Source organism: Sphingobacterium sp. 1.A.4 (genome assembly GCF_002734245.1).
GTDB lineage: Bacteria > Bacteroidota > Bacteroidia > Sphingobacteriales > Sphingobacteriaceae > Sphingobacterium > Sphingobacterium tenebrionis.
In genome coordinates, this window is record NZ_PEAZ01000063.1 from 115,343 (window position 1) to 160,053 (window position 44,711).

Sequence of the window (44,711 nt, forward strand, 5' to 3'; positions counted from 1 at the left end):
CGTCCAAATAGATTAGAATCTATTCTAACCAAGGTGGTATCCCGAGTATCGAAAGAATAGCTTTTGATCAGTTCTGATTTTTGATCCCCAATAAATACATCATCAAATATGGTCGGGAAATATTTTTTATATTCCGAATTGGAAAATAAATGAAAGTCTACATCCCTAAAATAACTCCGCATGTGTTCCGGAACCACAACAGTAGGGTCTTTTATTTTCAAGATCTGTACATCGCCAGCAAATTTCAGGGGTTGATTATTGTTATTTAAGGTGTGGACCTGGATGGAAGACCATTTATATTCTTCTACATTCCTTGGCGTTTGAATTTGTATCCGCCATGGTTTATCACTGTATTGATAACTGGAAGCTGCCGATTGCATTTCACCATTCTGATTGACTACCTCCACCTCATAATTCAGTCTGAAATCGGTAAATGTTTGGAAGGTGGAATCCATCAATGGAACTTTGATGGTAAATTTTCCAAGTTCATTGGTCGTCGTAGTCGAATCGACAAAAAGACCATTTTTATACTGCTTACCCCGAGCGCTATAGTTTACTTTATAATGTACACTTGCGCCGACCAAAGGCGCACCATTTAAAGACATGGCTTGACCTTGGAATATGGCCGTATCTTTTTTGGTATAGGTTTCTTTATTGGTTTCCAGCTTAACCTCAAAGGTAGGTCGTTTATACTCCTCTACCCGAAAGCTTATTTCGCCAATCTGCAGCTCCTTCTGTTGAAAGGATAATCTAAATCGACCAGCCAATATGGGGCTTGGTAGGTTGAATTCTCCATGAATGGATCCATAAGCATTGCTTGTCAGTTCCAATGAGTCAATTTTTCTGAAATTTACATCATGTAAATAGACCTTGATTTTCTGATCGGCCAATACCCTGCCTTTCAGATAGTGATCATTGTAGATGATTCCTTTGAAGTATAAAGGTTGGCCGGGTCTATAGATGCCGCGGTCTAACATGGCATTTATCCTGACTTCACCCTCTATTTCTTCTTTTTCTTGATCGTATCGGACATGATCAGCTGTTTCCGGAAACTCCGATAGATCTATAAATTGATTTTCATCAGCTAAATAAATATAATAATCATTAATATCCGTGATGTCTTTCTTTTCGTTTGTTTTGAAATGATAGAAACCTCTTTGGTCTGTTTTTATCTTCTGGATTAATTTCAGAGGATTTTTATCATAGAATTCGTAGAGGCTGAATGTTTTGTTTGCATAGGGTTGCCCGGTCCTTCTGTTGATGAATAAAGTATGATACTCTTCGTTGTTTTCATTTTCTTTTTCGAAGGTTGCCGAAAAGAAGAAATCAGTGATATAGAAATTATTGATACTTACCTTTTGGAATTTATCATCATCCTTAAACGCTGCGTTATTGGAGATCAAGATGGTATAATGGCCATACGGAAGGGGATTAATTTTATAGATGGTGCGCTTAGATTCTCCAACTGCTAGGTCTTTTATGGGTATGACTTCCTCATAGGCCAGAGGTGCATCTAAGCTGTTCACGAAGGTCGTACTATCATATTTTACTGTAAATTTTTTCAGTTCCTTCGGATGGTTGGTTGTGCGATAGACTCGGATATAAAGGTTGTCTACATTCCTCAGTCTTAAACTAATCGGTAAATAGGAATTCTGCAACTGAAACTCCTTCATATCCATTCCTATTTCTACTCTTTTAATGTCCTCATTCAGGTTTTTTGCATTATTTAGCCAAGGAGAATTAGGGTAATTTTTTTCAGCTTCTTCAACCAAGGCTAGGGCTTCCTTCTTGTTTCCCATATAAAAATGTTTATATGCCATCTGATAAAGCAAATAAGCATTATAATCACTTGGATAGGTTTTCATGATATCCCGTAATGTTTGGAAGTAGAGGAGGTTGTTATTTGCTTTTATGGTTGGATTTTGGGAAGCAAAAAAAGTGGCGGAAATTTTATAGTCTTCGTTTTTATTTAAGGCCATGATTTCCTGATGAAGATTTTGATAAGCACTTTTATAGCTGACCATATCTTTTTTTAGAAAGGATAGGTAATTGATGCTTAGATAATGGAATAGGGTAGGTGTGAGTTGTATATTATTAAGATCCGAAAACATGGAACTCCATTTCTCTGTTTTTTCTTTTTTTAATCTGAGTTTGTTTGTTAAAGAGAGCTTATAAAGGGAATCGATTATATCCCATTTTTGATTATGGTCTGCCGCTACAAATTTGTTGCTCGAATTGCTGAGGTACCTGTGTAGGTTGTTTTCGAGGAAGGAGGCATAAAAATTATAGAGTATATCTTTTACCAAGGGTTTGGCGCTGGAGATGTTATTCTGGAAAAGCCGGTCGATTTTTTCGAATTGGTTATCGTCGTTGGTATTAACAGTTGCGACTTGGGTTTCTGCCAAAAAGGCTCTTAACCAGAGGGCGTCATCTTTTCTTTTTAGGGATTCAGCTTTTATTCTTGCGAGCAAGGGTAAGGCTTGTTCGTAATTTTTTATGCTGAATAGACGATCTACTTCCAACCATGTTTTAGTAAGATCGGTTGTTTGTGGAGAGATTTGTCCTATGGAAAATAAAGGGATGAATAGGAGGAGAATCCAGAGTGCTTTTTTCATAATGGTGTTGGTAAGTTGATGAATGCCATATGTTTTTATTCATCTGATGCAAGATAATATAGATTTCCATAATGGTGGGGTAAAAAAATATTTTATTTTGTTTATTTCCACGTCATTGCGAGGAGGCACGAGGAAGCAATCTTTGGCCTTTGTCATCCTGAGTGGTCTCTGTCATCCTGAGTGGTCTCTGTCATCCTGAGCGAAGTCGAAGGATCTGTACGGGTACCACATGTAGATGCTTCGACTGCGCTCAGCATGACATGAAGGAAGATTGCTTCCTCGTGCCTCCTCGCAATGACGCATTATTCCCATCAACGCCCTCACTTTATCATCTTCTTCACAATATCCAACAACAACCCCAATCCCGGATTCCTATTCTCCTCGTTCCATACCAGCGACAGTGTCGTCCGTTGTGGAAGATGGCTCAAATCCAAAAAATCAACATGCGTATGATACCCCTTTTTCAAGGAAGAAGGCACGATCGCCACGCCCAATCCCTGACTTACCAGATTAAAAATACTCAACGCATTCACCGTCTTCAACGTCACATGCGGCTCAAAACCATGGTCATAAAAAATACTCATCACCAAATTATAATACGAACTACTATAATCCTTCGAAAACAGTATAAAAGATTCCTTCTGATAATCCAAAATATCCACCTTTTTAATGTTCTTATTCTTCGCATCCTTCGGAACCACCAAACTAAAATGATCCGTCAACACCGGAATCGATTTTAATGGCGGAAAAGCTTTTTCCATCCGAACAAAACCAAAATCCAATTCATTCTTCAACAACATCTCCAATTGAAACTCATTGGACAACTCATTCAAGGTAATATCAATCAACGGTTGTTCATGCTTTAGGCTAACCAATAATTCTGGCAACACAGTCTGCACCGCCGATCCGATAAATCCCAATTTCAAGGAAGTAAGCTTCCCTTCCTCAATCTTTTCCACCTGTTCCTTGATCTTCCCCAACTGGTTGAACAGCAGGTCCACCTCCATCTGCAGGTATTGACCTGCAGGCGTTAGAGAAACCTTCCGCTTATCCCTTTCAAACAATTGAGCCTGATAATAATCCTCCAATTGCTTGATCTGCCTCGATAATCCAGGTTGCGCAATAAACAAACGTTCTGCTGCACGCCTAAAATGCAGTTCCTCCGCCAAAACCTTAAAATAATGCAGATGTCTCAGTTCTATTTGATAATTCATAGTTATCAATTGATGAAAAAATTGGTATTACTAATTATCAAATATAGGGGCTAAATTTGGTATACACAGATAATTATGATGAAAATATTTAAATACGGTGAAGATTTTTTGAGCAGTTCCCAAGCTGTCGCTATTGCAAAAGGAGATTTAAAAGGTGAATTGAGCGAGGAAAGCAAAGCAAAAGTAAACCAAAGTGCCCAATATGTACAGGATATTGTTGATGCCGGAAAAGTGGTTTATGGTATCAATACAGGATTTGGTCCATTGTGTACTACCCTGATTGGTGCTCAAGATACCCGTAAATTACAAGAGAACATCCTGATGAGCCATGCCGTAGGTGTGGGTGAGGCCATCGATAAAGAATTGAGTAAATTAATGTTGATCCTGAAAGTACAAGCTTTGGCAAAAGGGTTTTCAGGGGTTCAATACAGCACCATCGAAAGGATCATCTGGCACATCCAAGAGGATGTGATCCCTGTGGTTCCAAAACAAGGTTCAGTAGGTGCATCGGGCGATTTAGCGCCTTTGTCCCACTTGTTCCTTCCTTTGATTGGTTATGGAAAAGTTTGGCAGGATGGAAAAGAGGTTCCTACTGCTGAGGTATTGAAGAAACATAACCTATCCCCGGTAGCTCTTGGAGCTAAAGAAGGATTGGCCTTGATCAATGGTACCCAGTTTATGGCAGCCCATGGCGTTAAAGCCGTGGTAGAAATGAACCGTTTGATGAACAATGCCGATCTGATCGCGACCCTGATGATCGAAGGATTGAACGGTTCCATCAAACCTTTCTATACCGAATTACATCAATTAAGACCGTATAAGGGAAATAGCTTTGTAGCTGCTACAGTTTTTAATCTCTTAAAAGGTTCCGATATTCTTGAATCACATAAAAATTGTTCCCGCGTTCAGGATCCATATTCCTTACGTTGTATCCCACAGGTTCATGGCGCATCCCGCAATGCCTGGTTACACTTCAAGGAGATCATTGAAACGGAGATCAATGCTGTAACAGATAATCCAATCATCATCAACAATGAATTGACCATTTCTGGAGGTTCTTTCCATGGTCAACCGATCGCTCTTCCGTTAGATTACGCGACCTTGGCCGTTTCTGAATTGGGAAATATCTCCGATCGCCGGGTTTATCTTTCTTTGGAAGGGGAGACCAATGGCGTTCCAAAATTATTGATGAAAAGCACTGGATTGAACTCTGGTTTTATGATCCTGCAATACAGTACAGCAGCAATCGCTTCTGAAAATAAAGGATTATGTTTCCCGGCAAGTGCCGATAGCATCCCAACTTCATTGGGGCAAGAGGATCACGTGAGCATGGGTTCGATTTCCGGAAGGAAATTATTACAGGTGTTGGATAATGTGGATAAGATCTTAAGTATCGAGCTATTATGTGCTGCTCAAGCGAAGGATTACCATGCACCGTTGAAATCTACGGCGGTAGTGGAAGCCATCCATCAACATGTGCGTAAAAGCATCCCGCATATCGAAGAGGACCAACCTATGACCGATATCCTAGATGCGGCTTTAGCATTGGTGAAATCGGGTGAATTGGTGGAGTTGGCCAAAGAGGTTTCCGAGAAGGAAGGTGTGCCTTATTTCGGTACAGGAGTAGAATATTTCGAAAACTATTAAGCATGAACAAAGCACTCACGTTAATAGGACCCTTCAGGCAATTGGTTAGTATGGCCAACCTGCCGATGAAAGGGGCGTTAAAAGATAGCCAATTACAGATCCAGGAAAATGCAGGAATCCTGCTGGAAGGGGATAAAATAAAGGCTATTTCAAATTTCAATGATTTAAAGACCCAATATGGCCAGGAAGCAAACTTGATCCTTTTACAAGGTGACCAGGTGGTTCTTCCAGGTTATATCGATTGCCATACCCATATCGCTTTTGGCGGAAACCGGGCCAATGATTTTGCCATGCGCAATGCTGGTAGTTCTTATCTGGAAATAGCGGAAGCCGGCGGTGGGATTTGGAGCACGGTTAAACATACCAGAGCCTTGACGGAGGAAGAATTGACCGAGGTGATACTGAAACACGCAGATGCCTTATTGGAGCAAGGGATTACCACCATCGAGGTGAAAAGTGGGTATGGATTGAATGTGGCAGAGGAATTGAAAACCCTTCGCGCTATCAAAAAGGCGAATGAAAGCAGTAAAGCAGAATTGATCAGTACCTGTTTGGCTGCACACATGTGTCCGAAGGATTATGAGGGAAGTCCGGAATCGTATCTGGAATGGATCGCAGAAGAATTATTCCCAGTCCTAAAAGCGGAAGGATTGACCAATAGGATTGATGCCTTCGTCGAAAAAAGTGCGTTTACCGCAGAACAGACCAAGCCGTATTTCGAAAAGGCAAAAAGTATGGGCTTTGATATTACGGTACATGCCGATCAGTTCAGCACCTCCGGTTCGGCTTTGGCCGTTGAGGTTGATGCGGTTTCGGCCGATCACTTAGAAGCTTCTACTGAAGAAGAAATCCAAGCCTTGGCAAATTCCAATGTGGTGGCTGTTGCACTGCCAGCTGCATCCTTGGGAATTGGTTGTGCTTTCACACCAGCCCGAAAATTATTGGATGCCGGCGCATGTTTGGCCATCGCCACGGACTGGAATCCAGGATCAGCACCGATGGGGAAATTGATCGAAAGTGCCAGCATTTTGGCGTCCATGGAAAAACTGAGCAATACCGAAGTATTTGCCGGTATAACTTTCCGCGCAGCCAAAGCATTGAACTTAAAAGATAGAGCCATCTTGAAAGCTGGAGCTTTAGCCGACTTTATCATCTATGAAACAGCTAATTATCAGAATATCACCTACCTGCAGGGTTCTTTAAAACCTGCACGGGTATGGAAATCCGGAATGGAAGTATTCCGTAAAGGCGAAAACCTTTAATACTAAAGAACAATGAATTTTCAAGAAACCATTATACAAGGCATTCCGAAAGAATTGCCTGCAAAAACCAAACTTGATCCAAGTGTAAGCCATGCTCCTAAGCGCAAGGCCATATTAAATAAAGAAGAGGAGAAATTGGCGCTACGTAATGCACTGCGTTATTTTCCGAAAGAATGGCATGCCGAATTAGCAGCGGAGTTCTTGGAAGAACTTCGTGAATATGGACGAATCTATATGTATAGGTTCAGACCTACTTACGAAATGTATGCACGTGGTATTGAAGAATACCCTGCAAAAAGCCAACAGGCTGCAGCTATAATGCTGATGATCCAGAACAACCTGGATCCTGCCGTGGCACAACACCCGCATGAATTGATCACCTACGGGGGTAATGGTGCAGTGTTCCAGAACTGGGCACAATACTTAGTGACGATGAAATATCTTGCGGAAATGACCAATGAGCAGACCCTACACATGTACAGTGGTCATCCGATGGGCTTATTCCCTTCTTCCGCTCATGCGCCAAGAGTCGTGGTAACTAATGGGATGATGATCCCCAATTACTCCAAACCGGATGATTGGGAAAGGTTCAATGCCCTAGGGGTCACCCAATATGGGCAGATGACCGCAGGATCCTATATGTATATTGGTCCGCAGGGTATCGTGCATGGCACAACGATCACGGTCATGAATGCTTTTAGAAAACACCTGAAAGAAGGCGAAAGTATTGAAGGGAAAGTATTCCTTACATCAGGATTAGGCGGAATGAGTGGTGCTCAGCCGAAAGCAGGTAATATAGCAGGTTGTATTACGGTATGTGCTGAAGTAAACCCTGCCGCAGCGACCAAACGCCATGAACAAGGATGGGTAGATGTGTTGGTCGACAACATGCCTGATTTGATCGATCGCGTGAGAACAGCCATGAAAAACAAGGAATTGGTTTCCATTGCCTATATCGGCAACATCGTGGATGTATGGGAGCAATTCTATGAGGAAGATATTTTTATAACCGTGGGATCAGACCAGACCTCCTTGCACAACCCTTGGTCTGGCGGATACTATCCGGCAGATATCAGTTTTGAAGAAGCCAATGAACTGATTGCCCACCATCCGGAACGTTTTGCCCAGGAAGTGCAAAAAACTTTGGTAAGGCATGCGAATGCAGTGAATAAACATGTTGCGCGCGGGACATATTTCTTTGACTATGGTAATGCCTTCCTTTTGGAGTGCAGCCGTGCCGGAGCTGATGTATTTGCTGCAGATGGGGTGAATTTTAAATATCCTTCCTATGTGCAGGATATCCTAGGCCCAATGTGTTTCGACTATGGTTTCGGACCGTTCCGTTGGGTTTGTACCTCCGGAAAACCAGAAGACCTACGTTTAACAGATCAGATTGCTCTGGAAGTGATGAAAGAGATCCAAGTGGATGCACCTACAGAGATCTACCAACAAATGGCAGATAACATCAAATGGATCGAAGAAGCAGAGAAAAACAAGTTGGTCGTAGGTTCTCAGGCAAGGATCCTCTATGCAGATGCTTTGGGAAGAATGCGCATTGCAGAAGCCTTTAATAAGGCTGTGGAAGAGGGTAGACTTTCCGCGCCTGTGGTTCTCGCCAGGGATCACCACGATGTAAGTGGTACGGATTCTCCATACCGCGAGACCAGCAATATCTATGATGGCAGTAAATTCACAGCCGATATGGCCATCCATAACGTGATTGGTGATAGCTTCCGCGGAGCCACTTGGGTATCCATCCATAATGGTGGTGGCGTAGGTTGGGGCGAAGTAATCAACGGTGGTTTTGGGATGTTGTTGGATGGTAGCCCGGAAGCCGATCAGAAATTGAAACAGATGTTGTTCTTTGATGTGAACAATGGTATTGCCCGCAGAGCTTGGGCAAGGAACAAAGAAGCTCAACAAGCTATTGAAACCGAACTTAAACGTACTTCTACACTACAGGTAACACCTGCCATTTTAGTGGAAGAAGATATAATTTCTAACCTTTTAGACTGATAATATTATGGAGGCATTAGTACAAGTTTATTACCAACCCGTAGACAGAAATCTTTGGACAGGAAGAATTGATGGGACAGATGAATCATTTTTGCGTTGGCATCAGAAAATAGAACTAATAGATCTGAATGATCAACCTCCATTAAAAGGTAAAATTGTTTTTTTGGGTTTTGTCTGTGATGAGGGCGTTCATAGGAATCAAGGTCGGGTAGGGGCCAAGGAGGCTCCTGAAGCCCTACGGAAATCCATAGCCAATCTCCCGGTTCACTTTGATGGCAAGACCAAATTACTGGATGCCGGAAATGTAGTCTGTGTTGGGGAGGAACTGGAAGAAGCGCAACAAGAACTAGCAAACAGGGTAACACAGATCGTGAAAGCTGGTGGTTTTCCAATTTTATTGGGAGGAGGCCATGAGATCACCTATGGACATTTTAAAGGATTACAAGCTGCTAAATCAGGAAAGATTGGCATCATCAATATCGATGCCCATCTCGATATCCGCGCAACGGCAGACGGAAGGGCAAATTCAGGTACTGGATTTTACCAGATTGCAGAGGAAGCTAAACAGAACAATAGCGCATTCCGCTATATGGCCATCGGTATTCAGGATATCAGCAATACCAAAGCCCTGTTCGATTATGCAGATTCAATGGGTACTAAAATCGTGAAGGCAGAGAATATCCATCACGAACAGATCGATCCGATCATTCAGGAAATATTTGAATTTGCGAACGCTGTAGATCATGTCTATCTAACTATTGATATGGATGTATTCTCACCGGCATTTGCGCCCGGTGTGAGTGCATGCTCCTTTCAAGGAATCATGCCTACACACGGCTTCTACCGCATTTTTGAAACCATCATGAACTTGGACAATCTGCGTAGTATGGATGTGGCAGAACTGAATCCTTTGTACGATATTGATAACCGTACAGCCCGTTTGGCAGCCAATCTTATTTTCAAAGCTGTACAGAATCTATCTTCAAATGCTTAAATTAGTTAAGTATTTAAAAAAATAGGGAGAGACATGTCAAATATTGATTTCATAAAAGAAGAAACCGCTGCGGATATTGGGAATTTTATGGTGGGAAGGTTATTGCCTTTCCGTCAGAAAAGAAGTATTGGTCCTTTTGTATTTATTGATCATATGGGGCCAGCTTGTTTGGCGGATCATGAAAACCTGGATGTTGGTCCTCATCCGCATATTGGCTTATCCACGTTGACCTATCTTTTCGAAGGGTCTATTTTCCATCGGGATAGTATTGGTTCGGCGATGGAGATCAAACCTGGTGCGGTGAATTGGATGACCGCCGGAAAAGGGGTAGTCCATTCGGAAAGAACGCCTGAGTATCTGCGGACGAAGGATAAGTTTTTGCAAGGCTTGCAGATTTGGGTTGCTTTGCCGAAGGAATTGGAGTTTCAAGAACCAGAATTCCATCATGTGGAAGCGTCAGATATTCCTGCTTGGGAAGAAGATGGTGTAAGTTATAAATTGATTGCAGGGGAAGCTTTTGGGAAGAAATCGCCAGTTCCGGTACATAGTAAATTGTACATGATGGAGATCAAAGCGAGTAAAGATGCGTTGATTGATATCCGGGGCGAGCTTTATGGCGAGAGTGGTTTGTATATTTTGGAAGGGGAGATTTCCAGTAATGGCCATGATTATGCGCCTAAGCATATTTTGATTACGAAGGATGCGCATTTATGTTCTTTTGAGATGAAGGCTGGGACGACGGTGTATATTTTTGGTGGGGAGCCTTTTCCGGAAGAAAGATTTATTTATTGGAATTTTGTAGCGACTTCAAGGGAGATTATTGAGGAAGCGAAAGATAAATGGCGGAAGCATGAGTTTCCGAAAGTTCCTGGGGATGATGGATATGTTCCCTTGCCGGAAGCTAGGAAGTAGGGGGTACTTGACATTGAGACGCCTTTTGGCGTCATTGCGAGGAGCTACTGCGTCATTGCGAGGAGGTACGACGAAGCAATCTTTGGACTATGTCATGGGACTATGTCATTCTGAGCGCAGTCGAAGGATCTGTACAGGTCCAAATGTAGATGCTTCGACTTCGCTCAGCATGACATGAAGGAAGATTGCTTCGTTCCTCGCAATGACGTAGGTCTCGCAATGACGGGTATAGCTTCTCGCAATGACGATAATTACCGTTCTATCTGCGTATCCTCCCGCGCTCCCCATTCGCTCCAAGACCCATCATACACCGCCACATTCCTGCTCCCCAAATGATAAGCGGCCAAGGCCAATATCGCTGCCGATACCCCAGATCCACAAGTGAATATATTCCTATTTCCTATAGGCTTATTTCCAATCGGCTTACTATCATCATCCAAAACATTTTCCGACATCAATTTCTCTTCCGAAACCATCGTCCCTTCCAACCCCAATTTCCCTTCCAACCCCAAATTCCCATCCGAAACCAACTTCCCTTCAAAAATCCTACTCAACTCCTCATCCACCTTATAATCAATCCCATCCAGCACCCGATCAAAAGGAATATTCTTAGACCCTGGAATATGCCCCGATTTTAAGCCCGCTCTTGGCTCCGGCGAAGTTCCATGAAACCTTCCCTCACTTCTCGCATCAACGATCATCTGACCATCCTTTCCCAACCTCTCCATCAAATCCTCCGTTCCTATCATCCAATCCTTATCCTCCCTAGCCACAAAATCACCTTCCAAACCAGCAACCTCCCTATAAGCATCCACAATCGGCAATCCAGCAGCCTTCCAAGCTGGCAATCCTCCACGCAAGACATATACCTCTTCAACGCCCATCAATTTAAACATCCACCACGCCCTAGGACTGGAATAAATCCCCCAACGATCATAAACAATAACCTTATCCCCTTGATTTATCCCCAACTTCCTCGCTTCCCTTTCAAATATGGCAGCATCCACCATCGTATGCGGATAAACACTTCCATGATCTGAAAAACTTCCCTCTATATCAAAGAACAAACTCCCAGGAATCAGTTCCAACCGATCCCGATCCATTTTCTCATTAACCTTATCAATGGTCGCATCCAATAGCACCACCTGATCATCATTAATCATCTGCAAGGCAACATCCGTACTGATCAGTGGGCTTTCACGCCTATCCATCTTTTCCATAATCATTCCTTAAAAACATTCAAATCCTACATTTCCTTTCATAAAGCTAAGGAAATATAAGGCATAAAAAAAGCCCCGAATCTTACATTCGGGGCTTTGGATTATGTTTTAAAATCTAATTATTTAGATTTTTTTTCATCATCTTCCATTTGCTCTTTCAATTGAGCTAGAACGTCAAGATCACCTAAAGTAGATTTCTCTACAGAATCTTTAACTTTCTTCACTGCTGCGTTAGCAGTTTTAGCTTCTTTTTTACGAGCATTGAATTCCTCGATACGAGCTTCAGCTTTAGCATCTTCCCAGATACGAGAGTGAGAAATCACTAGACGTTTGTTCTCTTTGTTGAATTCGATGATTTTGAATTCAGCAACTTCGTCAACTTTCAATGAAGAACCATCTTCTTTTACAGAATGTTTGTTAGGGCAGAAACCTTCAACACCATATTGTAAAGCTACGATATCTCCTTTGTCACCAACTTTGATTACAGTACCTTCGTGAACAGAACCTTCAGTGAAGATCGTTTCGAAAGTATCCCAAGGGTTTTCCTCTAATTGTTTGTGACCTAAAGAAAGCTTGCGGTTTTCTTCGTCTAATTCCAATACCACTACATCTAATTTCTCACCAACTTTAGTGAATTCATTAGGGTGGTTAACTTTCTTAGACCAAGAAAGATCAGAAATGTGGATCAAACCATCGATTCCGTCTTCTAACTCAACGAATACACCGAAGTTAGTCATGTTTTTAACAACTGCTGATTGTTTAGAACCTACTGGGTAACGCTCAGTGATGTTTTGCCATGGATCTGGAGTTAATTGTTTGATACCTAAGCTCATCTTACGATCGTCACGATCTAATGTTAAGATTTCCGCTTCGATTTCATCACCTACTTTCAAGAACTCTTGAGGAGAACGTAGGTTTTGAGACCAAGACATTTCAGATACGTGGATTAATCCTTCAACACCAGGGATGATTTCTAAGAAAGCACCGTAGTCAGCTACAGTAACGATCTTACCTTTCACTTTAGAACCGATTTCTAATCCTTTGTCTAAAGATTCCCAAGGGTGCTCTGATAATTGTTTTAAGCCTAATGCAATACGTTTTTTCTCGTCATCAAAGTCAAGAACTACAACGTTGATAGTTTGGTCTAATGCCAATACCTCTTTTGGATGCTCGATACGGCCCCAAGAGATATCTGTAATGTGAAGTAATCCGTCAACACCACCCAAGTCGATGAACACACCGAAATCTGTAATGTTTTTAACAGTACCTTCCAATACTTGACCTTTTTCCAATTTCGCAACGATCTCTGATTTTTGGTTTTCCAAATCGTCTTCGATCAATACTTTATGCGATACGACTACGTTTTTGAATTCGTGGTTGATTTTTACCACTTTGAATTCCATAGTTTTACCTACGTATACGTCGTAATCACGGATAGGTTTGATGTCAATTTGAGAACCTGGTAAGAATGCCTCAACACCTTTGATGTCTACGATCAAACCACCTTTAGTACGTGATTTAACGAAACCATCAATGATTTTGTCATTTTCCAATGCATTGTTGATCTCTTCCCAAGATTTTTGTGTTTTAGCACGTTTGCGGGATAATACCAATTGACCGTTTGCATCTTCTTGAGATTCAACGAATACATCAACAGTATCACCTACTTTTAAGTCAGGTAAGTCACGGAACTCAGATAATGCTACTAGACCGTCTGATTTGAAACCGATGTTTAAAACAACATCTTTGTTGTTGATTGATACAACAACACCTTCAATAATTTCACCTTGATTGATTTGGTTAAATGTTCCAGCATATTCCTCTTCCAATTTAACACGCTCAGCATCGCTATAGTTACCGAATGCTTTCTCATCAAGATCCCAGTCGAAGTCTCCTTGTGGAGTACTCCAAGTGTTCGATTTGATCTCATCGATCAAATTTGAATCTGCCTCAGACTCAATCTTTTCAGTGTCCTTCACAACTTTTGTGTCAGCACCTTGTAGCTCTGCGTTTTTCGCCGCTAACTCTTTTTCTGCTTCTTGTTTTTTTGCCATTAATTAATTTTCTCCTTTTCCCTACGTGGTAGGGACTGCAAAGATACGAAAAAAGTTTATTTACAAGAGTTTAGATGAAAAAAAGTTTAGCCCATCAGAAGTCCTTGGATTTTACTCCTGATCGTCGAATATCGGATAGATGGTTTTCAGGATAATTTCCGTTAGTTTTTTCTCGTTGAACGGCTTGATCAATATACCGTCGAATCGAACGCCTCTTTCCTTTTCCAGTCGTTTAACTTGGTCATTATCAGAGGATGTGGCTATTATTTTCACTTGGTCAAAGGCCGGGTTGATGCGTAGTTTCAGGAGCAGTTCATCCCCCGTCATCACCGGCATATTGATATCGGTAATGATCACATCTATTTTTTCGCGGTCCATGATCTCCACTGCTTCCTTACCGTTCGTTGCCGTAAATACTTGCTTATGTAACGAAAAGAACTGTCGTAAATAGAGCAGATTCAAAGCGTTATCATCAACAATCAGCCAGCTGATGTTTTTTGGTAGGTCGTTTACCCGATTTGCCTCGATATTGTTCTTCCGGCGGTACCTTGGTGCTGGAACAGGGATCTCCACAATAAAAGTGGTACCCGCGCCAGAAGCAGTTTTGAACCCGATCTTGCCTTCCAGCATGTTCACGATATTTTTAGTGATGTAAAGGCCTAAGCCAACCCCACTATCCACCTTGGTGGATTTATTCACCGTATAGTATTTCTTGAAGATGTTCTTCTTCAGGTTATCGGGTATCCCTTGTCCCTGATCGGATACTTTGATCAACAACATGCCATTATCATTGATGTAGATACTGGTCCGAACTACCCCTTTGGAAGAATATTTAATCGCATTGCTCACCAGGTTATGTAAGATCTGCCGAACCTTGACTTCATCGGTATAGATCACCGTAGGTGCGTCGGGCTGTACATGGTAATCTAAGGTAATGTTCTTTAACGCTGCCTGGTTCTGATGGCCTTCGATCACTTCCATAACCAATTCTTTGAAATCAAAGAAGCTCGGTTCTATCGCGTCATGCTGATCGATCTTGCTTAGGTTCAATATATCATTGATGGTTTTGGAAGTCATGGTGATATTGGAATAGGCCGATTCCAACAACAGGATATCCTTCGGCTGATAGAGGTCTTTTCTACTCTTCAACAGATCCACAATACCGATCAAGGAATTTAATGGAGTTCTGATCTCATGGGTGATCTCTGCGAGGATGTCTGTCTTCTGTTCTGCCAATTTGGAGGCGTACACTTTTTCCTCCATCAGCTTCCTTTCGTAGTAGGCTGAGAAAAATTGGTAGTAGATCAGGATACAGATAATGATGAATACAAAGGTTAGGGAGATGATGATCTGCCACCTGAACGTCTCTGTACTGGAGATCAAAGAGATCAGGTCACGATCGGTTTTTTCCTTTTGTATCTGAAAGCGTTCATTATGGATGATCCGAACCAATTGGTTGGCACTTTGCAATAAGGTGAAATTATCCGCTAGCAAAGCCCTTTCATTCTTCCGCAACCGGTTCAGGGTTTCCTGCAGTTCATTTAATTTGGTACGGGTAAAGGTATTGTTATCTTCCAGGATCTCGACCAAAGTCTCCTGCAGCTGCAAACGTTCTGTTTCGTAAGTTTCATAGGCCTCGACGTTGATAGTATCCTGTTTTTTCTGGAATATACGTTGCAATAGGGGTTTTCTATCCAAAAGGATCTGCCTATTGCTCAAGGTTTTCTCGCTACTGAAAATACTATCCTTCTCAATTTTCGGAAGTGGCAGATCAAACATGGAGTCCTTGGATGTTTCTTGATGGAAATTCCGTAGGGTCTCTGAGGCCAGGATCATGGAGTCCAGTTTTGCGTTCAGGGATTTATATTTCGGAATGAGATCCAGCACCTCCCGATTGGATTTTGGTTGATCATCATACCACAGGTCGGTCAATTCCTTGATATTGATCAGGGAATCAACAGATTTCTTAAGGTGGACCAGCTTGTTCTTGTAGTTTTCATAATCCTCACTGCTATAGGTGATGGAGAACTCCCGGAAATCATGTTCCGCTTCGTTGAAAACATCCAATAAATCGGAGAAGTCATTTTTATCGCTATTGATGGAAACGTAAATGGATTTGATCCTGTTCTGAATGGATTTATATTGGATAAACGAAAATATAAATACGATAACGAAGGTAATGAAAAGGATGATGATGGAAAATAATAGGATATTACGGACATTTCTGTTCCGCTTAGAGCTCTTCAATAAAGTCTTATCTTCCATATTCGACACAAAGTTAATTAAAAAGCCAAATAAATTAACAAGATGGTATTTAAGTATTGTTTGGTTTAAAAGAGTTGTACACCCTTGGCTTTACAATTTTAATACTTTGTTTTGATAAAGCAATACTGGCATTCAATTCAAAGCCAATAATAAGTATTAATGCGTTAATATACATCCAGATCATCACTACGATCAATGTTCCGATGGATCCATACAGTTTGTTATAGGCCCCAAAGTTGTTGATGTAGAAGGTGAAAAGAGAGAAGGAAAGCATGGCCAAAAGGGTGGCTAAAGTAGCTCCCGGGGTGAAAAGTTTCCATTTTTTTGTAGAGGATGGTCCAAATTTATAGATCAAACTGACGGTAAAAAAGTAGATACTGAAGAGAATCAGCCATTGCGCGATCTTGATCAGGGTGGCCCAAAAATATTTTAGGTCGTAGTCGATATGTGTTTTTAGGTAGTTGATGAAGTAGTTGGAACCCGCGTATAGTGCTATGCCAACCACCAGGGCAAGGACGATAGCGAAAACCAAGCCTAAGGCGATAACCCGTCGTTGTAGCCAGGTCCTCGATTCTTTGGAAAGCGCAGCTTTATTGAAGGTCATCATCAAGGTGGTCATCCCGTTGGTGGAGAAGAAAGTGACCAATACAAATACCACCGACAATAACCCACTGTTCTGTCTTTTGATGATATCGATCAATGTAGTCTGTAATACCTCAAAGGCATTGTTCGGCAAAGCCAATTGGATCAGGTCCAGCAATTGTTCCTGAAAATTATCGACCGGGATATAGGGAATCAAGGTGAACAGGAAGATAATCCCAGGAAATACCGCCAACATAAAGTTATAGGCGAGGGAAGAAGCTTTGTTCAGAATGGATTCCCGGGCTATTTCTTGGAAGAAAAATACGAGTACGGTGTAAAGTGGCAACTTCCCAAAACCAGGTAGGGTGGCCCCTTTAGACCATTCTATCAAACGGTCATACGGCCTTACACGAAGAAGTTGTTGGTGTACTTTTTTCATTATCCTCCAAAAAATGGAGCCATTTTATCAACGAAAACCTGTGGTGGTTTGCAGGGTCTACCTTTTTCCATATCAACAAATACCAATTGGGTGAATCCAGTGTTCAGCAATTCGCCCGCTTCGTTAAATAGCTCGTATTCAAATTTAATCCGAATACCTGGTTTTTCCCTAATATAAATATTTATTGTGATCAAATCATCATACTTGGCAGCCTTTATGTATTTGCTGCTCAAGTCTGTAACGGGTAGCATGACGCCCATATCCTCCAATTCCTTATAGGAAACACCGGTACTACGCAACATTTCCGTACGTGCTACTTCGTAATAGGAAGCATAGTTACCATAATAAACATAACCCATTTGATCCGTTTCGGCATACCTGACCCGGATTTGATGTTGGTAGGAGAACATAACCTTATTTTTTGATATTTCTTTCGTCCAATGCTTTTTGGAATTTCCGTGCGTTCACCAAATGTTCTGCAACGGTTTCTGCAAATAAATGGTATCCGGAGAAATCATCTTTCGCACACATATAGATATAGTTATGATGGTCGTAGTTCAATACCCCATCAATAGAGGCGATACTTGGCATCATGATTGGCCCTGGAGGCAATCCCTTATACCGGTAAGTGTTGTATGGATTATCAATGGTTAAATGTCTGTTCAGCACCCTGCGGATGGTAAAGTCGTTGTTTGCGAAGATTACTGTAGGATCGGCCTGCAATAACATTCCTTTCTTCAAACGATTAAGGTACAGCCCTGCAATCTTCGGCATTTCATCCACGTGCAGTGCTTCTCCTTTAACGATGGAAGCCAGCACACTGACTTCTTGCGTGGTCAGGTTCAATGCTGCTGCTTTGGCCTTACGGTCATCATTCCAGAATTTGGTGTACTCCTTAGCAAAACGATCGATGATCTCCTTAGGATCGGTGTTCCAGTAGATTTCATAGGTGTTCGGAATGAACATACTAAAGAAGTTATCTTTCGTGAAACCGTATTTTGTTGCCAATTGCTCATCGTTCAATAGCTGAAGGAAGGCGGTGGAATCCGCTTCAAATTCTCTGCCCAATAAACCTGCGAAATTTTCTTTTAAACGGATGTTCTGAAACCTGAATTTAACGGCTTCCTGATATCCTCCGCGAAGATTTCCAATGAATCTGCGATTGGAAAGGTCTTTAGATAATTTGTATTTACCGGCTTTGATACCTGCGGATTTCAGGTCCATAAATTTTGCTGCATATTGAAACAATGCCGGATTACTGACTACCCCTTCACTTTCTATCCGCTTCATCACTTCCTCATAAGGCTCGTTGCTCTTTACATAAAAGTAAGGCTCATCGGTGGCGATGGATGGTGCCATGAAAGTGAAATAGGCAAAACCTGCAGCGGTTAATCCTATGATCAATACGATAATTCCAATAAATAAAGGAAGGCTCGATTTTTTTCTGTTCTCTGCCATGTTATGGGTTTAGCGGGGTTGGAGTTTCGGGTGCTACTTCTTTTGGTTTGGACATGATCACATGGATCGCCGAACCGATGGAAATAATTCTTGCGCTGGTGTCTGGACTTTGGCTTTCGATGATCGCATTCAGGGAGTCGTTGGAGCCATCTGCGAATTTAACAGAACCCAGTACCAACCCTACGCCAGCCAAAGCAAATTTTGCTTCGATTAAAGGCAATCCGACCAGGTTAGGGATTTCTACCTCACTATCACCACGGCCATTTCCAAGAATCAAGGAGATCTTCGATCCCTTAGGAACCATTCTTCCCGCACGTAACGGCTGTCCGGCAAATTTAACATCCAATACCAAATCTCTAGCAATATCATTGATATAGGTCGTGTCCGCAATTTTCAAGGAATGGTTTTTCAGGATAGCCGAAGCCTCGATATAGGTCTTGTCGATCACTTCTGGGAAAGCAATTTCCGGTGCAGATTGAGTAATGATCGTCAGATAGATCGTCCGACCGCCTTTAACATGCGATTTAGGATCTGGATCCTGATCGATGACCAAGCCTGGTTTTGCATCCATCTGATAGATGGAGTCTATTTCATATTCTAAGCCTGCCTTATCCAAGATACTTAAGGCTTCATTGATATGTAGGCCTTTCAGCACTGGAACCTCCTGGGAGTCCCCATGTTTGGTGTAAATTTTCAGTCCAAAATAAATAAGGATGAACAGGACAATCAAGAAGATTATAGACCCGATAAGGTTTTTCCTGAAAGTGGCTGTCCTCAGGTATAAAAAGAGTTTCGACATCGATCTGTTGCTTTTTTAGTGTTGCACTATCAATATTAATTCCATTTTTTAGAATTTTCGAATTATCGATAGAATATAAGGGCAAAAATATTCGTTTTTCCTCGTATCTCAAATTATATTTGTTTCTTCAATGAATAATATGAAAACTAAAGTAGCCTTAATTACGGGTGGGTATACCGGAGAAGCCGAAGTTTCCTTCAAAAGCTCCGCTTTTGTGTACTCCCAATTGGATAAAGAAAAATATGAAGTGTATCCCATTGCCATTAATTTGGATGGTTGGTATTATACCGATGATCAAGGAAACAGGCATGAGATAGATAGACAGGATTTTTCTTTGGACATTAACGGCAAGATCAATTTTGATGTGGCATTTATCATCTTGCACGGTACACCCGGAGAGGATGGAAGGATACAAGGTTATTTCGATATGATCGGATTACCTTATACCAGCTGCAGCGCATTGACCTCTGCTTTGACCATGAATAAAGGCTATACCAAAGCGATCATCCAAGATATCCCTCAATTATACGTAGCAAAATCGGTATTACTTTTTGAAGCGCATCGTGCAGATGCTTTTAATACTGTTAAGGAAAAATTAGTGCTGCCTTTATTTGTGAAGCCGAATGCTGGTGGTAGTAGCATCGGGATGAGCAAAGTGAAATCCTGGGATGCTCTCCAAGAGGCCTTGGATAATGCTTATGATGCGGAGAATACCGGAAAGCAGGTTCTTGTAGAAGAATTTGTGGTAGGACGGGAATTTTCCCAAGGCATTTACCGCAATCCACAGGGCGAACTGCAGGTGTTGCCGGCTACAGAAGTCCGAACCACCCGCGAGTTTTTTGATTTTGAGGCGAAATATACCCCAGGACTGACCGAGGAGATTACACCAGCCGATCTGAATGCTGATCAGAAAAGCCGAGCTGATGAAATCATCAAGGAAATATATATCCGGTTGAACTGCAGTGGGATGGTAAGAGTGGATTTTTTCCTGGAGAATGAAACCGATAAATTCTTTTTTATTGAGATCAATACGGTCCCAGGTCAGACTCCGCAGAGCTTTATTCCGCAACAGGTAAGGGCATCTGATAGAACGGAAACTGCTTTTTACGGCGAATTGATCGAAGCTGCGCTAAAATAGCGGAATTTAGCCGCCATATTTAAGGATTTTTAACCTTGCTTTAGGATTTATTTGGTTATTTTTGATTGTTAACCATTTAAAATGACTCGATTATTCTACCGGATAATTTACTTGTTTGTTATTTTCTGTTCCCAAGGATTTGTGTTTGCCCAGGATAGTCTTATCCAACAGCCAATTCAAAGGGAGACCATTATGCAAGGGGGCTACAAAAACCTGATCAGTATCGATTTTCGGGCGGCAAAAGTCATTCCTACCGCCCCTTTTTACAAAGGGATGGACAACGATTATTCGCTCTCCGAAAAAGGTGTCTCCGCTCACCTGCAATATGCATTTGGTCTGCCTGAAGGTTCCTTTGGGAATTGTATTTTCCCCCAGACCAGCCAGGGAATTGGCTTAGCTTATTTTAATTATGGAAATGGAAAGGAATTAGGGAATCCTATGGCGGGGTATATTTTCCAGAATGCGGAGATCCTACGGTTAAACCAATTACTGGGTCTGCATTATGAATGGAATTTTGGCCTATCCACGGGTTGGAAATATTTCGATACGCATGAAAATCCAAAAAATGTAATTATTGGTTCCAAGGAGAATGCCTATATCAATGCGGGTCTTTTTCTGCGTTGGTATTTAGCGAAGCGCTTAGCTCTGAATACGGGCTTTGATTTCACCCATTTTTCCAATGGAAATACGGAATATCCCAATTCCGGATTCAATACCAGCAGCTTTCGGTTAGGCTTACAATATGACCTTTCGAAAAAACTTCCGAACGCGGAAAAATGGCGGATGAAGAAGCAAATCCCAGCCTTTGAAAGGCATTGGAGCTATGATGTGGTGGCTTTTGGATCCTGGCGTAGGAAAGGAGTTTATTTCATAGGGAATCAGATTGCTTCGCCACACCGTTACCCAGTTTTGGGGGTATATATTGCACCCATGTATAACTTTGGGTATCGCGTCCGAGCGGGAGCATCCCTGGACCTGATCCATGATGGTAGTGCTAATGTGTATACCAAAGACTATATCGTAGGAACGGAACAGCAATTCTTTAAGCCTTATTGGAAAGAACAGATTGCAGCGGGAGTGTCAGCAAGAGCAGATTATATCATGCCGATATTTACACTGAGTATAGGATTGGGAACACATTTCATTAATCGTGAAGGGGATTTTAAGGGTACATACCAAAGTTTTGCCCTGAAAACAGGTGTGAGCAAAAGTGCATTTCTGCATGTTGGCTATTCCATCAAAGATTTTCATGAGCCTAATTACTTGATGTTAGGCCTGGGATACCGATTCAATAATAGAAGAAATTCCTTATTATCAATTGTCAAGTGATTAGGACCTGAGTCCCTTAAAATAGGATAAAATAGGTTTAAGTTCGTGGTTTAAGTAGGTTTAAACCATGGTATAAGTAGGTGTTTAGTATGCTTGACATACATTTTACATACTTTCACATTGCTTTCACCTTGGTTTTAGGAAGAACCAAACTGGTCTTACTTGAGTTTCCAAACTTTGTTTTGAATGTAAATTTAAAATTGAATTTCCCAATTTGGGAATTGATTTCTATCTTTTACTATGAATATGATAAAAATAGAAGGAAGCAAAATTTAGAAAGATGTAATTAAAACCAATTAAAACAGAAAGGGATTACTTTCAATCTTTAGAAAGACTTGAAGTAATTTTTGATGCAAAACTAGGAACAAGAGAAGGTGATGAATTGGAAATTTTAGGAATTTTATTAGAAAAGTATGAAGATGAACATTTCCCAATTGAACTTCTAAGCTCAATCAATAAAAAAGAAAATTATCTTTCATAAAAAGAGCTGCTAATTTTAAGATAGCAGCTCTTTTTATCATTAAAGGATTAAAAACCTATTGCAATTGGTTGAATAAGAATTTAAAAGTCCCGTGTGTTTGCGCCCTGAAGTTGATGTCATTACCAAAGGAAACCAATTTTCCTTTGCCAATATTCGTTTCAAAGGCCAAAACACCATCCTTTAGATATTTTTCTCCCCAAGACCAACCTGATTTTAATACCTTTTCACTATCAAACCAGATCAACGGTGTAATATCCTTATTGGTGATCTTATAAAGGTTGTCATTGGAATAATAAAGATCAATCTGATCCGCATATCCCCAGGTGCTCGGCACACCCGAATTTACTTTTGCTGTCAATACAGAACCTGGAGTATAGAATTCCGTTCTTTTCAAAGGCACTTTGTTTTGATCGACCAATGCATCTTCCACGCCCAATTTAAGGTGTTCAGCAAGATCGGAACTGTTGCCTATCGTGATTACCTTGCCGCCTTTTTCCATAAATTCCTGCAAGACAGGGATGGATTTATCGGCGCTCAATCTGCCCCAACGATTCTTATACTCTGCCGGAATATGGTCAGGCATCGCCATTTCTCCTCTATTCCCAGGTCGAGTTGTTGTGGAAGTTCCAAATCTTGGGATCGCTCCACCAGGGAAGATCAAGACATCAAACTTACTGTTCAGATTGCCCTTGTCGATATCCGCAGGGAAGACCAGTTCGAAATTATAATGATGCTGTTCCAGATTGAACCTTAACCAGCCCGAAGCCATAGAACCTCCATAGGTATCCCATAAACCAATCCGAAGGGATTTTAATGGTTTTACACTTTTTGGAAGTGCATTGGCGCCTGCAGCATCAAAGGTAAGGGTCATATTTCCCTTGTTCTCGATATAGAAATCTCCTGAAACCTGATCACGCCAAACCTTGCCTTTATTGTTCAGTTGTTGGTTGGCGATCTTATAGCTGTCATTGATCTCCGCTGGCAATTTAACGAATTTGCCAACCGGTTTTTTGCTGTTCAAAAGGGAGATCTGCTCACCGAGGTTCAGGTCCTGGAATGGACCATTGAAATCTTCCAATATGCGATCGAACTTAATATCCATCAGGTAAGCCAAAGTCCATCCTGCTGCATCGTAAGGAGGGATCGGAGGACCTCCTGGGTATTCGAAATCATCAGGGTGGTCCTGTGGTTCGAACATATCCAGGATATGCGGACGGAAAGCCTGATTGGTTTTGATCACATAACTTCCGGCAGGGTAGGATGTGCCATTGACGGTAAAATCAGCCGTTGCCTGTTTAACTTCGATGCCGTTTTGGATCAACGCATTGAGGAATTTTTTGGCCGTACTGAAGTCCTTTTGGTCGGACGGAAGAATATATCCCCTTGGATCCCGCAGGTTTTTATTCCCGAACAAGGTCTCCAAACTTCTTTTTTCGAAACCACGGGTCATTTCTCTGTTGGAGGAAATGTTGCTCCCTTTCATGGCCGAATCAATCAAAGCTACTTTACTCGGTGATAATGGCCAGAAATCCTTTGATCCTCGTTCAATCGAGTTGCGCCCCATCCGATAGATGTTATATAACACCTCATCTTTATAGCGAGCCGCATAGCCCATAACCGCATAGTTCAGCGAAACGGAGTAATCAATGGATTGTTGGAAATGCCATTTCTGTGGGATGACAGGGTTTTGGGTATCACTGGATGGAATTAACCTTTTGGATACCAATGGAATTTCATAAGGTGTGGGATTTCCGATGATTTCGGTCAATAAACCGATCATGTTGTGGAAATAGGTGGTAGTTCGTAGGCCGCCATTATACCAGGTGGAAAAGACCGAACCACCTTTTGCGGTATATCCCGGTTTATTTTCGGCGTTCAGCCTGGAGGACATGGCTGCTCCAAGGGCATCGATTCCCGACATCAGCAAAGGATCGAATACATAATTGAAAGGATCCCGATAGGGTGCTCCAGCCACCACTGCTCCAGCAGGTGCAGTTTGATGATGGTTGTACATGATCTGTGGGTTCCAATCGATGAACAATTGCCGTGCAATGTTCTGGCTTTCCTTAAGGTTGAGCATAAAGAAATCTCGATTGTTATCATGCCCAGCATATTTTTGGTAGAGGACAGGAATCAGACTGGTGCTTCTTTTCTGCGGGTCAGTATGGCGCATATACCAATCGCCTACCAGTTCATGGCCATCGGGATTGGCATGTGTCATTAATATGATCGAATTATCCAAGATCCTTTTGGTCTCTTCATCGTTTGCAGACGCTAAGAGATAGGCCGTTTGGATCAATTGGTGGGTAGCCACCACTTCGGTGGAATGTAGACCGCCATCAATCCACACCACGGATTTTCCCTCTTTCGCTAATTGCTTAGCGGCTTCTTCCGAGATCTTTGCCTTCGCCATATCCGTAGCGATCTTCTGGTACTTCGTGAGTTCCTTTAGGTTCTCCGGCGAACTGATGATGAGCATGATCTGGTCTCTACCTTCTTCGGTTTTACCGATCACCTGTAGCTTTACCCGATTGGATTGCTGAGCCAGTTTTTTGAAATAGGCTTCTGTTTGGGTATAGTTCGTTAGTTGATAATCATCTCCGATATTAAATCCAAAATGCGATTTCGGATGGCTGACTTCCTGGGCCTGTACCGATTGGAAAGCAAGTAAGGCTGTAGCGATCAACCAAAAAGGTTTTCGAAATTTTATCATAATTAGAAAGGGTTAAATAATCCTCATAAAGATAGAAAAGGATTATGAAATGCCTCTTTATTTATCCGTATAAAATGCACTTTCACGATAATATTACATTTCGTATATTTGGGTTTGATGAGAATTAAATAATATGATTTTAGTTGCAGATAGTGGTTCATCAAGATCCGATTGGATGCTCCATCTTCCAGATAGTAAACCCTTAAGTTTTAGTACCAAAGGCCTTAATCCATTTTTTGTGAGTGAAAAGGAAATCGCTAATACCCTTTCCGGTGTTCCCGAGATCATTCCCTATATCAATGAGATCAATGAAGTATATTTCTTTGGTGCGGGATGCTCTACTCCAGATCGTAGGGAGTTGGTATCCAATGCCTTGTCGGAGATTTTTCCCAGTTCTTATGTGGCTGTAGAAAGCGATCTGCTGGGCTCTGCCTATGCTACTTTTGGTTCGGGCAAAGGCCTGATCTCGAATTTAGGAACAGGGTCGGACATCAGCTATTTTGATGGTGAAGGTTTGTCCACAAGCATCCACGGGATCGGTTATGTGTTGGGGGATGAAGGTTCGGGTGCCTGGTTCGGTAAACAATTGATAACTGCTTACCTCTACGAATCCATGCCCAGGGATCTGATGCGTATTTTCCAGGAAGTGCATCCGATTACCAAGGATATCATTATCAAGAATGTCTACCAAAGGGATCGTCCGAATGCGTATTTGGCAAGTTTTGCGAAATTCATGGGGGATAACCGATCGCATCCATTTATCGATAACCTGTTGAGGAATGGTTTTGATGAATTTGTGCGGACAAATATCATGACTTATCCTAATTTCTGGGAATATGAATGTCATTTTGTGGGTCAGATAGCCTATAATTTTGATATCCATTTGCGGGAGGTGTGTAATCTACATGGGGTTAAGATTGGCACGATTTTGAAGAATCCTATAGAGCAGCTTTTTCATTTTGTGGTGAATAGGGAGCTGAATGTTGAAATATAAAATTTAAAAAGATGATTTATTCGATATTAATGGTTTTTACCATGCTGTTCAATCAGCCGACGGTTTATGATTATAGCTTTAAGACCTTGGATGGGAAGAAAGTTTCCTTGTCTGAGTTCAAGGGCAAGCAGATTTTGATCGTTAATACGGCTTCAAAATGTGGTTTTACCAAGCAGTATAAGGAACTACAGGAGTTATCTGATAAGTATGGAAAGGATTTGGTCGTGATTGGTTTTCCTTCGGATAATTTTAAAGGCCAGGAATTTGATAGCAATGCAGAAATTGCAGCCTTTTGTGAGGAGAATTATGGCGTGAAATTTTTGTTGTCGGAAAAGGTGGATGTGACAGGGGAGAAGATGATCCCGTTGTTCAAGTATCTGACAACTGCAAAGAACCCTGATTTTACCGGAGCAATCAATTGGAATTTTGAGAAGTTTTTGATTGGTAAGGATGGGAAATTAGCGCATAGGTATAGGTCGAAGGTTACGCCTTTGGATGAAAGTATTGTGAAGGAGTTGAAGTAACTCTACCGTCATTGCGAGGAACGAAGCAATCTTTACACTAATCCAAAGATTGCTTCGTCGTACCTCCTCGCAATGACGTATAATGCCTTGCCTTGGCCTATCCAACCTAACAATCCTCATCTTCCAATCCAAAATAACAGCCCCTACACCTCGGCTCATATTTATCCTTCTCGCCAAGCAAAACCCTAGCATCATCCAATTGCGTCCGATAGGAATAATTCGCTGGCGCGCCACATTGCACACATACCGCATGCACCTTTGTCACATCCTCTGCTATCGCCATTAAATTTGGTATCGGACCAAAGGGTTGTCCCAAATAATCCATATCCAAACCCGCTACAATAACCCTGATCCCTCGATTCGCCAATTCCTCACAGACATTCGGTAGTTCCTCATCAAAGAATTGAGCCTCATCAATCCCCACCACTTTCGTTTCATTACTCAACAACAAAATTGCTGAAGAATGGGAAACCGGCGTAGAAGGAATCGCATTGCTATCGTGCGAAACCACTTCATTAGCGCCATATCTAATATCGATTTCCGGTTTGAAAATCTCCACCGGTAATTTGGCAAATTGAGCCCTTTTTAGCCTCCGAATCAACTCCTCCGTTTTTCCAGAAAACATCGATCCACAGATCACTTCGATACTGCCAATACAATCTCTTCTACGGTGAAAATTATGTTCAGAAAATAACATCATAGGACTTCGTTTTGCTTACGAATATCAGAATAAAATCCTATTTTTGATTGAGCATCATCGAATAAAAAATCAAACTTAGTCAAACTCAGTTGGTTTGTTTTTTGTTCATATAGAAGAACAAGATAGAATAATAAAGGATCAAAACAGCATTATGGCTTATAAAGAACAAGATATTTTAGGTAAAATCGGCGACTTATTGGTGGAGATCAATGAGCAGTACGCTTCATTGGATGGGAATCAAATTTCAGGACATCGGACAGAGATCCTTTTATTGGCCGCTCAGGCAAAATATTTGGCAGCACACCTTGATGTATTGGCCAACCTACAAGTAGAAAAAGACCCTCGATTATTGGCTGCTTCACCGGTTTCAAATGAACCTGTGCAAGGTGAGTCTACGAAAGACCAGTCTACAAAAGAGGATTCTTCGAATGTTGAATCTGCAAAAGAGGAAGATACTGTTTTTACACCGGCGGTTCAGGTGGATGAACATGAAGCGGATGATCAACCGGTCGTAAATGAGATTCAGGAAGTGGAGGCTGATGGAAATATTGAAGCAGAAACAGCAACAGAAAACCCAGATGCAGTAAAAACTGAAAAAGAAGAGGTATCGAATAATGATGCTCCTGTGATAGAGGAATACGACGAAGAGATTCCATTCTCCAGTACCTTTGGAGCGAAGAGCAACAAAGAAAATGATGCGGTAGTAGAGGAATATCAAGAGGAAGAAGAAAAAGAACAAACAACGGTAAAATCTGAGGAGGAGGGTAAGGATTCTGAGCAAGATTTAGAAAACCCTGAAGAAGATAATAAGCAGGAAGGGGAAACCGACGCTGATAAAGAAGAATTAGCGGAGGCAAGTACTTCCATAACGGATTCTCTGCAATCTCCAGTACATACTTCAAGCTCCAATTACACTTCCGTAAGACCAGCTTATGAAGAAGAAGCTAAGGAAGAGTCCAAAGTTGAAGCTAAGGAAGAATCTAAAGAAGTGCCAAAAGAAGAAACAACTCCTGAAAGATCCTCGTCAATCTCCTCTGAACCGGTGGTAAACCAGGTTCGCATTGAGGAAAAAGAGGTAAGGATTGAGGAACCGGCGGAAAAAGAGGTGACGTTGAATGATCTTGCCAAACAAGCAGAGGCGAAACCAAGTCGTCCATTGACATTGAACGAACTCATCCAACAACAGAAACGTGCTGGATTGACAAATGTGCAGCAGTTCAATACGTCTGCTAGCCGAGGTTCAGAAACGGTGGTAGATCTTAAAACAGCAGTCAGCTTGAACGATAAGCTCATGTTCATCAAAGATCTTTTCAACGGATATAGCTTAGCTTATTCCGAAGCGATCGAGTTACTGAACAGGTTTGATAATTTTGCGGAGGCAGATGCCTTTTTGCAGACCAATTATGCGCTCAAAAATAATTGGGCAACCAAACCGCAAACGGTAGAGAAATTATATTCCATCTTAAGAAAGAAGTTCGTTTAACAACGAAGGAAATAAGTTGATCCGTATAAGGATTATGTCCAAATAAGGATCATATCCAATAAAAAGAGGTCGGTCGCTATCAAGCAACCGACCTCTTTTGGTTATTTAAAATATTAAATCCTTAGTTTATAGCTCGAATTTCATCCAATGGTTCCCTTCATGCCCATAGATGAAATATTTGGATTGCACGATCTCGGCAAGGATCTCTATATCCTGCAAATAATCTGATCGTTGGGAACCAAAAGCTGGCTTTTGGATAATGTATACCTGATTATTTTCAACAGCCTTGCTTCCTTGGTATTGGGTGCTCAACAAGGTAGGCAACTTACTTAGGAAATCAGGGCTTTCCTGAATGAAAATCAAAATATCAATTTCAGCAAGATCATTTTCCAAACCTGCTTTCCTTCCACCGGCAACAGCCAAGATCTCTTCCAGGTAATCCGGTTCGATCTGCGAAGTGGATAAGTTCTGGATAAGCACCACTGGTCTGCTTTCCATAGGGATGAATTTTAGCTTATGGATAAGGATATTGATCTCCTCTTCGAGGGTTTCGTGTGCTTGTGGGTTGGTAGATGCTAAGTTGTCCGCTAATGCGGTATAATGTTTTAAATGATCCATTCTTGGAAAAAATATTGTTGCTGCAAAGGTAAGCAAGCTCGGCAAAAGAACCTATAAAGATTGTCAAGAATCCTAAATTATTCGTATTTTGGATGTTTTAAAAGATAAAATCATATGTTCGATAAGTTATTTGAAGCGCAACAACGTGCAAAGGAGATTAAAGAGAGATTAGACCATATTTCCGTATCTGGAGATGCTGAGGGTGGTAAAATACGTGTCATTGCAACGGCAAATAAGGAGATCAAGGAGGTGAAGATCGATCCGGAGTTTTTGGCAGAGGCAGATCAGGAAGAGTTGGAAGAATTGTTGATCGTAGCGATCAATAAGGCCTTAACCCAAGCTGAGAACATCAGTCAGTCGGAAATGCAGGCAGCTTCCCAAGATCTTTTAGGAGGATTGGGCGGATTAGGGAACTTGTTCGGAAATAAATAATTATTCAAAAGGATTTAAGATGAAATATACCTATTATGGACATGCCTGTTTTGAATTTGATTTCGATGGGACGAAAGTCCTATTGGATCCTTTCATAACCTATAACCCCATTGCTAAAGAGGTGAAGGCAGAAGATTTGGCTCCAGATTATATTTTCCTAACGCATGGACATGAAGATCATGTGGCGGATATGGTAACTGTCCAGAAGAAGAAGAATGCGACAGTGGCGGCAATTGTGGAGACGGCTGCTTGGGTAAAGAACCAAGGTGTGCCTGCTGAAAAAGTGATTGACTTTAATCTGGGCGGAACTCTTAATTTGCCATTTGGAAAGGTGAAGATGGTTTTTGCGGCGCATTCTAACAGTACGCCTGACGGAAGTTATGGTGGATTTCCTGTAGGATTTGTGTTTTTTGTCAAAGGGAAGACTATATATGTATCTGGTGATACAGCATTGACGATGGAGATGAAGTTATTGGAGAGGTATCAGATGGATTATGCCTTTTTACCAATTGGAGGACATTATACCATGGATGCGGAAGATGCGGTGATAGCCGCGCAGTTTATTAAATGTAAACATGTGGTAGGAACGCATTTCAATTCTTTCCCACCGATAGAAATTGATGAAGTTGCTGTAGAGAAGTTATTCAGTGAAGCTGATGTGGATTTGACTTTGCCAGAGATTGGCAAGAGTTATGAGTTGTAAATAAACGTCATTGCAAAGAACTGAAGAATCATAAAAAAACGTCATTGCGAGGAAGGAAGCAATCTAAAAACGTCATTGCGAGGCACGAAGCAATCTTTCGATTAGTGTAAAGATTGCTTCGTGCCTCGCAATGACGTTTTCCTCGCAATGACGTTTTCCTCGCAATGACGTATATATAGAATAAACTAAACTGTTTATTAAGCGATGCTTTTAGATCTATTGATATGGAATTGTACCAAATCATCAATAGGCGAGCGTAGGATCTTACCCACTTTCATCCCATATTGATCCGCTTTTTCTTCCAATACATTTCTGAAATTATACCCAACCGAACCAATACAATTAAATGTATACGATTGGTAATCTGGATATTTACTCACCAAATTGTTAAAGAAAGCTTCAAACGCATCATCAACAATCTTACGTGTATATTGAATATTTACATTATTATCATAAACAAATTTACTGAAGCTTGCGCAGAAACGGTTTGCTAGAGGTTTCGTATAAACATTGTCCATAATCTCATCTGGAGTCAGTTTATAAGTTTCATAGAACACATCAGAAACATCCTTAGGCATAAGACCACGGATAAAATCTGTCAATAGTTTTTTTCCGATATAGCTACCACTACCTTCGTCTCCTAAAATATATGCTGCAGAATCAATGTTATGGGTGATATCTTTACCGTCGTAAATACAAGTATTGGTACCGGTTCCTAAGATGGCCGCAAATCCAGCCTCTGTACCCAACAGCGCACGAGCAGCTGCCAATAAATCATGTCCTACTTCAACCTTTGCATTTGGAAACACCGCTTGAATGGCTTCTTCCACAATCTTCGCTTTCTCCTCGTTATGTACCCCCGCACCATAATAATTGACCTCGGTGATCTTATCGTATGGAATATCCTGTGGTAAACCTTTCTTTAGGGATGCAACAATGTAATCGCTATCTACAAAATATGGGTTGTAACCTTCGGTGTTGAAATAGATCTTTTTATTAGTATCATCTAACAAACACCAGTTTGTTTTTGTAGACCCTCCATCTGCAATTATTATCATTATTTAATAGTTTTAAAATTAAGTAACTTGTTTTTACGTTTTACAATGGTAATTTTTACTGTATTGTTCCCAAAATACGGGATTTATTACTAAAAATAAGAATTTTTATTGGATATAATCAAAAATTTTGAAGGCCTTTGACTGCTGATTTTAAGCAATAAGCTCATAATTTTTTGATTATGAGCTTATTAACAAAGTGTAAAATTAATATTTACTTAGTGTATATTTTACAATTAGATGGGTGATTAATGCCCTGCTTCTGCTTCAATCTCATCCATATTAATACCTTGCTTGGTTAGGAAATTTTTGACAAGGATAGCAAACAGGATAATATAGGCAAATCCAACCACCGGAATAATATAAGAGTTGTGGATACCAATGATATCAGAAAGTTTTCCTTGGATAGGCGGAATGATACCTCCACCTAAGATCATCATGACCAAGAATGCGGATCCCTGTTCGGTATATTTTCCCAATCCCTGAATGGACAGACTGAAAATCGATCCCCACATAATGGAACAAGCCAATCCACCTGCAAGGAATGAATAGATGGCAATCGTACCTGAAGTCATCAATCCAACCACCATCGCCAAAAGACCGAATGTTCCAAAAATAATCAAGGTACGTACCGGTTTTTCCTTACTGATCAGGAAGGCAACGATCTGAATAGCGACACAAACGATATAATAATATAATACCGACATATCAAACCCTGCTAAGGCATTTACACCAATAATGACGCTAAATGCGATAAGAGGGACAATAATGGTCAGCATCTGTTTTTTGGATTTTGTCAGGTTGAATGCGGAGATCGCGCCTGCCCAACGGCCGATCATCATCCCGCCCCAATACATTGATACATAAGGCGTGATCTGTGAAGATTGCAGACTTCCGAATTCTTCCAAAGTCAATAATTCCCCTAGATTACTTCCGATAGCCACTTCGATACCTACGTAGACAAACAATGCCAACATCCCCAAAACCAATTGTGGGTATTTCATGGCACCCCATCCGGCAGGGTTTTTCTTTGCACTGCCATAGGCGAACAATAAGCCCACAACCACGACCAATAGGGCTCCTAATAACCAGAACATGCGTTTCAGTTCCAAGGAATGTGATAGCATTTCCAATTCAAAAGCTGGGCCTGCATCCCGGCTGGTTTTCACCACTTGCTTTAGGTTCTCGATCTGCAGTGCTTCTGCTGAATTATAACTGGTGAATACAGGAATGAACGCACATAACAACAGAATGGTCATGATAACCAGCGTTGTTCTCGCCTTATTGGCGGCTTCCATCGGTTCCAGGTTATATCCTGCAGGTACTTTCTTGGAGAAATGGAATAGGCCGGCAGCTAATATGAACAATAGTCCTACTCCCACGTATAGATATACAACTTTATTCAAGGGTAAGCTGGCGATCTGGCTGTCTGAAACCGTCTCAAAGGTGCCAAATAATGCAAAACCTATGATCAAGGGACCGATTGTAGTACCGAGAGAATTGATACCACCACCAAGGTTCACCCGGGAAGCTCCCGTTTTAGGGTCGCCCAACAGAACGGCAAATGGGTTTGCAGCCGTTTGCTGAAGTGAAAAACCTAAGGCTACAATAAACAAACCGATCAACATGCCCACATATACATTGACCTCTACGGCCACGATCATGGCCGCTGCGCCCAAAGCCGAGAACAGCAATCCATAAACAATACTCCGTTTATAGCCCCATTTTCCGACCAGGTCCTTCCCGGAGATCGTACCGAAGATAAATAGGAGCAAGGCACCTATATAATAAGCCGTATAAAAGGCAAAGTCGATCAATTGGGATTGAAACTGATCAAGGTGGAAATAATTTTTACAAAAGGGGATGAAAACACTATTTCCGGCGGCTATAAAGCCCCAAAAAAAGAACACCACAATGAGGGTGTATAGTGCTGGGTAATTGGTGTTTGTTTGTTGGTTATTCATATCAAATAGCGTTGATTTATGATTATCTACCTACAAATAAAGAATTAATTTTTGATTTTTCTCAAAAATTTAACGGATGCTAAAACATTTTACTAAATGAATTTGTATTAGAAATTGGTAAAAATGGTAAAAAAAACCTATTTTTCTTTTGAATTTACATTTTATCTTTTTTACTTTGTGGCGGTTCTAAAAATTGTCTTTCATCAGGGTAAAAGGAAAATCACTTAAAGGATCGTCAGTTACCTGACTTCAAGTCTTAGAAATAGCGAAGTCCTGAAAGATAAATTTCAATAAAAATAAAAATCCTATAAATCATAGAATAAATTAATGGATATTAATGAATTGAATACGAAACTCGTGTCTGAATTGCGCGAGATCGCTAAAGTTCTTGGTATTGCCGATGCTGAAAAGCTTAGGAAGCAAGAATTGATTGATCGTATTAGTGTAATAGCCCAAGAGGCACAAAAAGGAACAGCTGAAGAAGCACCTGTTCATGAAGATGCGGATGTGGACGCAAGTGGTGAAAGACCTAGAAAGCGAATGCGCACGGTAAAGACGGCTGAACCAGTAGCCGTAGGTCGTAAGAAATCACCTGAAGAGGATCAACCGAAGATCGAATTCCCAACTACACCTTCCGAAAAAGAACAAGCTGAACCTCAGAAGCCATCAGTTCCGGAACAAACACAAAAACCAGCAGCAAACCCTACAGACTTCGACAATGTCATTGTTAATGAAGGTGTATTGGAAATCATGGCTGATGGATATGGATTCCTAAGATCTTCTGATTATAACTACCTGACTTCGCCAGACGATATCTATGTTTCCCAGTCGCAGATCAAATTATTCGGATTGAAAACTGGAGATAATGTACGTGGGTGTATCCGTCCGCCGAAAGAAGGCGAGAAATATTTCCCTTTGGTACGTGTAGAAGCAATCAATGGTCAAGATCCGGCCGAAGTTCGCGACCGTGTACCATTTGATTACCTAACACCACTATTCCCGGATGAGAAATTGAATTTGGATTTAGGTCCAGGCAATTATTCTACCCGTATCATGGATCTTTTCACACCGATAGGTAAAGGTCAGCGTGGATTGATCGTAGCACAACCGAAAACAGGTAAAACCAACTTGTTGAAGGAAGTGGCAAATGCTATTGCGAAGAACCACCCAGAAGTTTATTTGATTATCCTTTTGATCGATGAACGTCCGGAAGAGGTAACCGATATGGCACGCAGCGTACGTGCGGAAGTGGTTTCATCCACTTTTGATGAACCGGCAGATCGCCATGTAAAAATTGCGAACATCGTATTGGAAAAAGCTAAACGTATGGTCGAGTGTGGACATGATGTGGTTATCCTGTTGGATTCCATCACCCGCCTTGCCCGCGCATACAATACCGTGGCTCCTGCATCCGGAAAAATCCTATCAGGTGGTGTGGATGCCAACGCACTCCACAAACCAAAACGTTTCTTCGGTGCTGCCCGTAACATTGAGAACGGGGGATCATTGACAATCCTAGCTACCGCATTGACAGAAACAGGTTCTAAAATGGATGAGGTTATCTTCGAAGAATTTAAAGGTACAGGTAACATGGAACTTCAATTGGATCGTAAATTATCCAATAAACGTATCTTCCCAGCGATCGATCTTACAGCATCTAGTACAAGACGTGATGACTTATTGGTTGACCGTGAGGAATTACAACGTCTATGGGTATTGAGAAACCACTTAGCGGATATGAATTCTCAGGAAGCTATGGAGTTTTTATTGACCCAAATGCGTGGTACCAAATCAAATTCCGAATTTTTAATTAGTATGAATGGTTAAAAAACCATGAGAAATTGATATTTTTAAGCCATCTTTGTTACAAAGATGGCTTTTTTTATTTATGAAGAAATATATCCCCAATACCATAACGTCACTCAATTTATTCTCCGGATGCATTGCTGTGCTGTTCGTTCTGAAAGGAGAATTTAATTATGCTTTTTATTGCGTATTGGCATCTGGAATATTTGATTTTTTCGATGGTATGGTGGCTCGCGCCCTTCATGTAAAATCGCTGATAGGAAAGGAACTGGACTCTTTGGCAGATGTGATCAGTTTCGGGTTTGTGCCTGGCGTGATTATGTATATGATGTTGAAAAACGCTACAGATCAGGAATACCTGCCTTATATTGGCTTTATTATTACCGTTTTCTCGGCCTTACGCCTGGCGAAATTCAATATTGATACCCGCCAAACGACCGATTTCATAGGCGTGAATACCCCAATGAACACCTTTGTGATCATCTCCCTTCCCTTTATTGCTCAACAATACCAAATACTGAACAACGCTTACCTATTGATAGGCATAGCGATCGTATCCAGCCTACTTTTGGTATCTGAAATTAAATTGTTCTCGATGAAACTGAATAGCTTGAAATGGTCTGTGAACAAATACAAATACCTATTTCTGATCGTTAGTGTGCTATTATTGGTTTGGTTAAGGTTTCTGGCCTTACCGTTAGTGTTGTTGATCTATATCCTGTTTTCCTTTATCCATTTTTCGTCGGAGAAAAATCAGGATAGGGTAGAGGCATAATCTTCGAGCTCTTCCATGGCTTCCTTGAAGTCTCTTTCCATAATCGTGAAATGGCTTTTCAAGTCGGTGTAAGCCGCGCCTGATGTCACCAAGTTTTCCAATTCCTGGAACTGGTATCTTAGACTGCTTGCGCCAATGTATTCCATGGTCGGTTTGATATGATGGGCTTTGGATTTGATTCCCGCGAAATCCTTGTTTTCCACCAGCTCTTGAAGAGCCTTAAAATCCTCCTTACCCTGTCCCAAAAACATGGAAATCATTTGTTTTATCACTTCTGTATTATTCATCATATTGCTTTGAATAATATCAGCGTCGATAATATTATAGGTGTTCATGAATGTGTTTTTTAACTGTTAATGTGTCTTTAGACTCCAATAATAAGGTTTTGTTTATTTTCTTTAAAACCGGATGAAGATATTGTGGAGAAATTTCGACCAAAGGCACCAGGGTAAAATTGCGTTCTTGGATATAGGGATGTGGTATTTTCAGTCTTTCCGTATTAATTATTTCCTCGTTGAAATAGAGTAAATCGATGTCAATTACACGTGAGCCCCATTTTTTTAAGCGAACCCGACCTAGATCACGCTCAATGTCCAAGGCGATGTCCAAACATTCCATGGCCGAATACGCAGTGGATACGGCTAATACCTGATTTAAAAATACAGGCTGATCGGTTACTCCCCAGGCCTCCGATTCATAAATGCTGGACTGAAGTTCAATGCTACCGATACGTTCCTCAATTTCCAGCCTTGCAGCAGCCAGTTGCTGCCAAGGATCACCTATGTTTGCACCCAACAAAATGTATACTCGATTCATGCGTTTAATATAGGAATAGTTATTAGGAAAGTTGGAATAATAACTTATTTTTACTGACGCTAAAGCATAACATGTATGAGATCATTTTTTAAGTATGTATTAGCCACGATCACCGGTATTATTATTAGTTCCATTATTTTATTTTTTATCGTTATTGGAATAATTGGCGCCATGGTGAGTTCTGTTGGCACAAAATCAGAAACTATTACCCCGAGCAATGCCGTGCTCATGATCAATCTGGATCACACCATCACCGAAAAAACGGAGCCCAATCCTTTCGAGGGACTGGATGTTCCTGGTTATTCCGGTACGCGCAGCATTGGCTTGAATGATATCCTTTCCAGGATCAAAGCCGCAAAAGAAGATGCGAATATCAAAGGGATCTATTTGAATGTTGCGGGCGTTAATGCGGGGTTTCCTACTGCTAAAGCCATTCGAGAAGCCATTGTAGATTTTAAAGAATCAGGAAAATTCGTCCTCGCCTTCAGTGATGTAATGAGTCAAAAAGGATATTACATGAACAGTGTAGCCGATGAGATCTACCTAAATCCGCAAGGAAGTTTGGATTTTCGTGGGCTAGCGACTTCGGTGATGTTTTTTAAGGAAGCCATGGAAAAGCTGGGTGTAGATATGCAGATCCTGAAGGTTGGAACTTATAAAAGTGCGGTGGAGCCTTTTATGATGAACAGCATGAGCGAAGCGAATAAGGAACAGGTGAATTCCTACTTAGGAAGTATCTATAATACCTTTTTACAGGACATCTCCAACAGCAAAAAGATCACCGTGGATAGCTTGAAGCACATTGCTGACGGATATCTGATCCGTGAACCGGAGGATGCCAAGATATATGGTTTTGTTAATGGTCTGTTATATAAAGATGAGGTCTTGGCAAAATTGCGTGGAAAATTAGGGATCGATGCGAAAAAGGATATTCCTTATGTCTCGATCTTGGATTATAATAATAAAGCAGATGCAGGCGAAGCAGGTGCTAGCCGTGTGGCGGTATTGTATGCTTATGGCGAGATTGTAGATGGTGAAGGGATGGAAGGACAGATTGGGGGAGATAAAATATCACGCGAACTTCGGGATCTCCGCACGGATGATCGGGTTAAAGCGATCGTTTTGCGGGTAAATTCACCAGGTGGTTCGGCGTTGGCATCAGAAAATATCTGGCGGGAAGTGGATCTGACCAAAAAGGTAAAACCTGTGATTGTTTCCATGGGTGATTATGCCGCATCGGGAGGTTATTATATTTCTGCAGCTGCGGATTCCATATTTGCTGATCCAACGACATTGACAGGCTCTATTGGGGTATTCGGAATGATCCCCAATATGCAGAAGCTGTTCAATGATAAATTAGGGATCCATTTTGATGCGGTGAAGACAGCTAAATTCGCAGATATGGATGTCGATATGGATAGACCACTAACGGAAGAGGAAAAAAGTATCATTCAAGGTGGGGTGAACAAGATCTATCAGGTTTTTATGAAACGTGTGGCTGATGGTCGTAAAATAGATGTTGCCAATGTGGATAGTATCGGGCAGGGACGTGTATGGACTGGGGAACAGGCAGTTAAGTTAAAGCTGGTGGACCGCGTAGCTGGGTTGGATGAGGCTATTGAAGCCGCTGCAAAAAAGGCGAAACTGGATAATTACCGTGTTTCCGAATACCCTCGAGCGAAAGAACCATTTGCCAATCTATTATCCACCTCCAAAGAAAAAATCAAGATGTGGATGCTGGAGGATGAGATGGGTGATTATGTGAAATACCTCACGGAAATTAAAAAAATTACGAAGCGGTCTGGAATACAGGCACGAATACCTTATTTGGTAGAAATATATTAAACTAAAAAGGCGTTGACTATCGTTTTGGGTTCAACGCCTTTTTTATATCTTTAGACACGAAAATCAACCGGAAATAAAAAAATATCATGAAAACAGTAGACGATTTGAATTTTAAGGACAAGAAAGCATTGGTGAGAGTAGACTTCAATGTGCCTCTTGATGACGACTTTAATATTACAGACGATAACAGGATTCAAGGGGCATTGCCGACCATCAAGAAAATCTTAAAGGATGGTGGTTCCGTGATCTTGATGTCCCATTTAGGCAGACCAAAAGAAGGTCCTACCGATAAATATTCCTTGAAACATATTGTTAAACACCTATCGGAAGTGTTGGGTGTTGACGTTCAGTTTGCTGATGATTGCATTGGGGAGCAGGCAAAGGAAAAAGCTGCAGCATTAAAACCTGGAGAAGTTCTTTTGTTGGAAAACCTTCGTTTTCATAAAGAAGAGGAAAAAGGAGATAAGGATTTTGCTAAGAAATTAGCTGAACTTGGGGATGTGTATGTGAATGATGCTTTTGGAACTGCGCACCGTGCGCATGCTTCAACAGCTATTATTGCGGAATATTTTCCGGGAAATAAATTTGTTGGATACCTGATGTCTAATGAGATCAATAATGCGGAGAAAGTGATGAACAAGCCTGAGCGCCCGTTTACAGCGATCATGGGTGGTGCGAAGGTTTCAGATAAATTGGAACTGATCGAAGCCTTGTTGGATAAAGTGGATAATTTGATCATTGGTGGCGGTATGGCTTATACCTTTATCAAGGCTCGTGGTGGTGAGATCGGTAAATCCATTGTAGAATTGGATAAGTTGGATCTGGCGAATGAATTGGTGAAGAAAGCGGATGAAAAAGGGGTGAATTTGGTGTTGCCAACAGATGCACAGATTGCGGATCGTTTTGCGAATGATGCGAAGGTGTATGATGGTCCCATCGATGAGATTCCAGCTGATCTACAAGGATTGGATATTGGTAAGGAGTCTTCAGAACATTTCTTTGATGTGATTATGGCATCGAATACCTTGTTGTGGAATGGTCCAATGGGTGTTTTTGAGGTGGAGACATTTGAGAAGGGAACACGTGCGGTGGCGAATGCGGTTGTAGCAGCTACGGAGCGTGGTGCTTTTTCGTTGATCGGTGGTGGTGATTCTGCTGCAGCAATCTCGAAATTTGGGATGACGGAACATGTGAGTTATGTAAGTACCGGTGGTGGTGCTTTATTGGAATATATGGAAGGGAAGACTTTGCCAGGAGTGAAGGCGATAATGGATTAGAAAGGTTTTTGGGAGGGGCTCTCTGGCATTGCGAGCTCCGCGTCATTGCAAACTCCGCGTCATTGCGAGGAACGAAGCAATCTTCCCACATGTCATGCTGAGCGTAGTCGAAGCATCTGTTCGTATGTAACCGTACAGATCCTTCGACTGCGCTCAGGATGACAATAGTCCAAAGTCAAATTCCAAAGCAAAGTCCAAAGATTGCTTCGTCGTACCTCCTCGCAATGACGTAGAGTTCGCAATGACGCGTGGCTCCCAAAATTCTTAATAACTATAACTAAAGCTAAAACTCGGCACTACCTTTCCTCTTGCGCTTGGATGATTAATAAAACTCAATTTCCCACCCAGCCCAAAATCCGGCAATTTATACCTCATCAAATTGAAATCCATAGAGAGTCCAACCCCATATGATGCCGGTGAAAACCCACTATCCTCCAAATTCTGATAATCCGAAAACAGATACCCATGGAATCTTTTGATATACCCCAAAGGGCCAATCGACCAATCCGGATAAGCAATCGGAAAACGATAATTCAACAACAAGGTATTATCCACCTTCTCGGATTTGAAATGAGCCCAGCCACCCACCATAGGGAGTTCATTCGAATTGGCAAACTGCCCAAACCCATTCTGATAAGATAACCTAGCCTGAAAACCGTGGTTCCTAAAGAAACCAGGAAAGTAAAAATTACTCTTTAACACCCAGATATTACCCGTCATGCCGGATGTAAAAGGTACATGCCTATAAATAAAATTGATGTTCTGTCCCCATTTTGGGATCAGATCCATTTGGCTGCGGCGCCAATTGCGGTTCAAATAAACCTGATAATTTAATGGAAATGCAATTTCATACCTGAAATTCCTTAAATTATCCATGCTCAGATCATACCTTTTCTGATAGGAAGTCCCAAAATTCAACCCATAACTGTAAATCACATTGCCCCTGTATTTGACCATAGGGATCTGCATATCCAACATATACACATGTTCCCTATAATCAAAATTGATGGTTTGCGTGCCGTTATTTCCCACTTTCGCCTGACCTATCAGCCCCCTGTTTTCATAACTCACCGTGAATTTCGGATAATATTTCTGATAAGTAACCTCTGCTGAATAGCTGCTTTTCTCCCTTTCCAGATCATATTCATAACCCAATTTGACCTGCGAAGTATTCAGCAGATCATTGGCGATCCAGAAAATACCTGGCCTGTAATTATCAAAACTTTCAAAATTATTAGCGCTTATGCTAAGGCTATGGAAGTTGAAAAGATGGCTTAAAGGATTGTATTTTTTGATCTGGTAGTCTTGATTTTGAGGTTGATTTTCCAAACTATAGATAGCATTAAGCTGCCGATCCATGATCGCCGGATTGTTCTCATCAATCTTCACCGGATGGAATTTTATAGAATCCAACCTAAGTTTTCCTACCTTTTGGCCATTAAATTTATAGCTGTTATAGTAAAGGATATTCCCATCATAGCTGCTTGGCGAATAGTTTCCCAAGCTCGAAAAGGTGACCTGGGAGACTGATCCATTACCAAGATCCAACCAGAAAATATTATCTTTTTGATCTTTTTGTGCCTTGAAAATAACGCTTTCACCGGCATAGATCGGGCGCTCAAACTCTTGGTTCGACCAAGCGAATAGGGGTTCCCAAGACTTGGATTCCAAATCTATTTCGATCAGATTATTGCCTTTTTGACTCAAGACAATGGCTACTATCTTGTTGTTTTTTGGATGAAGAGCAGGCTGTAATAACTGGAAATCCGCAGGCATTTGCACAACCTCTTGAACGTCCAATGTCTCTAAATTGATTTTAACTAGGCTAGAAACGTTTGTTTGATCTACATGGGCCGTATATACATTTTCAGAATTTGAATCGATTACAGGGCTGTAAAAACGGCTGTTTTTGCTGAGGTCCTTCGATTTTTTCGTCTTTATATCATAAATCCGGATAATATTATAGGTCTGTTTACCAAATCGGGCATCCCTTCTGATTTCGTCCCATACTATATGCTTATCGTTTAAGTGAAAATATGGGCGGAGCTGATAACCGAGCTGAAACAATTTTTTACTGCTATTCTGTTCGATTTTTGCCAGATGGGGTATCCGATCTGGCGATTCCACCAAGGTGAAAATTTCTCCTGAACCATTGGTTTGAGGGAGGTAATAATGGCTGAAATATCGGTCGTTTTTTGGAGAAATAATATCCTCATGTTCGGGTTTGATATGCATTTCCCAAGTGCCCTTATACGCCTTCATACTTTGCGTGTATAGTGCCTTACTGTTCATGTCTGTTTCTTTCTTCAGGGCAACATTAAAGTTGAAGGGACGCAGTAGATTTTTCCTCATGTTGTCCATGATCTTCTCCTTCACGGGATATCCAAAATTGTTGCTGAGGTAGCTATTCATCAGATATCCGGTGAGGTAGTAAGAGGGGGTAATATCTTTGAAAGACCCAAGAATATTTTTATCGAATGAATAGTTTTTGCCGGCTACCATATTGGCTTTTAGGGGAACCATCCAGGCGCTGGATCTTCCTCGGCCACCATTGGAGAATTGGGTTTCGATAGAGACGGCATCCCCCTCAAAGTACCATGCCGGAAGATGAAGTCCGTATAAGGCTAAAGCCAATTGTTCGAAAAACGAACCTTTGATTTTACCTGTCAATTTGTCAAACTGTGCTACATGTCTAAGTTCGTGCTGGACGAGGTTCGGTAACCAATTGGTGTTGTCGCTAGCCGGCCCAGGTGTGGAGAATAGTTCCACTTTACGTGGAGCCAATTGAGCGAAACCATTCTGTTCGATATGGTTCTCTTGAACTATGATTGAAATCTTCCTTGGATTTATTCCTAGATCCTTACTGGCATTATCCAACATGCTGTTGATCTGAGAGGCGAGGAGAGGAGCTGCTTTTTCAAATTCTTGAGGGAATATCAATTGGAATCGGGCTTCATTTATCTGTCTCCATTTCGTCTTAGAAGAGGCTTGGTCGGAGTCAAAAAGTTGAGCTTTTACTTGTTGTGTATATATGGTTAATATAATACAAGTTAAAATACTGATAAATATATATTTATATAATGATTTTTGTCTTAAAAACATGTTATGCTAAAAATATTAGTACAAAATCTAAGATTTAATTTAAGTTAGTGTTTTATTAATAAACTTTTAAATGCTGAAATACAAGCTTTTATATTGTTTTTATGTTTATTCATAATTCACTAATTTTTGGTTGTTTTTTGTGCTTTTTTGTGCGTTTTGGAATTTGTTGACTCCACTCATTCGGACAAATTATTGCTTGCTGTAAATGTATGTTTATTTATTAAATATTCCAAGAGATGAAGCAGGATGCTGTTCAATTCAAAATTTATGTCTATTACGTTGATAGACATTGTTCAATATCCTTTCGTTTTTTTGGATACATTTTATAGATTGGAAATTCATTTTTCAAGTTAGTGTTTTCAGATCTCCTATGTTTGGGAATCTTCGGTTATGAGCGGGGCTTATTCGTCCTATGCTAATGTTAAGGATTTAGCCTTTCTAATAAGTCTATTCGTTTAGAAAAAGGTATGCCATAATGGCATTTATTTATGCTGGCTTTAAAATTTGAACGCTTATCTTATTGCTTGTTTTCCGAGGTCAGTTCGGGATTTTCTTTCGTTTTTTTTGCCGCACTTTTGGCATTGTGATTTTTAGGATGGAATATTTATTCCGAATGATTTTAGATTTTGTTGAGTGAACTTTTCTTAACTAGTTTTGGAATGAAAGCTTTCTTTTTTTTCTTCTTCTTTTTTATCTCCTTTTGCACAAGATTTTTTTTCTGGTAAACTTTGGATCGGTTTGTTTGAGGTTGATATTGGATTGAATATTTCAAAGACTATTAGGGGGTAATTTGGTGTTCTGTAATATTAATAGGGGTATGCTGCAGTATTGAATAAGTATAATCTATAAGTATAACATTTGATTCATGCATACTCATCCAATTGCCTTTCCAATGAACATCAAATAAAGGTGAGTTGAAGGTAGTTTTATTTGATGGTTTTTCGGATTTCTATTTTAAGTGGGATCGGTTATTTTTGCTTCATTTATTCAAGCTATAAGTGGTGCAATTTTCCGCCAGTTGTTTCTTTTTTTATTATTCTATTTTCCATCAGATATTAAAGTTTTGAAATGATTTTCTATACAAACTGATGACAGGATTAATTAACTTTAAAGAATATAAATAATGTAAAGAAGTAATATTGTTCTTCGTTAGCTATCAACCCTATTGATGAAGCTTTTTTCGAATATTTATACCAGTACTGTCCTAAATAAATTTTTTGGCATAAAAAATCCTTCTCCATTTGTGTTCAATTGAAGAATTTGGTTAATTACTGGAAAGGTATCCTATGTGTGTTACTAAAAGAGCACATATTGTCCTTTTTTATCGGGAGGTTTTCCTGAAATGAACGGATCATCCGCCCATTTCCACAGATCAATTTTCACGAATATGTTCAGCCTGATAAAGTTGACCAGATTCGAGAGGTTCCAGTCGTACTTTGCTTTCTTCTGAATGTACTTAAAGAGCAGGATCCCGATAAG

The 44,711-nt window shown here is 41.0% G+C and carries 33 protein-coding genes and 1 pseudogene (1 of these 34 cut by a window edge); 16 read left to right on the forward strand and 18 right to left on the reverse strand.

The window, feature by feature from the left end:
• On the reverse strand, positions 1-2,615 hold the beginning of the coding sequence (locus tag CRJ00_RS11005; protein ID WP_099366918.1) for an alpha-2-macroglobulin family protein. 3,304 nt of this gene lie to the left of the window's left edge; only the first 2,615 of its 5,919 coding nucleotides appear in the window; its start codon is at positions 2,613-2,615; the stop codon falls past the left edge of the window.
• A gap of 320 nt (positions 2,616-2,935) precedes the next feature.
• The gene (locus CRJ00_RS11010; protein ID WP_099366919.1) at positions 2,936-3,829 is read right to left on the reverse strand and encodes a LysR family transcriptional regulator; all 894 of its coding nucleotides are present in this window, start codon (positions 3,827-3,829) and stop codon (positions 2,936-2,938) included.
• A gap of 75 nt (positions 3,830-3,904) precedes the next feature.
• Here CRJ00_RS11010 and hutH point away from each other — a divergent pair, with 75 nt between their 5' ends.
• Genes hutH through CRJ00_RS11035 form a run of 5 tightly spaced genes read left to right on the forward strand, consistent with a single transcriptional unit; the run spans position 3,905 to position 10,660 of the window.
• A complete protein-coding gene (gene hutH / locus CRJ00_RS11015; protein WP_180268480.1) occupies positions 3,905-5,476 on the forward strand; it encodes a histidine ammonia-lyase in 1,572 nt (523 codons plus the stop codon).
• A gap of 2 nt (positions 5,477-5,478) precedes the next feature.
• Positions 5,479-6,738: an imidazolonepropionase gene (hutI, locus tag CRJ00_RS11020; protein ID WP_099366921.1), complete on the forward strand. Its 1,260-nt coding sequence runs from the start codon at positions 5,479-5,481 to the stop codon at positions 6,736-6,738.
• 12 nt (positions 6,739-6,750) lie between these two features.
• Complete coding sequence (locus CRJ00_RS11025; RefSeq protein WP_099366922.1) at positions 6,751-8,754, forward strand: urocanate hydratase; 2,004 nt, start codon at positions 6,751-6,753, stop codon at positions 8,752-8,754.
• A 7-nt stretch (positions 8,755-8,761) separates the two neighbouring features.
• Positions 8,762-9,748 carry a formimidoylglutamase gene (hutG, locus tag CRJ00_RS11030; RefSeq protein WP_099366923.1) on the forward strand — a complete coding sequence of 329 codons (987 nt, stop codon included), beginning with the start codon at positions 8,762-8,764 and terminating at the stop codon, positions 9,746-9,748.
• Positions 9,749-9,781: 33 nt separating this feature from the next.
• Positions 9,782-10,660 carry a pirin family protein gene (locus tag CRJ00_RS11035; RefSeq protein ID WP_099366924.1) on the forward strand — a complete coding sequence of 293 codons (879 nt, stop codon included), beginning with the start codon at positions 9,782-9,784 and terminating at the stop codon, positions 10,658-10,660.
• A gap of 251 nt (positions 10,661-10,911) precedes the next feature.
• On the opposite strand, the gene CRJ00_RS11040 is transcribed toward CRJ00_RS11035, so the two are convergent.
• The 7 genes from CRJ00_RS11040 to CRJ00_RS11070 form a co-directional block, all read right to left on the reverse strand.
• Entirely contained in the window at positions 10,912-11,880 is a 969-nt protein-coding gene (locus CRJ00_RS11040) for a sulfurtransferase (protein WP_180268481.1), read from the reverse strand.
• 119 nt (positions 11,881-11,999) lie between these two features.
• Positions 12,000-13,934: a 30S ribosomal protein S1 gene (gene rpsA / locus CRJ00_RS11045; RefSeq protein WP_099366926.1), complete on the reverse strand. Its 1,935-nt coding sequence runs from the start codon at positions 13,932-13,934 to the stop codon at positions 12,000-12,002.
• A 111-nt stretch (positions 13,935-14,045) separates the two neighbouring features.
• Entirely contained in the window at positions 14,046-16,199 is a 2,154-nt protein-coding gene (locus tag CRJ00_RS11050; protein WP_099366927.1) for an ATP-binding protein, read from the reverse strand.
• Between the two features lie 49 nt (positions 16,200-16,248).
• Positions 16,249-17,220, reverse strand: a complete 972-nt coding sequence (locus CRJ00_RS11055) for a YihY/virulence factor BrkB family protein (protein WP_099366928.1) — start codon at positions 17,218-17,220, stop codon at positions 16,249-16,251.
• Positions 17,220-17,630 (reverse strand): acyl-CoA thioesterase, encoded by a 411-nt coding sequence (locus CRJ00_RS11060; protein ID WP_099366929.1) that lies wholly within the window; start codon positions 17,628-17,630, stop codon positions 17,220-17,222. Before CRJ00_RS11060 ends, CRJ00_RS11055 begins: the two co-directional genes overlap by 1 nt.
• A 4-nt stretch (positions 17,631-17,634) precedes the next feature.
• On the reverse strand, positions 17,635-18,678 hold the full coding sequence (gene mltG / locus CRJ00_RS11065) for an endolytic transglycosylase MltG (RefSeq protein WP_099366930.1): 1,044 nt from the start codon (positions 18,676-18,678) through the stop codon (positions 17,635-17,637).
• A gap of 1 nt (position 18,679) precedes the next feature.
• Positions 18,680-19,477, reverse strand: coding sequence for a PASTA domain-containing protein (locus CRJ00_RS11070; RefSeq protein ID WP_099366931.1), 798 nt, complete (start codon positions 19,475-19,477; stop codon positions 18,680-18,682).
• Between the two features lie 139 nt (positions 19,478-19,616).
• Here CRJ00_RS11070 and CRJ00_RS11075 point away from each other — a divergent pair, with 139 nt between their 5' ends.
• Positions 19,617-20,615: a D-alanine--D-alanine ligase family protein gene (locus CRJ00_RS11075; RefSeq protein ID WP_099366932.1), complete on the forward strand. Its 999-nt coding sequence runs from the start codon at positions 19,617-19,619 to the stop codon at positions 20,613-20,615.
• Positions 20,616-20,696: 81 nt separating this feature from the next.
• A complete protein-coding gene (locus tag CRJ00_RS11080; protein WP_099366933.1) occupies positions 20,697-21,944 on the forward strand; it encodes an acyloxyacyl hydrolase in 1,248 nt (415 codons plus the stop codon).
• Between the two features lie 536 nt (positions 21,945-22,480).
• Here CRJ00_RS11080 and CRJ00_RS11095 read toward each other — a convergent pair.
• Positions 22,481-25,138 (reverse strand): M14 family metallopeptidase, encoded by a 2,658-nt coding sequence (locus CRJ00_RS11095; RefSeq protein WP_099366935.1) that lies wholly within the window; start codon positions 25,136-25,138, stop codon positions 22,481-22,483.
• 133 nt (positions 25,139-25,271) lie between these two features.
• Between CRJ00_RS11095 and CRJ00_RS11100 the strand changes: the two genes are divergently transcribed.
• Positions 25,272-26,132 carry an N-acetylglucosamine kinase gene (locus tag CRJ00_RS11100; protein ID WP_099366936.1) on the forward strand — a complete coding sequence of 287 codons (861 nt, stop codon included), beginning with the start codon at positions 25,272-25,274 and terminating at the stop codon, positions 26,130-26,132.
• Between the two features lie 11 nt (positions 26,133-26,143).
• Complete coding sequence (locus CRJ00_RS11105; protein ID WP_099366937.1) at positions 26,144-26,656, forward strand: glutathione peroxidase; 513 nt, start codon at positions 26,144-26,146, stop codon at positions 26,654-26,656.
• 106 nt (positions 26,657-26,762) lie between these two features.
• Here the strand turns inward: CRJ00_RS11105 and CRJ00_RS11110 are convergent, their stop codons facing one another.
• On the reverse strand, positions 26,763-27,353 hold the full coding sequence (locus CRJ00_RS11110) for a thymidine kinase (RefSeq protein ID WP_099366938.1): 591 nt from the start codon (positions 27,351-27,353) through the stop codon (positions 26,763-26,765).
• Between the two features lie 154 nt (positions 27,354-27,507).
• Here CRJ00_RS11110 and CRJ00_RS11115 point away from each other — a divergent pair, with 154 nt between their 5' ends.
• Positions 27,508-28,839: a hypothetical protein gene (locus tag CRJ00_RS11115; RefSeq protein ID WP_099366939.1), complete on the forward strand. Its 1,332-nt coding sequence runs from the start codon at positions 27,508-27,510 to the stop codon at positions 28,837-28,839.
• A 126-nt stretch (positions 28,840-28,965) separates the two neighbouring features.
• Here CRJ00_RS11115 and CRJ00_RS11120 read toward each other — a convergent pair whose 3' ends face one another.
• Complete coding sequence (locus CRJ00_RS11120) at positions 28,966-29,457, reverse strand: hypothetical protein (RefSeq protein WP_099366940.1); 492 nt, start codon at positions 29,455-29,457, stop codon at positions 28,966-28,968.
• Positions 29,458-29,571: 114 nt separating this feature from the next.
• Between CRJ00_RS11120 and CRJ00_RS11125 the strand changes: the two genes are divergently transcribed.
• Together CRJ00_RS11125 and CRJ00_RS11130 are read left to right on the forward strand one after the other, a co-directional pair.
• On the forward strand, positions 29,572-29,889 hold the full coding sequence (locus CRJ00_RS11125; RefSeq protein ID WP_099366941.1) for a YbaB/EbfC family nucleoid-associated protein: 318 nt from the start codon (positions 29,572-29,574) through the stop codon (positions 29,887-29,889).
• Positions 29,890-29,908: 19 nt separating this feature from the next.
• Positions 29,909-30,592, forward strand: coding sequence for a metal-dependent hydrolase (locus CRJ00_RS11130; protein WP_099366942.1), 684 nt, complete (start codon positions 29,909-29,911; stop codon positions 30,590-30,592).
• 197 nt (positions 30,593-30,789) lie between these two features.
• On the opposite strand, the gene CRJ00_RS11135 is transcribed toward CRJ00_RS11130, so the two are convergent.
• Entirely contained in the window at positions 30,790-31,650 is an 861-nt protein-coding gene (locus CRJ00_RS11135; RefSeq protein ID WP_099366943.1) for an N-acetylglucosamine kinase, read from the reverse strand.
• A 245-nt stretch (positions 31,651-31,895) separates the two neighbouring features.
• A complete protein-coding gene (locus CRJ00_RS11140) occupies positions 31,896-33,611 on the reverse strand; it encodes an MFS transporter (protein ID WP_099366944.1) in 1,716 nt (571 codons plus the stop codon).
• 327 nt (positions 33,612-33,938) lie between these two features.
• Between CRJ00_RS11140 and rho the strand changes: the two genes are divergently transcribed.
• Both rho and pssA read left to right on the forward strand, forming a co-directional pair.
• Positions 33,939-35,438 (forward strand): transcription termination factor Rho, encoded by a 1,500-nt coding sequence (gene rho, locus CRJ00_RS11145; RefSeq protein WP_099366945.1) that lies wholly within the window; start codon positions 33,939-33,941, stop codon positions 35,436-35,438.
• 61 nt (positions 35,439-35,499) lie between these two features.
• Positions 35,500-36,192, forward strand: coding sequence for a CDP-diacylglycerol--serine O-phosphatidyltransferase (gene pssA / locus CRJ00_RS11150; RefSeq protein WP_099366946.1), 693 nt, complete (start codon positions 35,500-35,502; stop codon positions 36,190-36,192).
• Here pssA and CRJ00_RS11155 read toward each other — a convergent pair.
• Positions 36,171-36,527: an Hpt domain-containing protein gene (locus CRJ00_RS11155; RefSeq protein ID WP_099366947.1), complete on the reverse strand. Its 357-nt coding sequence runs from the start codon at positions 36,525-36,527 to the stop codon at positions 36,171-36,173. The genes pssA and CRJ00_RS11155 overlap by 22 nt on opposite strands.
• Entirely contained in the window at positions 36,514-37,008 is a 495-nt protein-coding gene (gene folK / locus CRJ00_RS11160; protein WP_099366948.1) for a 2-amino-4-hydroxy-6-hydroxymethyldihydropteridine diphosphokinase, read from the reverse strand. The genes CRJ00_RS11155 and folK overlap by 14 nt, the downstream gene beginning before the upstream one ends.
• A gap of 75 nt (positions 37,009-37,083) precedes the next feature.
• Between folK and sppA the strand changes: the two genes are divergently transcribed.
• Together sppA and CRJ00_RS11170 are read left to right on the forward strand one after the other, a co-directional pair.
• Positions 37,084-38,853: a signal peptide peptidase SppA gene (gene sppA / locus CRJ00_RS11165; protein ID WP_099366949.1), complete on the forward strand. Its 1,770-nt coding sequence runs from the start codon at positions 37,084-37,086 to the stop codon at positions 38,851-38,853.
• Between the two features lie 86 nt (positions 38,854-38,939).
• A complete protein-coding gene (locus CRJ00_RS11170) occupies positions 38,940-40,130 on the forward strand; it encodes a phosphoglycerate kinase (protein ID WP_099366950.1) in 1,191 nt (396 codons plus the stop codon).
• A 264-nt stretch (positions 40,131-40,394) separates the two neighbouring features.
• Here CRJ00_RS11170 and CRJ00_RS11175 read toward each other — a convergent pair whose 3' ends face one another.
• On the reverse strand, positions 40,395-43,232 hold the full coding sequence (locus CRJ00_RS11175) for a TolB family protein (RefSeq protein ID WP_099366951.1): 2,838 nt from the start codon (positions 43,230-43,232) through the stop codon (positions 40,395-40,397).
• Positions 43,233-44,528: 1,296 nt separating this feature from the next.
• Positions 44,529-44,711, reverse strand: a pseudogene (locus CRJ00_RS18820) (IS4 family transposase); the annotation flags it as partial.

Coding starts and splice junctions, on each gene's coding strand:
- CRJ00_RS11120 (WP_099366940.1), bottom strand. CDS start 29,457: ATGGATCATTTAAAACATTATACCGCATTAGCGGACAACTTAGCATCT.
- hutH (WP_180268480.1), top strand. CDS start 3,905: ATGATGAAAATATTTAAATACGGTGAAGATTTTTTGAGCAGTTCCCAA.
- CRJ00_RS11175 (WP_099366951.1), bottom strand. CDS start 43,232: ATGTTTTTAAGACAAAAATCATTATATAAATATATATTTATCAGTATT.
- CRJ00_RS11075 (WP_099366932.1), top strand. CDS start 19,617: ATGAAAACTAAAGTAGCCTTAATTACGGGTGGGTATACCGGAGAAGCC.
- CRJ00_RS11105 (WP_099366937.1), top strand. CDS start 26,144: ATGATTTATTCGATATTAATGGTTTTTACCATGCTGTTCAATCAGCCG.
- CRJ00_RS11070 (WP_099366931.1), bottom strand. CDS start 19,477: ATGTCGAAACTCTTTTTATACCTGAGGACAGCCACTTTCAGGAAAAAC.
- CRJ00_RS11025 (WP_099366922.1), top strand. CDS start 6,751: ATGAATTTTCAAGAAACCATTATACAAGGCATTCCGAAAGAATTGCCT.
- CRJ00_RS11135 (WP_099366943.1), bottom strand. CDS start 31,650: ATGATAATAATTGCAGATGGAGGGTCTACAAAAACAAACTGGTGTTTG.
- rpsA (WP_099366926.1), bottom strand. CDS start 13,934: ATGGCAAAAAAACAAGAAGCAGAAAAAGAGTTAGCGGCGAAAAACGCA.
- CRJ00_RS11155 (WP_099366947.1), bottom strand. CDS start 36,527: ATGAACACCTATAATATTATCGACGCTGATATTATTCAAAGCAATATG.
- CRJ00_RS11110 (WP_099366938.1), bottom strand. CDS start 27,353: ATGTTATTTTCTGAACATAATTTTCACCGTAGAAGAGATTGTATTGGC.
- CRJ00_RS11125 (WP_099366941.1), top strand. CDS start 29,572: ATGTTCGATAAGTTATTTGAAGCGCAACAACGTGCAAAGGAGATTAAA.
- CRJ00_RS11010 (WP_099366919.1), bottom strand. CDS start 3,829: ATGAATTATCAAATAGAACTGAGACATCTGCATTATTTTAAGGTTTTG.
- CRJ00_RS11170 (WP_099366950.1), top strand. CDS start 38,940: ATGAAAACAGTAGACGATTTGAATTTTAAGGACAAGAAAGCATTGGTG.
- CRJ00_RS11080 (WP_099366933.1), top strand. CDS start 20,697: ATGACTCGATTATTCTACCGGATAATTTACTTGTTTGTTATTTTCTGT.
- CRJ00_RS11100 (WP_099366936.1), top strand. CDS start 25,272: ATGATTTTAGTTGCAGATAGTGGTTCATCAAGATCCGATTGGATGCTC.
- rho (WP_099366945.1), top strand. CDS start 33,939: ATGGATATTAATGAATTGAATACGAAACTCGTGTCTGAATTGCGCGAG.
- CRJ00_RS11040 (WP_180268481.1), bottom strand. CDS start 11,880: ATGGAAAAGATGGATAGGCGTGAAAGCCCACTGATCAGTACGGATGTT.
- sppA (WP_099366949.1), top strand. CDS start 37,084: ATGAGATCATTTTTTAAGTATGTATTAGCCACGATCACCGGTATTATT.
- pssA (WP_099366946.1), top strand. CDS start 35,500: ATGAAGAAATATATCCCCAATACCATAACGTCACTCAATTTATTCTCC.
- CRJ00_RS11140 (WP_099366944.1), bottom strand. CDS start 33,611: ATGAATAACCAACAAACAAACACCAATTACCCAGCACTATACACCCTC.
- CRJ00_RS11060 (WP_099366929.1), bottom strand. CDS start 17,630: ATGTTCTCCTACCAACATCAAATCCGGGTCAGGTATGCCGAAACGGAT.
- hutI (WP_099366921.1), top strand. CDS start 5,479: ATGAACAAAGCACTCACGTTAATAGGACCCTTCAGGCAATTGGTTAGT.
- mltG (WP_099366930.1), bottom strand. CDS start 18,678: ATGGCAGAGAACAGAAAAAAATCGAGCCTTCCTTTATTTATTGGAATT.
- CRJ00_RS11050 (WP_099366927.1), bottom strand. CDS start 16,199: ATGGAAGATAAGACTTTATTGAAGAGCTCTAAGCGGAACAGAAATGTC.
- CRJ00_RS11130 (WP_099366942.1), top strand. CDS start 29,909: ATGAAATATACCTATTATGGACATGCCTGTTTTGAATTTGATTTCGAT.
- CRJ00_RS11035 (WP_099366924.1), top strand. CDS start 9,782: ATGTCAAATATTGATTTCATAAAAGAAGAAACCGCTGCGGATATTGGG.
- CRJ00_RS11095 (WP_099366935.1), bottom strand. CDS start 25,138: ATGATAAAATTTCGAAAACCTTTTTGGTTGATCGCTACAGCCTTACTT.
- hutG (WP_099366923.1), top strand. CDS start 8,762: ATGGAGGCATTAGTACAAGTTTATTACCAACCCGTAGACAGAAATCTT.
- folK (WP_099366948.1), bottom strand. CDS start 37,008: ATGAATCGAGTATACATTTTGTTGGGTGCAAACATAGGTGATCCTTGG.
- CRJ00_RS11055 (WP_099366928.1), bottom strand. CDS start 17,220: ATGAAAAAAGTACACCAACAACTTCTTCGTGTAAGGCCGTATGACCGT.
- CRJ00_RS11115 (WP_099366939.1), top strand. CDS start 27,508: ATGGCTTATAAAGAACAAGATATTTTAGGTAAAATCGGCGACTTATTG.